The organism is Bradyrhizobium sp. HKCCYLS3077 (genome assembly GCF_051167555.1).
Lineage (GTDB): Bacteria > Pseudomonadota > Alphaproteobacteria > Rhizobiales > Xanthobacteraceae > Bradyrhizobium.
Genome location: NZ_JBNPTH010000006.1, coordinates 228889 through 286097 on the forward strand (window position 1 = coordinate 228889; position 57209 = coordinate 286097).

A 57209-nucleotide genomic window follows, 5' to 3' on the forward strand; every position below is an offset into this window, starting at 1 on the left:
CATGCTTTTGAATCCCTTTGATTCCACTCGTTGAATCCGCACCGGGTCAATCCCGATTGACTCTCTCGGACGCGTTAGCTTTATATTAGAACGTATCATGAACAAAGAGGATCGTCGCGGGTTCATTGCCTGCGTTCACAAAGAGAACGGCAGCACCCGGACGATGGATTGAAAGGAGCGGCGACGGATGACCGGCGCACGCATGGATACGCTCGCGCGTCTGCGCGGCCGCATTGCCCGTCTCGAAGCGGCCGATGGCGCGCATGATCTGCGCCGGGTCGCGCTCGGCCATGACGAGGCCGACGCGGTGCTGCAGGGCGGGCTCGCCACCGGCGCGCTGCACGAGGTATTCGCCGAGGCCGGCCGCCAGGCCGCGGCCGCGACCGGCTTCGTGTGCGGCCTCGCCGCGCGCGTCGCCGCGCGGAAGCCGCTGATCTGGATCCGGCAGGACTTTGCCGAGCGCGAGGCCGGCGCGCTGTCGATGAGCGGGCTCGCCGAGCTCGGCCTCGATCCGCGCCGTCTCGTGGTCGTGCGCGCGCCCGATCTCGATCACGCTTTGCGCACCGCCGCCGATGCGCTCGCCTGCGATGCACTGGGCGGCGTGATGCTGGAGGTGTGGGGCGAGACGCAAAAGCTCGATCTCGTCGCCAGCCGCAAGCTGACCTTGGCGGCGCAGGAGTCCGGCGTGACCGCGCTGCTGCTACGCGTCGCCGCGACGCCGGAGCCGTCGACCGCGGAGACGCGCTGGATGGTGCGCACCGCGCCATCGCCGGTGGTGGCGCCTTGGATGGCGTGGGGCGCGCCACGTCTCGATGCCGAGCTCATTCGTAACCGTCACGGCCAGACCGGACGATGGATCATGGAGTGGATGCCCGATGCGTGCCGTTTCAGCGAACCGGCGGCGGATCCTCAGCCTGTGGCTGCCGCGCCTGCCCATCGAGCGTATCAAGCGTCAGCAGGCTTCGACCGGCGCTCCGCCTGAGGCGAAGCCGCAGGTCGTCGTCATCAAGGACGCCAACGCGCTGCTGATCCATTCGCTGGATGAAGCCGCGGCACGCCACGGCGTGTCGCTCGGCCAGCCGCTGGCGAATGCCCGTGCCGTCTGTCCCGATCTCGTCGCGCACGAGGCCGATCTCGCGGCCGACGCCAGGCTGCTGGAGAGCATCGCCGACTGGTGCGACCGCTTCACGCCCTTGGTGGCGCTCGATCCGCCGCACGGGCTGTCGCTCGACATCACCGGCTGCGTGCATCTGTTCGGCGGCGAGGCCAAGCTGATGCAGTCGGTGTGCGATGCGCTGACGGCGCATGGCCTCACCGTGTCGGCGGCGATCGCCTCCAACGCGGTGTGCGCGCGGACGCTGAACCGGCAGGTCCATGGCCGTATCGTGCCGGATGGCGAGGAGGCGGCGGCGGTCTCGGCCCTGCCGGTGGCCGCGCTCGGCGGCAGCGACGCGATCACGCTCGGCCTGCGCCGCGCCGGCCTCAAGACCATCGGTGACGTCGCATCGCGCGGCCGCAACGAGATCACCGCGCGCTTCGGCGCCGCCTTCACCCGTGTGCTGGCGCAGGCGCTGGGCGAGGCCGACGCGCCGATCAGCCCGCGCAAGGTCCCGCCGGACTACATCGTCGACAAGCGCTTTGCCGAGCCGGTCGCGACCGACACCGTGATCGCGGCGAGCCTCTCCAGCCTTGCGGCGATGCTGGTGGCGGCGATGGCGCAGCAGGGCAAGGGCGCGCGGCGGCTGGAGGCCTGCTTCTTCCGCACCGACGGCTTGGTGCGTGTCATCGCGGTCGATACCGGCCAGCCGGTGACGGACGCCGCCGTGATAGACCGGCTGTTCCGCGAGCGGCTGGAGGCCTTGAGCGATCCGCTCGATCCCGGCTTCGGCTTCGACATGATCCGGCTCGCCGCCGGCCGCAGCGAGATCGTGGTGCAGCAGCAGCGCGATCTCGACGCCCATGTCCACGACAATGACGAACTGTCGGCGCTGATCGACCGCATCGCCGCGCGCATCGGCGGAAAACGCGTCGTCGTGCATCTGCCGGTCGACACCCATGTCCCCGAGCGCGCGGCGCTGCCGCTGCCGGCCCAGCACAATCTCGCGGCCACCAGCACCGCCGCCTGGCCCGAACGTACCGACGGCGAGCCGCCGCTGCGTCCTTTGAGGCTGTTCGCGCGCCCCGAGGCCATTCAAGTGATCGCCGGCGTCCCCGACGGCCCGCCCGCCCGCTTCGTCTGGCGCCGCGCCGCGCATGCGGTGGTCCGCGCCGAAGGCCCGGAACGCATCGCGATGGAATGGTGGCGCCCCGACGGCCAGGGCCTGACCCGCGACTATTTCCGCGTCGAAGACGAGCACGGCCTGCGCTTCTGGCTGTATCGCGACGGCCTGTATGATCGTGAATTCGAGCAGCCGGAGAACGGCCCGCCGGTGCAGCCCCTCTGGTACATGCACGGCCTGTTCGCATGAGGGGCAGGGCGATCGCAGCGAGCAATGGCAGAGGGGTAGTCCTTCCAGATGCGCGCCACGAACTCGGTGTTAATGACTCCGTCATTCCGGGGCATTCGCGCGCAAAATGGCGAAGCCATTTTGAAGCAGCGCGAATGAGCCCGGAATCCATAACCACAGGCCGATGTCGTGAGTGGAGATGCCCACCACCAGCGTGCCTCAAACGGCACCCTGTGGGTATGGGTTCCGGGCTCGCGCTCCGACTTGAGGCCGACATGCGTCGGCCTCAAGCTCCGCGCGCCCCGGAACGACGGCGCTTGTGCAAGCCGCTGCGGCAGGACAAATCACCTGTATTTATGGATCACATTGTCGCCGACCCAGCATTCGCTGCGGCCGCGCCATGACTCCCGTCGCCTACGCCGAGATCGGCGTCACCACCAATTTCTCCTTCCTGCACGGCGGCTCGCATCCCCAGGCCTATGTGCACCAGGCCGCCGATGACGGCCTCGCCGCCATCGGCATCGCCGACCACAACACGCTGGCCGGCATCGTCCGCGCCTATAGCGAGCTGAACAACGACCGGCTGAGCTACAAGCCAAAACTGCTCTACGGCACGCGGCTGGTGTTCACCTGCGGCACGCCGGACATCCTGGTCTATCCGCGCGATCGCGCCGCCTATGGCCGGCTGTGCCAGCTGCTCACCCGCGGCAAGCGCGGCAGCGACCTCGACAAGGTCGCCAAGGGTGATTGTCGCCTGACGTTCGAGGATCTGTTCGACTTCATCGACGGCCAGCTCGTGGTGCTGATGCCGCCGCATCGCTTCGACGAGGACGCCCTCGGCAACATCCTTGCTCGTCTGAAAGACAGCCCCGCCGAAGGCGTTTGGCTCGCCGGCAGCCTGCAGTATCGCGGCGACGACCGCCGCCGGCTGGCGCGGCTGGCGCGTCTCGCCGCGTCCGCCAAGGTGCCGCTGATCGCCACCAATGACGTGCTCTATCATCACCCTAGCCAGCGCATGCTGCAGGACGTGCTGACCTGCATCCGCGAGAAGGCCTCGATCGAGAGCATCGGCCGCCGTCTGCAGGCCAATGCCGAGCGCCATCTCAAGCCGGGACATGAGATGGCGCGGCTGTTCCGCGATCATCCCGACGCCATCACCGAAACTCTCCGTTTCGCCGACCGCATCAGCTTCTCGCTCGATCAGCTCAAATACCAATATCCCGACGAGCCGGTACCGCCCGGCAAGACCGCGCAGGGCCATCTGGAGGACCTGACCTGGGCCGGCGCCAAGAGCTATTTCGGCGACAAGCTCGATACCAAGCTACGCGCAGTCCTCAACAAGGAACTGGCGCTGATCGCCGAGCTCAACTACGCGCACTATTTCCTGACCGTCCACGACATCGTGCGCTACGCCCGCAGCGAGGGCATCCTGTGCCAGGGCCGCGGCTCCGCGGCGAACTCGGCTGTCTGCTACGTGCTCGGCATCACCTCGGTCGATCCGACCAAGATCGACCTGTTGTTCGAGCGCTTCATCTCCAAGGAGCGGCTGGAGCCGCCTGATATCGACGTCGATTTCGAGCATTCGCGGCGCGAGGAGGTGATGCAATATGTCTATCGCCGCTACGGCCGGCACCGCGCCGCGATCATCGCCACCGTCATCCATTATCGCCCGCGCAGCGCCATCCGCGACGTCGGCAAGGCGCTCGGCCTGACCGAGGACGTCACGTCCGTGCTCGCCGACACCGTATGGGGCAGCTGGGGCGACGGCCTGTCGGACATGCAGGTGCGCCAGGCTGGGCTCGATCCGAAAAATCCGATGATCCGCCGCGCGGTGGAGCTCGCCTCGGAGCTGATCACCTTTCCGCGCCATCTCTCGCAGCATGTCGGCGGCTACGTGCTGACGCAGGACCGGCTCGACAGCTACGTGCCGATCGGCAACGCCGCGATGGACGACCGCACCTTCATCGAATGGGACAAGGACGATGTCGACGCGCTCAGCATGATGAAGGTCGACGTGCTCGCGCTGGGCATGCTGACCTGCATCCGCAAGAGTTTTGCGCTGATCGAGCAGCACAAGGATATTCATTACGATCTGGCGTCGGTGCCGCGCGAGGACCCGAAGGTCTACGACATGCTGTGCAAGGGCGAGTCGCTCGGCGTGTTCCAGGTCGAGAGCCGGGCGCAGATGAACATGCTGCCGCGGCTGAAGCCGCGCACCTTCTACGATCTCGTCATCGAGGTCGCGATCGTCAGGCCCGGCCCGATCCAGGGCGACATGGTGCATCCATACTTGCGCCGTCGCAACGGTCTCGAGAAGGTCAGCTATCCGGCGCCTGCGAATGGTCCGAAAGACGAGCTCTACAAGGTCCTGCACAAGACGCTCGGCGTGCCCCTGTTCCAGGAGCAGGCGATGCGGATCGCGATCGAGGCCGCAAAGTTCTCGCCCGAAGAGGCCAACGGCCTGCGCCGCGCGATGGCGACGTTCCGCAACGTCGGCACCATCGGCTCCTACGAGGAGAAGATGGTCTCGAACATGATCGCGCGCGGCTATGATCCGGCCTTCGCCAAGAGCTGCTTCGACCAGATCAAGGGTTTTGGCTCCTACGGCTTCCCGGAAAGCCATGCCGCGAGCTTCGCGCAGCTGGTCTATGTCTCGTCCTGGCTGAAGCGCTTCCATCCCGACGCGTTCTGCTGCGCGCTGTTGAACTCGCAGCCGATGGGCTTCTACGCGCCGGCCCAGATCGTCGGCGACGCCTACAAGAACGGCGTCGAGATCCGCGACATCGATGTCTCCCACAGCTTCGCCGACAACACGCTGGAAAAAACCGACGGGAAATACTGCGCCGTCCGCCTCGGCTTCCGCCAGATCGACGGCTTCCGCTGGATCGACCGCGACGAGGAGCGGATCAGGAAGTTGTCGGAAGCGGTGCGAAGGGAGGCGAGGGCTGTTTCCACACATTCCTTGCCAGCCATCCCCTCGCTGTCATTCCGGGGCGCGCGCAGCGCGAGCCCGGAATCCATAACCACGATCGGGAGTATGGATTCCGGGCTCGCCCTCCGGGCGCCCCGGAATGACAGCGGGGAGAGAGTGTTGTCCAACTCACAATTCATTGATGGATTGCGCGACGCTGTCGCATCGCCCCGGAATGACAACGAACAACAAACCCACATGTTGCTCTCGAATGCCGACCGCGAGGACGACTGGGCCGACCGCATCATCCGCGCGCGCCAGCGCCGCCCGTTCACCTCGCTCGAGGACTTCGCCCGCGACACCGCGTTGCCCAAGCGCGCGCTGCTGCTGCTGGCCGATGCCGACGCGTTCCGCTCGCTCGGGCTCGACCGTCGCGCGGCACTCTGGGCCGTACGCCGGCTGCCCGACGATGTGCCGCTGCCGCTGTTCGAGGCGGCAATCGCCCGTGAGCAGCCGGACGAGGGCGCACAGCCGCTGCCCGAGATGCCGCTGCCGGAGCATGTCGTCGCCGACTATCAGACCATCCGCCTGTCGCTGAAGGGCCACCCGATGGAGTTCCTGCGCCGGCGCTTCGCCGCCGAAGGCGTGCTGGCCTGCCGCGATGTCAACGACGCCAACGATCGCCGCCGCATCCGCTGCGCCGGCGTGGTGCTGGTGCGGCAGCGGCCGGGCAGCGCCAAGGGCGTCGTGTTCATGACCCTGGAAGACGAGACCGGCATCGCCAACATCGTGGTGTGGCCGAAGGTGATGGAGACCTTCCGCAAGGAGGTGATGGGCGCGCGCCTGGTGCTGGTCGAAGGCCGCATCCAGAGCAGCCCCGAAAAGGTCGTGCATCTCGTCGCCGAGCGCCTGGTCGACCGCACCGCCGATCTCGCGCTGCTGTCAGACGACCGCCTCGGCGCCATCCCGCAAGGGCAGATGCCCGCCGAGCCGCTCAACGACGACCGCCGCGACCACCCCGAAAATCCCTCCCAGCGCGTCAGCCACCCCCGCAATGTTCGGATATTGCCGCGGTCGCGGGATTTTCATTGAGGCAGGCGCGCAAGACGCCGTCTCAACTCGCGCGGCCCACCACGACCCGCGCACCTGCTTCCGCAAACGCCGCGCGTTGTGCCTCCGACGCGCCGTCGTCCGTCACCAGGGTCCAGCGCGGCGGCAGCGGGGCCCAGGCGTCCTGTTCGGCGCGGCCGAGCTTGCCGGCGTCGGCGAGCACGATCAACTCGCGGGCCTGCTGCATCATCAGCGATTTCAGCGCCACCTGGTCGAGATCGGCCTCGCACAGGCCGCGGTCCGTCACCACGCCGTCGGCGCTCATGATCGCGCGGTCGGCCGTGATCCGCCGCAACGCGTCGCTCGCCAGCGGCCCCATCGTGCTCATGCTGGTGGTGCGCAGCGCGCCGCCCAGCACCACGATCTCGATCGCCGGCTCCTTGGCGAGAAAGGGCAGCAGCGCGAGATTGTTGGTGATGATGCGCAGCCGCCGTTGCAGCAGCAGCCGGCCGAACGCGGCCACCGTCGAGCCGGCGTCGAGGATCAGGGTGTCGCCGTCCTCGATCAGCTCGGCCGCCGCGCGCGCGATCGCCTGTTTCTCGCGGCCCTGCACCGCCAGCCGCTGCTCCAGCGTGGCCTCGGCGACGTGGCCGGTGAGAATGGCGCCGCCATAGGTGCGGCGCACGGCGTTGCTCTTCGACAGATGCTGCAGGTCGCGGCGCACGGTCGAGGCGGAGACGTCGAAGCGCCGCGCGAGATCGTCGACATCGATCTCGCCGGCGTTCAGGGCTTCGAGGAGGCGGGCATGCCGCTCCTTGCTGCGCATCGACATCGGCCTCTCACCCTCAGTGCCGCGCCATGCTCATTGGCGCCGGTTGATGAGCGGACGCCATAGCATGCCGGCGCGGCTGCGCAATCCGTCAGGCGGCTTGCTTCGGCGCGAGATCCGCCGCCTGGCGCAGCGCCTCGATCAGGCTGCGCTCGTCGGCGATGCCCTTGCCGGCGATGTCGAACGCCGTGCCGTGGTCGACCGAGGTGCGGATCACCGGCAGGCCGACCGTGATGTTCACGCCGGCCTCCAGCCCCAGCACCTTGATCGGGCCGTGGCCCTGATCGTGATACATCGCCACCACCATGTCGTAGTCGCCGCGGCCGGCGAGGAAGAACAGCGTGTCGGCGGGCAGGGGGCCGCGCACGTCCCAGCCCTTGCGCTGGCAGGCTTCGACCGCCGGCGTGATCTTGGCGGCCTCCTCGCCGCGGCCGAACAAGCCGTTCTCGCCGGCATGCGGATTGATCGCGCAGACGCCGATCTTGGGAGTCTTGATTCCGGCGCGCACCAGCACGTCATGCCCGCGCGTGATCACGCGTTCGACGAGCCCGGGCTCGATCTTCTCGATCGCGTCCAAGAGGCCGATATGCGTGGTGACGTGGATGACGCGCAGCTTCGGCGACACCAGCATCATCGAGACCTCCGGCGTCCCGGTGAGATGCGCCAGCAGTTCGGTATGCCCCGGGAATTTGTGCCCGGCCGCATGCAGCGCCTCCTTGGAGAGCGGAGCGGTGCAGATCGCCTGCGCGGTCCCCGCCTGCACGATCTCGACGGCCTTCGCGATGTAGCGATAGGCGGCTTCGCCGGCCACCGGCGAGACCTGGCCGAACGGCAGGTCGTCCGGCACGATCTTCAGGTCGACGCATTGCACGGCGCCCGAGGCGAAATCGGCCTCGCTGGCCGCGCCGAGTGCGTCGACGTCGCGGGCCGTACCGACGATCCGGCCGGCCTTGCGCAGCCGCGTTGCGTCGCCGATCACCAGCGGGTTGCAGATCGACCGCGTCTCCGGATGGTTCAACGCCTTCATGATCACCTCGGGCCCGATGCCGGCCGGATCTCCCATGGTGATTGCGATGGTCGGACGGGTCATGAGAAGCTTCCTCTGGTTCGGATCGCGCGCAGGCGCTCGCTGATGCGGATCAGGCTGTGCGCGTCGCCGAACGCGCCGGCCTTGGTGGCAATCGGGACGGCGATCCGGCCGAGCGTGAGGCCGAGCGATACGCCCGGCTCGATCTCGTCGGCGAGACGGATGCCGTTGACGCCGAAGCGCGCGAGCAGGGCGGCCGCGGTCTCGCCGCCGGTCGCCGCGAAGGCGCCGATGGCGGGCGCGACCGTCTGCAGCGCGTCGGCAAGACTGTTTGCAAGCTGTGCGCCGAGCCGCATGTCCGGGTGATCGTTCATCGTGATCTCGACGAGCGCATCGCCGCCTTGCGCGAGCTGTGCCGCGACGCCGACCGCAAGCGCTGCGCGGGCGTCCTCATCCTGACCGAGCAGCATCTCCGGCGCGACCGGAAAATGCCTCGCCGTGCCGCTCGCCTGCAGCGCGCGCGCCGCACTGCGCGAGGCTCCCGCGAGCGAGCCGACCACGATCAGGGTCCCGCAGGCGTTGGCGGGGATCCGCAAGGTTTCGCCGGTCTCTGCGGCCTCGAGACCGGCCAGCGCATGCGCGAGCCCGGCGCTGCCGATGAAGAACGGCGCCGGCGAGACGTCACCGCTCGCCTTGGCGATCAGGTGCAGATCGTGCTCGGTCTCTGCGTCGCAGATCGCGACGATGTTTCCCGCGGCCGCGAGCCGGGCCAGCGTGCCCTTCAAGTCGGGGCCGCGCACCGCGGCGAGCGCCACCTTCTCGGATCTCACGCCGGCCGTGGCGAGCACCTCGGCCAGATCGGCGGTCGGATAGCTGTGGTCGCGCTGCCAGACCTCGGCCTGTTCGAGCGGCCGTCCCTGCACCAGGATGCGTCCGTCCACAGTGGTGCGGCCGGTCGCCGGGAACGCCGGCGCGAACACGCCGAAGGCCGGCCCCGCTTGCGCGAGATGCGCAAGCGTCGCCGCCGTCTCCGCCGCCGGCTGTCCGCGCAGCGTCGAGTCGATCTTCTTGAACAGCCGCCGTCCCGGACCGCCGAGCCTTGCCTGCACCTGGGCATGCCGGCGGGCGGCATCCTCGGCCGCAAGGCCGCGGCTCGCCGCGTCATAGGCGAGCACCGGCAGCCGGTGATCGGACGCGTCCTCTCCCCAGGTCACCGCGGCGGCGCGTCCGCGCCGCCCGAAGGCGATCGCGCAGTCCGCTGCCCCGGTGAGGTCGTCCGCGACGATCAGCCAGCCTGCCATGGGATCAGTGACCTGCCGGACGTGGCGTGGGTGTCAGTGCAGCCGTGGTCGCCACCTCGTCCTCGCTTTCCGTGTCCACGCCAGGGCCGACCTTTCGGCTGACCCAGGCGGTCAGCAGCGGCGTCAGGATGGCGGTGACGACGACGCAGGCCGCGATCAGGATGGTGGCAGGGCCGGCCGCCGGGGCATAGGCCGGATTGGCGGCGGCCACGATGGCCGGAACGGCCGCGGCATTGCCTGCGGTGGAGGCCGCAGCGACGCCGGCGACACCCGTGCCGCCGGTGATCCGGTCAGCAAGGAACAGCGGAATGCCGGTCACGATCACCACCGCGACGCCCATGCCGAGGCCGAGCAGGCCGGCCTGCCAGACCTTCGACAGGTCGAGCCCGGCGCCGAGCGCGAAGGCGAAGAACGGGATCATCACCGGGATCGCGCGGCTCAGAAAGGCGCGCATCTCGCGGTCGAGATTGCCGATGATCATGCCGACGACCAGCGGCAGGATGGCGCCGACCAGCGCCTGCCACGGAAACGCCGACAGGCCGGCGACGCCGAGCGTCAGCATGGTCAGGAACGGGCCGCTCTCCAGGGTCATGATCGTATAGGCGCCGACGTCGCGCGGCCGGCCATACTGGCCCATCAACGCCATGTAGAGCCCGCCATTGGTGTCGTTCATCGCCGCCACGATCGCGAGCGTCGAGATGCCTGCGAACATGCCGGAGGTCACCGGCGTCTCGCCGAGAATGCGGCCGAAGATCACGCCGAGGATCACGGCGACGCCGACCTTCACGACGAGCAAGGTGCCGCCCTTCTTGACGATGTAGGGCGTGGCGCGGAAGTCGATGCTGGCGCCCATGCAGACGTAGAACACGGCGAGAATGGTCAGCGAGCCCGAGAACAGCGCGCCGGTGAAGGAACCGAAGAACTTCGGCGTCTCGGGGAAGAACGTGGCGATCAGCGCGCCCACCAGCAGCGGCACGACCATCATCCCGCCCGGCACCTTCTCGATCGTCTGCTTGATGGGCACCTGCATGTCCCGCGTCCTTCCCTGATAACGTCAAATTCTAGGCATTTTGCGCATTTTTCTGGGACGAAAGATGCGCTCCCGGGTCAAATAAGCTCGAAATGCGCATAATGCAAACATGATTTGCGCGATATGCGCAATTTCGTGACTGGTTTGCCCGGAGTGCGCGCGCCGCCCAGCGCGTCGCGCCCCGTTGCGGTCGACGAGTGGCCTGACGCCTGCGGCTGTTCGCGGTCAAGCGCGCCCTGGAGCAACCTTCGATGCAAGCCAAGGATCCATCGAGACGAGCTGAAGTGTTTGAAGTGCTCGACGATTGAGGCTCGACAACCTGCATGCGAGGACCGCCCAGCCGACATCGCGCGTGCTGCTGCACGATCCCTTCAACGTGACGAGATAAGTACAATGCCTACATTCTTGCTTGTTAGTTTGTAGGATCGAACCTCGCCTTGTAGGGCAGGGCAATCGCATGTGGACATTCCAGGCTGTCGCGACGAACGATCCTGCAGGTTATTTACTCCGTCATGCCCGGGCTTGTCCCCCCTGCGCGGCCGAAGCAGCTTCGGCGCGGCGAAGGCCCGGGCATCTACGTCGTTCTCAGCATGCCGGCGGACGTGGATGGCCGGGACAAGCCCGGCCATGACGACGTGGAGAGAGACGAGCACAAAACGGCGATCGCCACATGCGATTGCCCTGCCTACCGCTGCTCCGCCCGAAGTCGGCAGACGGGCCATCTTGTGGCCTTCATCGCCACGATATCAATTCTTGTCGTCCAACACGCCACGAAGCCTCTCCTCATGCAGCTCTCCGACCGCTCTCTCTTCATCCTGAACATGGTGTTCGTCGTCATCGGCGTGCTCGTGCTGCGCTCCAATCCCGACGTCGGCATCGTCACCATCGCCTTCTTCGGATCGGGCGCCGTCCTCGCCGCCAGCATCATCATCCGCAAGCGGCGCTCGGTGCCGAAGGCCGAGCGGGTCATGCTCGCCGGCGGTGTCCCCATTCGCCCCTCGCGCGTGCTGATCGGAGGCCTCGGCGCCTGGCTTGCAGTTCTCGGCGTGATCCTGACCGTGTTCGGCTGGTCCTACGGGATCGTGTTTCGTTGCCTGTCGATCGCCTCGCTGATGTTCGGCTGCTATCTGCTGGCCGCCGTCCTGATCGGCTGGCTGCCGAGCACCTCGATCCAGTTCGACGAGACGGGGATCACCTTCGGCTATCGCGGCTTTTCCTACGTTGTCGCGTTCGACAACATCGCGGATCTGGCAGTCGCCGAGATGAACCGCAATCCCTTCCTGCTCATCCGGCTGCATCAGCCTGATGCCATCGCGGTGACGCCGCCCGCAAGGCATCTCGATGCGCTCAAGCGGATCGGCCGATCCGAAGCCCTGATGGGCGCTCACATCGCCATTCCAACCCAGCAATATTTGATGGACGCCACGCTGCTCTCGCAGGCCATCGCGCGCTATGTCAACGAGCCGTCGGCGCGCAGCGAACTCGCGGTGAGGTCGCTGGCCAAGGTGAAGTAGATCAACCAGGGACGGCGACGCCGGTCGGCCTGCAACGAAAAAAGCGCTTTACAATTTTCAGAATTCGTGTTCTATTCTCGCGCATCCCGTCCCAACGAGAAGGGGCGTAGCGCGCGATCGTCACGACACGCGGGGCGGGGAGCGATGGCCGTGGTGTTGCCGCAGCGTGCTTGCACGTGGACGAACGGCAGCGCGCGGACGTGAAGTCGCAGCGTGCTGGCACCCCGAAGCTGGTGTCCCGCGCAGTGCGTAAGCATTGTCGCGAATGGTGGCCAACAAGCCGGCGCACCAGGCAGACTGCGTATAAGCGTGAAGACCGTCGCGCAGGGAAGGCCGGACGATTTCGGCTGCACCTGTGGTACCTGCCGCCTGCATTCTTGTTAGCAGGCGGGCCGCAGGCGTCAGTCGGCGCCTGGCCTTCCCTGCGCCCTCCTCACGAGAGGGTGAAGCGATCAGCACAACTCGGGCGCATCCGCGCCGCGAGGCTGCGGTCCGATGCCGCGAAGCGATCGGTCCGATTCGCGGATTGTGCGCCGAACGGCAGTTCGAAAATGGAGTAGGTGCGTACCCGTGGAGGTTGGCTTCGGCGGCCGCGACACCGTCCTCGCGATTTATTACGGCAGGATGACATTATGGTGCGTCGCGAAGGAAATCGCGATTGCCCAAAACGAGCTGAATACAAGCTGAACGGCTGTCGTTGAACTTTCAAATTTTTAAAGCAAAACAACGGCGAGTTTGGCGATTTTTAGGTTGTTTAAAGCTCCAGTTCCGCACTATTAGCGGCAACGATGAGCCCGCCAATGCCGGAATCGTCGACGGATACAACGAGCCATGGCGTCTGAACCGAACGCATATCCGCAGCTGATGAGCACCAAGCGACTGGTGATGGGTCTGGCCGTGCTGGCGGTCGCCGGAGCAGGCGCTTATGGCTATACCCGGTTGGGGTCTGCGCCGGCCCCCAAGGACAACATCGAACTCTCCAGTCAGTCCAAGCGCAACGGCACGACCTTTACTCCGTCGGCGGCGGAATGGGCGACGCTGACGATCGAGCCGGTTTGCGAAAAGATATTCCGCGCCGAGCACATCACCGAGGGCAAGGTGGCTGTCGATGAGGATCGCTCGACGCCGGTGTTCTCCCCCTATGCCGGCCGCGTGACCAAGCTGCTCGCTCGTCCCGGCGAGACCGTGCGCCAGGGCCAGCCGCTGTTCGTGATCGAGGCCGCAGATACCGTCCAGGCCCAGAACGATTTCATCACCGCCATCACCTCGATGAACAAGGCCAAGTCGACGCTCGACCTCGCCGACATCCAGTACAAGCGCGCCAAGGACCTGTTCGAGGGCCGGGCGATCCCGCTGAAGGATTTCCAGCAGGCGGAGGCGACCTCCGTCCAGGCGCAGAACGACATGCGGTCGTCGCAGACCGCGCTCGAGGCCGCCCGCAACAAGCTGCGGATCCTCGGCTTCACCGATGCCGCGATCAGCAACTTCCAGAGCAAGGGCGTGATCGACCGCGAGATCACGATCTACGCGCCGATCGGCGGCACGGTCGTCCAGCGCAAGGTCGGACCGGGACAGTACGTCAATGCCGGCGCGAGCGATCCCGTGTTCGTGATCGGCGATCTCTCGACCGTCTGGCTCACCGCCTTCGTGCGCGAGAGCGATGCCGCGCTCGTGAACATCGGCGAGGAGATTCTCGTCCACGTGCTGGCCTTGCCCGGCCGTCCGCTCAAGGCCAGCATCAACTACGTGGCAGCCTCGATCGACCCGGCTACGCGCCGGCTCTTGGTGCGGGCCACCATCGACAACAAGGACGGCCTGCTCAAGCCTGAGATGTTCGCCAATGTCACGATTTATTCACCTGGCGAGCAGCCCGCCGTCGCGGTGCCGCGGCAGGCCTTGATCTACGAAGGCAACCAGGTGCGCGTCTGGGTCGCCCGCCCCGACAAGTCGATCGAGCTGCGCAAGATCAAGACCGGCCTGATCAATGGCGATCAGGTCGCGGTCGAAAGCAATCTGAGCCCCGGCGAGCAGATCGTAACCAAGGGCAGCCTGTTCATCGATCGCGCCGCCTCCGGCAGCTGACGTGGTTCTCTTGCCTGCCGTGCTGAAAGCTCCGACCTGAATGGACCGCCTCGTTTCCATCGCCGTCCAGCGGCGCTTCCTGATGGTCGGAATGTTCGTCGCCATCCTGATCGGTGGCCTGATCGCCTTCCGGCAGTTGAATATCGAGGCCTATCCCGATCCCACCCCGCCGATGGTCGACATCGTGACCCAGAGCCCCGGGCTCTCGGCCGAGGAGATCGAGCGCTACATCACGATTCCGATCGAAACCCAGGTCGCCGGCATCAAGAACCTGCGGACGATCCGAACGATCTCGCTGTACGGCCTGTCCGACGTCAAGCTGCAGTTCTCGTTCGACTACACCTATGACGAGGCGCTGCAGCAGGTGCTGAACCGGCTGTCGCAGTTGTCGCCCTTGCCCGGCAACGTCACCCCGCAGATCTCGCCGCTCAGCGCGGTCGGCGAGATCTATCGCTACCGGCTGCGCGGTCCGCCCGGCTACAGCGTGCTCGACCTCAAGACCCTGCAGGACTGGGTGCTGCAGCGGCGCTTCCGCGCCGTGCCCGGCGTGATCGATGTCACCGGCTGGGGCGGCAAGACCAAGACCTATGAGATCCAGGTCGACTTCAACAAGCTGGTCGCCAACGGCCTGACCCTGCCGCAGCTGCTGCAGGCGGTTGGCAACTCCAACATCAATGTCGGCGGCAACACGGTCGAGATCGGCACGCAGTCGGCGGTGGTGCGTGGCGTCGGCCTGATCCGCTCGATGGACGACCTCGCCAACACGATGGTGTCGCAGAGCGGCGGCAATCCGGTGCTGGTGAAGGACGTCGCCAACGTCACCGTGGCGGAGAAGCCGCGACTCGGAATTGCCGGCCTCAATAACAATGACGACATCGTCCAGGGCATCGTGCTGATGCGGCGCGGCGAGCAGAGCTCGCCGACCATCGCGCGCGTCGAGCAATTGGTCGACCAGATCAACAATTCGACCATCCTGCCGCCGGGCGTGCGGATCGAGCGCATCTATGACCGCAAGGACCTGATCGACACCACGACCCACACCGTGCTGCATAACATGGTGGTCGGCATCGGCCTCATCGTGCTGCTGCAATGGGTATTCCTCGGCAATCTCAGAAGCGCGCTGATCGTCGGCGCCACGATTCCGTTCGCGCTGTTCTTCGCCGTCATCATCCTGGTGCTGCGCGGCGAGTCCGCCAACCTGCTGTCGGTCGGCGCGATCGATTTCGGCCTGATCGTCGACGCCACCGTGATCATGGTCGAGGCGATCTTCCGGCGCCTCACGCAGACCACGCCCTTGTCGGAAGCGGAGTCGAGCCACATCTCGCCCGAGACGATGATGGGCATGAAGAGCCACGCGATCCTGTCGGCGGCCGCCGACGTGTCGCGCTCGATCTTCTTTGCCGCGGCGATCATCATCGCCGCCTTCCTGCCGCTGTTCACCTTGAGCGGAGTCGAGGGCAACATCTTCGGGCCGATGGCGCGCACCTATGCTTATGCGCTCGCCGGCGGTCTGCTCGCCACGTTCACGGTGACCCCGGCGCTGAGCGCCATCATCCTGCCGGCGCATGTCGAGGAGACCGAGACGCGGCTGATGCGGATGCTGCACGCGATCTATGCGCCGGTGCTACGCTGGGCGGTGGGCAACCGCAATCTGGTGATGACCGGCGCGATCGGCCTCGTGCTGCTGACGGTGGTGGTCGGACGGCTGCTCGGCCTGGAATTCCTGCCCAAGCTGGAAGAGGGTAACCTCTGGATCCGCGCCACCCTGCCGCCGACGATCTCGCTGCAGGAAGGCAACGCGTACGTCAACGAGATGCGCAAGATGATCCGCGCGCGGCCAGAGGTCGAGGCGGTGGTCTCGCAGCACGGCCGCCCCGACGACGGCACCGATGCCGCCGGATTCTTCAACGCTGAGTTCTTCGCCCCGCTGAAGCCGGTGAAGGACTGGCCCGGCACCAAGGACAAGGACCAGCTCACGGCCGAGCTCTTGAAGCAGCTCGACGACCGCTTTCCCGGCGTCGAGTTCAACTTCTCGCAATATCTGCAGGACAACGTCTCAGAGGCCGTGTCCGGCGTGAAGGGCGAGAACTCGATCAAGCTGTACGGCAACGATCTGCAGGCGCTGACCGACACCGCCAACAAGATCAAGCAGGTGCTGTCGACGGTGCAGGGCGTCACCGATCTTGCGGTGTTCACCTCGCTCGGCCAGCCGACGGTGCAGATCGACATCGACCGCGCCAAGGCCGCGCGCTACGGTCTTGCGCCCGGCGACATCAACGCCACCATCAAGGTCGCGATCGGCGGCGATACCGCGGGCGATCTCTACGAGCCGGGCTCCGACCGGCATTTCCCGATCATCGTCCGCCTCGCGCCGGAATATCGCAAGAGCGCGGAGGCTATCGAGAATTTGCGGATCGGCGCGCAGGGGCCTAACGGCATCACGCAGATTCCGCTGAGCGAGGTCGCGACCATCAAGCTGGTGTCGGGCGCGGCCTATATCTATCGCGAGCAGCAGGAGCGCTATCTCCCGATCAAGTTCTCTGTGCGCGAGCGCGACCTCGGCAGCGCCATCCAGGAGGCGCAGCAGAAGGTGGCCGAGCAGGTGCAGCTGCCGGCCGGCTCGCGCGTGGAGTGGGTCGGCGAGTTCGGCAATCTGCAGGACGCCATCAAGCGGCTGTCGATCGTGGTGCCGATCAGCCTGGCGCTGATCGGTGTTCTCCTGTGGTTCAATTTCGGCTCGATGGCCGACACTCTGCTCGCCATGAGCGTGATCCCGATGGCGATCTTCGGCGGCGTCGTGGGCCTGGTGCTGACCGGAATTCCGTTCAGCGTGTCCGCGGCGATCGGCTTCATCGCGCTGTTCGGCATCGCCGTGATGGACGGCATCATCATCCTGTCGCAGTTCAACCAGCTGATCGATGAGGGCGTCGAGCGCATCGAGGCGGTCATCCGCACCGGCGAATTGCAGCTGCGGCCGGTGCTGATGACCTGCGTCGTCGCCGGCATCGGCCTGATGCCGGCCGCGGTCTCGACCGGCATCGGCTCCCAGGTGCAGAAGCCGCTCGCGATCGTGGTGGTGACCGGCATGATGCTGGCGCCTGCCGTCATCCTGATCACATTGCCGGTGCTGATCTCGCTGTTCTCCCGCCGGAGGGCCCGCTAGATCCGCATGTGCTCGTCGATCCGCGCGGCGGCATGGGCATCAACAGTGGCGGCATCGACGATCTCGCCGCGCTTGAAGACGAGGTAGCGGTCGCTGATCGACAGGGCAAAAGGCAGATGCTGCTCGACCACGATCATGGAGGTGCCGATCTCGCGACGGACGCGCACCAGCACCTCCGAGAGGCGATCGACGACGGAGGGCTGCAGGCCTTCCGTGACCTCGTCGAGCAGCAGCACGTCGGGCCTGGCCATCAGCGCGCGGGCCACGATCAGCATCTTCTGCTCGCCGCCCGACAATGTTCCGGCGCGCTGGCCGAGCCGTCTGGTCAGCACCGGAAACCAGCCGCCGACCTGCTCGAACAGCGCGTCGATGTCCTTGTCCGACAGCAGGCCGAGCCGGAGATTGTCGCGCACCGAGAGGTCCTGGAACAGCGCATGCTCCTGCGGGACATAGACCAGCCCCATCTTGCGCTTGAGATGCGGCGCCACCCGCGTCACGTCCTTGCCCGCGAGCCTCACGCTGCCGCGCCACGCCGGCAGGAAGCCGAGAATGGCCTTGAGCAGCGAGGTCTTGCCCATGCCGTTCTTGCCGACGATCGCGAGCGTCTCGGCCTTCGCCAGCGCAAAGCCGACATTGCTGATCACCTCCGAGGAGCCATAGCCGCTTGCGAGTTCTTTGACTTCGAGCGTCGTGCTCACGCCGGCACCTCCGCATGCGCCACGTGCTGACCGGTGTAGATCTCGCGAACCAGCTCGCTGTTGACCACCTCGTCGACCGAGCCGTCGAGCGCGAGGCGGCCCTGGTGCAGGACGATGATGCGCGAGGAGATCTCGCGGACGAAATCGAGATCGTGCTCGACGAGGAGAATGCAGAGCCGGTCGCGGCGGGCAAGGGAGGTGAGGATATCGGCGAACCCCTGGCGCTCGGCGCGGGTGAGGCCGGCAGTGGGTTCGTCGAGCAGCAGCACGTCGGGCTCGAGCGACAGCACCATCGCGAGCTCGAGCGCCTGCTTCAGCCCGTGGCTGAGATTGCGGGCCTCTTCGTCGAGCCGTTCAGCGAGCCCGGAGCGTTCGACCACCGACATCGCCGCGGGCGGCAGCGCCAGGGTAGCCGAGCGCGACGTGAGAGCAGGCGGATCGGCATGCGTCCGCGCCACGCGCAGGCATTCGGCGACGGTCAAGGTCTCGAACACCGACGCCGTCTGGAACTTGCGGCCCAGGCCGAAACGTACGACGCGATCCGGCGGCAGCCGCGCGATGTCGTGGCCGGCGATCGCGACGTCGCCGGTCGAGCGCTCGCGGCCATCGGAGAGGCAGCGGATCAAGGTGGTCTTTCCGGCGCCGTTGGGACCGACCAGGCTCAGCAACTCGCCGCGGTAGGCCGTGAACTGCACGCCGTCCAGCACGGCAAGACTGCCGTAGTGCTTGCCGAGCGCGCGCACTTCGATGGCGACGGCATCAGGATTGCTGACGGCGGTGGCGGCCGCAGCGGGCTGCAGAAGCGTCGTGGCACCTGCCGAACGTCCGCGGTTGATGAGGCGCATGACAGCGCCGAGCAGACCATCAGGGAAGACGAGGATCACCACGATCAGCGCGAGGCCAACGATCAACTCCCAGACGTAAGGCAGGCTGTTGGCGAGATAGGCGCTGGCGACCTCGATGCAGAGGGCGCCGATCACAGGGCCGATCACGGTGCCGCGGCCGCCGAGCGCGACCATGATCACCAAGTTGGTGCCGAAGGTGAAGCTGGCGTTCTCCGGCGCGGCGACCGCGCCGAAGCCGGCATAGAAGAAACCGGCGAGCGCAGAGACCATCGCCGACAGCACCAGCACGACGATGCGCAGCCGCGATGTATCGATCCCGAGATAGGTGCAGCGCGAGTCATTGTCGCGCAGCGCCGACAGCAGCCGGCCGGTGTCGCTGCGCATCACCACCAGCGCGAGCACAGCGGTTGCGAGCAGTCCGAGGCCCGCGAGGCGCAGCCAGGTCTCGATCTCCAGGTCGAAACTCTCGAAGCCGACGAGGCCGCTCGACGAGCCCGTGAACGTGCCGCCGGAGTAGAGGATCTGCACCAGCACGATCGGCACGACCAGCGAGATCACCGAGGCGTAGAGCGGTGTCGAGCCGGGATAGAACGACAGCCAGCCGGTGAAGGCGGCGACCGCGGCCGCAACGGCGACCGCGGCGCCGATCGCCGCGAAGATCTGCCACGTGCCGAAGCCATATTCGGTGAACATGATCGCGAGCGCATAGGCGCCGATGCCGAAGAAGGCGGACTGGCCGAAGGTCAGCGTGCCGCAATAACCCCACATGATGTCGACGGTGATCGCCGCGATCGCGACGAAGCAGGCGCGCACCAGGATGTTCACGAGGTAGGTGTCGAGCAGCAGCGGCGCGACCAGGATCACCCCGGCGGCGAGCGCCACCAGCAATGCGGGGACGATCAGGCGCGGCATCGCGCGGCTCGTTGGGGAGGTCGCGGGAGAGGCGAGGGGGCGCGCGTCAGGCACGGGCAAAATCCTCCGGCCGGATCCGCAGCACAATGGCGGCGCAGATCGCAATGGTGAGGCCGCCGAGGATCGGATTGACGAAGGTCGAGACGAGAACCTGCAGGGTGCCGAGCACGGCGCAGGAGCCGGCCAGCGCCAGCAGCGAGCCGCCGGACACCATGACCAGCATGAACGCGCCGATCAGCCAGGGCACTCCCATGTTCGGATCGACGCTCGACAGCGGCGTGATCAGCGCGCCTGAGAGCGCAGCGAGGCCGCTGCCGAGCGCGAAGGTGATCAGCCGGACGCGCGAGGAGTCCACGCCGAGTCCCTGCGCCAGCATCTCGTTCATGATCACGGCCTTGGTCGACAGGCCGAGCCGCGTGCCGTTGAGCAAGGCAGTAAAGAGCAAACCGACGACGATAGCCGCGACGATCATGACTAGCCGGTAGGCGGAATAATCGGCGCCGAACAGATGCACCGTGCCCGAGATCGGCGCCTGCACGAACTGGACCTCGCGGCCGAACGTCAGGGTGATGAGCTGTCCCAGCACGATGCCGAGGCCCCAGGTGGCGAGGATCGCATCGAGCGGGCGTTTGTAGAGCCGGCGGACGATCACGATCTCCGTGACGCCGCCGCAGACCGCGCCGGCGACGAAGGCCAGCGGCAGAACCAGGAACCAAGGCAGGCCAAGTTGCGCGCCGACCAGGGCGGAATAGGCGCCGACGGTGAGGAAGGCGGCGTGGGCGAAGTTGATGATCTTCATCACGCCGAACACGATCAGGAGACCGGCGGCGATGATGAAGAGCATGGCGGCCGTCGTGACGGCATCGAGAGCGACGGTCAGCATGGTCACTTCCACTTGAGAGAAGCGGGGCGGGCCTTAAGTCCGCCCCGCGGGATCATACGCGATCAGGATCGAATTGCTCAGGACTTGCCCGGGCACTGCGCGCCGGGATCGACGTTGGGGAAGCTCTGGATCACCTTGACGCTGCCGTCAGGCTGGACCTGGCCGAGATACATCGTCAGCGGGGCGTGGCGCTGCTTGTCCATCTTGATGGTGCCGCGCGGGCCGTCGACCGAGACCTCGGCGAGCGCCTTCAGCACCTTGTCCTGGTCGGTGCTGCCGGCCTTCTCGACCGCCGCCTTGTAGGCGTAGACGGCCTCGTATTGCGGGACCGACAGATCGTTCGGGGTCTTCAGCTCGCCGCCGAACTTCTTGGCCATCGAGGCCAGGAAGGTCTTGTTGGCCGGCGTGTCGATGCCGGTCACGTAGGAGGCGGACAAATAGATGCCGGCAGCGTCAGCGCCCATGCCCTTGGCGGTGCCCTCGTCGACGGCGAGGTTGCCGTAGGGCAGGTTCACGCCGGCGGCGCGCAGCTGCTTGGTCAAGGTGACGTTCGGCGCGCCGCCCGCCGTCGAGGTGATCAGCGCATCGGCGCCGGAGGCCTTGAGCTTGGAGATGATCGAGGTCCAGTCGGAGCCGTCCATCGGCAGATATTCCTCGCCGACGACCTTTCCGCCCGTCTTCTCGATATACATCTTCGTGAACGCCAGCATGCCGCGGCCGAAGGCGTAGTCGGAGCCGATCAGGAAGTAGTTCTTCGCCTTCTTCTCCTTGTTGAAGTAGTCGACGATCGGCGGCACCTGCTGGTCCGGCACCCAGGCGTTGACGTAGAGATAGGGGCTGCAGGACTTGCCCTCGTAGAACGAGGTGTAGATGTAGGGCGTCTTGCCGCGGGCGACGATCGGCAGGCCGGCGTTGCGGGCGGCGCTGGTTTCCATCGAGATCAGCACGTTGACCTTCTTCTGGAAGATCAAGGCGTCGAACGCCTTCTGCGCGCCGGCCGCGCCGGAGGCGTCGTCGGCGACCTCCAGCTCCAGCTTGCGGCCGAGCACGCCGCCCTTGGCGTTGATCTCCTCGACCGCAAGCTCGGCGGATTGCACCACCGACGGCGCGACCACGGAGTTGGCGCCGGACAGGCCGACGGGCACGCCGATCTTGATTGGATCGGCGGCCAGGGCAGGAGAGAGCGCTGTTGCCGCAAGGGCGAGCGCAAGCGAGGTAGTCAGAAAACGCGATGTCATCGATTGTCCTCCGTGAATGGTCGAATGGAAACGGTCGGGAAGTTCTCAGTACCAGCCGCGCTTGACCTCGCTGCCGAGCATCTCGTCGTAGACGTCGGAGCGGCGGTCGCGCAGCACCTGGTTGAAGGCGTTCCAGTTGCGGGCGCGGCGGGCCTCGCCGAGCGCGACGTCGGCGATCACGATCTCCTCCTTGTCGCGGCTCGCGGGGCCTGCGACCGGCCAGCCGGTGTAGCTGACGATCAGGCTCTGGCCCTCGAACGGCTGGCCGCGCTCGACGCCGACGCGGTCGGCGCAGGCGATGAAGATCGAGTTGGAATGTGCGGCCGCCATTGCCAGGATGTTGGCCATGGCCTCGCGGCCCTCGGCCTGGCCGGGGATCGGCACCCAGTTGGTCGGCACGCAGACGATGTCGGCGCCCTGCAGCGCGTTGAGGCGATAGCTCTCCGGGAACCAGCCGTCGTAGCAGATCGCCATGCCGATGCGGCCGATCTCGGTGTGGTAGACGGGGAAGCCGAGATTGCCGGGCTCGAAATACAGGTTCTCCTCGTTCCACAGGTGCACCTTGCGGAACGTGCCGATGTAGCCCTTCGGGCCGATCAGCACCGCGCTGTTGTAGAGCTTGGTCCCGTCGCGCTCGCAGATGCCGGCGACGAGGTGCAGGCCATGCCTGGCCGCGATCTCGCTCCATGCGGTCACGGCGGGGCCGCCGGGAATGGTCTCGGAGGCGGCGAAGGCCTCCTCGCGGGATTTGAACACATAGCCGGAGGAGGCGAGTTCGGGGAGCACCACGAGCTTGGCGCCTTGCGCCACCGCCTGTTGGATCAGGTCGAGGCTGTGGGCGAGGTTGGTGGCCAACTCGCCGACCATCGGCTGCATCTGGATGCAGGCGATCCGCAGTTTGCTGTCGTCATCGGTCGTCAAGGCACGAGTCTCCGTTGCGTTCGCGAGGATCGCGCGCGCCAAACAAAAAGCCCCCGACTGCGCCTTGCGGCGCAATACGAGGGCTGCATAGCCTGATGTGAAATGGCCGACCGGCCATTGGCGGACATCCGATGTCCGCGCTGGCCGCAAGTAACTCAAATGCGCGAAGCGAAGTCAACGCCGTCGCTTGCAAAAATTTGAGGCCGCCGCTGCCCAACCCGTGGGCGCGACAATTGGCCCTCAGCGCGACACCGGCGCATCCAGCACCCCCAATCCGCCCAATGTCTCCTGCGCATTGATGATCGAGATCGCGATGTCGGCCATCGCGACGCGCTTCTGAGTCGCCTGCGCGCGGATCAGCTCATAGGCCTCGACCTCGCCGACCTGCTTCAGGCCCATCAGGATCTTGACCGCCTTGTCGACGTCGCGCCGCGCCTTCAACGTCTCCTCGAGCTTCTGCACCTTGCCTTCGAGCCGGCGCGTGTAGCCCCGCAGGGAGCGCGCCAACACAAGAGAGGACAGAATGCCGAACGAGCGGATCGGCTTGTTGACGACGCCGTGCGCATTGCTGTCGAGCAGGCGCTTGAGGATCGTCGGATTCTCGTAGTCGACGATGGCGATGAAGGTGAGCGGATGCTCGGTGGTGCCCTCGGGGAAGATCATCTCCTCCGAGGTCTCGATCAGCTGGAACACGGTGTCGATGTCGTGCGGGATCGCGGCCGGCGGCGGCCACACGCCGCGCACGTTGCAGCCGATGCGCTTGAGCTGGTCGATCAGCGCGTCGCCCTCGGCGTCGCGCGGATGGATCACCAGCACGCGGGCGCCGCGCAGCTCCTCGATGAGGCGGCGCACGCCGGGCTTCATGCGGTCATCCGGCCTCATGCTGACAGCGCCTCTTCGCTCAGCCAGCGGCCGCCGATCGGCGACACCGACAGATACGGATCAGGCTTGATCGGGCTCTTGCTCTCCCACACGATGTCGAACTGGCCGTCGGCGCGGACGCGGCCGATGCGCGGCGTGGTCCAGACGTGGTTGTTGTCGGGATCGATCCGGATCGGCCCCTCCGGCGCCTCGAGGCTGAGGCCGAGCGCGGCCTCGACCAGCTTCTGCGTATCGAGGCTGCCGGCCTGTTCGAGCGCCCGCGCGAACAGCTTGATCTGCGCATAGGCCGAGGCGCTCCACATGCTGACCGGCGTGTCGGCCCCGAAGGTGGCCGCGAACGCCGTCTTGAAGCGGTCGTTGCTGTCGCGCGCCAAGGTGCCAAAATAGCTCGCGGCTGTCAGATGGCCCGCGCAATATTCGGCGCCGATGGCGCGCACCTCGCCTTCGGCCATGGTGAGGCTCGCGATCGGCAGCCGCTTCGGATCGAAGCCGGCCTGCGCATACATGCGATAGAAGCGCTGCGCGGTGCGGCCGACGATGGTCGAGAATACGACGTCGGGCGCGGCGTCCCGGATCGCATCGAGGCCGCGCGTCAGCTCGGCATCGGTGGCTTCCATCGTCACATACTGCTCGCCGACCACGCGGCCGGCATAGGACTCGACGAGGTCGCGCATGATGCGGTTGGATTCGCGCGGATAGATGTAGTCGGAGCCGATCAGATAGACGCGCGGGCCATGCTTGCGCACGATGTATTCGGCGAGCTGGAACGCGTTCTGGTTCGGCGCCGGCCCGGTGTAGATGACATTCGGGGAGTATTCGAAGCCTTCGTAGAGCGAGGGATACCACAGCAGGCCGTTGCGGCGCTCGATCGCCGGCAGCACCGCCTTGCGTTCCGCCGATGTCGAGCAGCCGAAGATGACGGAGGCGCCGTCCTCGGTCAACAGGCGGTCGGCGAGCTTGCGGAAGGTCTCCGGCTGCGAGCCCGGATCATAGGCGATGACCTCGATCTCGCGGCCGAGCACGCCGCCTTCGGTGTTGATCTCCTGGATCGCGAGCGCGGTGCCGAAGAAGTGCTCGGACTCCGTGACCTGCATCAGGCCGCTGCGCGAGAACAGCACGCCGACGCGCCAGACATCCTTGTCGGATGATTTTGCGGCCGGTCTCGTCGTCATCATTATGCCTCCAGGTCGACGGGCCGGCGCGGCCGGCTCGGAAAGCGCGGACTATTGCCACTCGGCGCGCGGTTGGCAACGGGGGCCGCAGGCGAGGTTCCGTCTCGGGACAAGCTCCAGCATCGCCGCGACGCAGGGAGCGTCCGGATCATGCATCAGGCAGGCCCCCGAAATGATGAGGGCGCAGGGAATGCCGGGCGCTGGCCGCACCCATGGCCCGCCTGCAGACAAAAAAGCAGGCGGCAGTCACCACAGGTCAGCCGAGACATCCCGGCATTCCCTGCGCGGTGGGCTTCACGTTTATACGCGCTCTCCTCGGGGACCGGCTGGTTGACCCCGTCGGCCGCGGAGCTCGTCAGACCTCCGCATACCTTGGCCTCAGCACCGGGAGGCCAGGACCACGCGACTTCACGTACGCCAGTGCATCGCTCGTCCGCACATCACGCGCGCCGATGCCCCGACGTCCACCGCATTGCCGGCCCAACGTGTCGTGACGACGCGTACGCCCCTCATCCGGACCGGAACGCGGATGTTATACACATGATTTGCTGATTTTCGGAAGTGATTTATTTTTCGCGGAGGCTCTTGAAACGGGCTTTGTGGTTGATTGCGTGGCTGAAATCCGCGTTTTGGCGCAGCAGGGGTCACCACGATCTCCGCCGTCATTCCGGGGCAGCCGCGCAGCGGCTGAGCCCGGAATCCATACTCCCGAACTGCCATGCGGGGCGAAGTGGCTGTCACGCACAGTTCGCTCCCCCTCGGGCGATCGTGGTTATGGATTCCGGGCTCGCGCTGCGCGCGCCCCGGAATGACGACGGGGAGGTGGCGTGTGTCCCCATGCTCAGGGTGATATGAGCAGCAAACGATCTTAGATGTCGCCGGCCGCGTCGCTTGATCCGCGACGAGATTGGAGCCCGATTGGCGCGTTCGTGCGTTGACGTTAAGAATGCGGCGATGTCCGGCTCACGAGCCTCCCTGAAACCTGGGCGCGTGAACGGAAGTCGCGGCCAGACGAAAGATTGACATGCGCAGTTTCGAAGACCGAGTTCTCCTGTTTCTGCTGGCTGTGATCACGCTCGCGCTCGGCTGGATCCTGCTGCCGTTCTACGGCGCGCTGCTGTGGGGCGTGGTGGGCGCCATCGTGTTCGCGCCGCTGCATCGCCGGCTGTCACAGTCGATGCACGGTCGTGACGGGCTCGCGGCAGCCATCGTCGTGCTGCTGGTCGTTCTGATCATCATCATTCCATTCTCGCTGATCGCGGCGGCGCTGGCGCAGCAGGCGGCCGGCGTCTACGGGCAGGTGCAGGGCGGCCAATTGGACGTCACGCAGTATTTCCAGAAGATGCTGGACGCGCTGCCCAGCTGGATCGTCGATCTGCTGAACCGGTTCGGGCTCGGCAGCCTGGCGGGACTGAAGGACCGGCTGTCGGCGCTGCTGTTGCGAGGCAGCCAGGTGATCGCGGGTCAGGCACTCAACATCGGGCAGGGCACGTTCGAGTTCTTCGTCAGCCTGTTCCTGATGCTCTATCTGCTGTTCTTCCTGCTGCGCGACGAGGAGACGCTGTCGCGACGGATCGCGGAGGCCATCCCGCTGCGCGACGAGCAGCGCGACGCGCTGCTTTCGAAATTCATCATCGTTATCCGCGCGACGGTGAAGGGCAATCTGGTGGTCGCTCTGGCGCAGGGCGCGCTCGGCGGCCTGATCTTCTGGTTCCTCGGCATCACCGCGCCGCTCTTGTGGGCGGTGGTGATGGCGTTCATGTCGCTGCTGCCGGCGGTGGGCGCGGGCATCGTGTGGTTTCCCGTCGCGCTGTATCTCTTGGCGACCGGCTCGATCTGGCACGGCGTGATCCTGATCGCCTATGGCGCGCTGGTGATCGGCCTCGTCGACAATCTGCTGCGCCCGATCCTGGTCGGGCAGGATACCAAGATGCCGGACTACGTGGTGCTGCTGTCGACGCTCGGCGGCATCGAGGTGTTCGGGTTGAACGGTTTCATCATCGGGCCGGTGATTGCGGCGATGTTCATCGCGGTGTGGGAGATGTTCACGGTGGTGCGGAGCGAGAATCGGGCGGTGGCTGATGTGACACGTCCGGCGGATTAGCGCAGCGTCATACGCTTTTGCGAGCCAAGCTCGTTGTCACGCAAACGGTCGTCATTCCGGGGCGGCCGCGTGAGCGGCTGAGCCCGGAATCCATAACCACGAATGGTCATCGTTGTGCGAGCTTTGGCCACATTCATCGCGCTTCGATCGAGACAGTTGCTCGCGCTACGCGCGCCCCGGAATGACGAAAGGTGTGTAGCCCGGGCGAGCGAAGCAACCCCGGGTTCTCAAAGCACAGCGCGTGAGACCCCGCATGTCGCTGCGCTCATGCGGGCAACGGCAAAGAATACGCGGCAAGAACGCGGTGTCATGCCCGCGCAGGCGGGCATCGAGTACGCCGCGACGTCTCGGGTTGATCAAGATCGTCCCGGCGTACTGGATCGTCCGCCTTCGCGGACGATGACGGCGGAGTTTGTAGTCCACCGCTTGCGCTCGCAATGACGGGCGCAAGGTCAGTGCACGGCTCAAAATCCGTAGAGCCTTGCCGGATTGTCGACCAATATCTTCTTCCTGATCGCCGCATCCGGTGCCCACACCGGGAGCTGGTTCATCAGGCGGCCGTCGTCGATCGGATAGAACGGCCTGACGTCGGTCACCTTCAGCTCCGGATGCGGCGACGAATCCGGGTGCGGCCAGTCGGTGCCCCAGACGATGCGGTCGGGGTTGGCGGCGATGAGGGCTTTCGCGAACGGGATCACGTCGGTGTAGTCGGGGCCCTTGGTCGAGGCGCGATAGGCGCCGGAGATCTTCACATAGGCCTTTCCGCTGCGGACGAGCTCAACGAGGTCGGAGAAGCCGGGCTGCTCGAGGCCGAGTTCGGCCTGCGCGCCGCCGAAATGATCGAACACGGCTGGCACCGGTGATTGCAGCACGAGGTCCTTGATGGCCGCGATCATCGGCGTGTTGGTGTAGAGCTGGACGTGCCAGCCGCGCGCGGTCATGCGCTCGACGGCGGCCTGGAAGCGGGCGCGGCCGATAGTGGGATCGTTGATGCCGCCGGTCGCGAGGTTGAGGCGGATGCCGCGGAAGCCCTCGGCGTTCATCTGATCGAGCTGCGCCTCGGTGGTCTTTTCGTCGATCACGGCGACGCCGCGGGCGTCGTTGCCCCTGGCCTTCATGCCGTAGAGCGTCGACGAATTGTCGGTGCCGTAGACGCTCGGCGTCACGATCACCACGCGCTGGATGTGCAGCGCCTTGTGAAGGGCGGCCATCTCTTCAGGCAGGGCCGGCTCCGGCGTGTAGACGCGGCTGGCCGCGAACGGGAATTTGTCAGGATCGCCGTGGATATGGGTGTGGCAGTCGCAGGCCCCGGGCGGTACGTCGAAGTCGACCGGCGTCGAGGGCTGCGCGGGCTTGGCGCGCGTGGCTGTCGTGGTCATCGTCACTCCGGCGGCGAGCGAGGCGAGCAGCAGGCTGCGGCGGTTCAACATGGCGGTCCTTCCCCGGAGATCAGGGCGCGTGCGTAATGGTCGACGCGCCTTTGGACAGGAAGGGTGAACCTGCTCGCGCGAGGGGGCAAGAGCGAAATAAGCGAGAGTTGCGAAGTCACCCGAAGTGTCGTCCGTGGCCCCTGGATCGCGTCGCTGCGCTCGCGATGACGGAGTGTGTGGAGGGCGCGGTGCTCGCCACACCCGTCATTGCGAGCGGAGCGAAGCAATCCAGGACTGGTTGACCAGAAGACGGTCCGAGTTGTGGCCCCGTCAGCAGCGTCTCGTCGAGATCAATCCGTTACGAGGCGAGGGCGGCAGCGCCGAGCCGATTGGGCCGGCGCTGCCGCCGCTCTTTTAGTCCTTTACGATGCGCACCGCGCCCTTGGCGGCGCTGCTCGCGAAGGCGGCGTAGGCCTTCAGTGCGGTCGACACCTTGCGGGCGCGGGTCTTCGGCTTCCAGGCCTTGTCGCCCCGGGCTTCCATCGCGGCGCGGCGCTGCGCGAGCTCTTCATCCGACACCGCGAGATGAATCGTGCGGTTCGGAATGTCGATCTCGATGCGGTCGCCCTCCTGCACCAGGCCGATCATGCCGCCTTCTGCGGCCTCCGGCGAGACGTGGCCGATCGAGAGGCCCGAGGTGCCGCCGGAGAAGCGACCGTCGGTGATCAGCGCGCAGGCCTTGCCGAGGCCCTTCGATTTCAGGTAGCTGGTCGGATACAGCATCTCCTGCATGCCGGGGCCGCCGCGCGGGCCCTCATAGATGATGACGACGATGTCGCCTTCCTTGATCTTGTTGGTCAGGATCGCCTCGACCGCCGCGTCCTGGCTTTCCATGACGCGCGCGGGGCCGGAGAATTTCAGGATCGAAGCATCGACGCCCGCGGTCTTCACGATGCAGCCGTCGCGCGCGATGTTGCCGGTCAGCACGGCGAGGCCGCCATCCTTGGAATAGGCATGGTCGAGATCGCGGATGCAGCCCTTTTCGCGATCGAGATCGAGCTCCTGATAGCGGCGGTCCTGGCTGAAGGCGACCTGGGTCGGCACGCCGCCGGGGGCGGCCATGTAGAAGTTCTTCACGCTCTCGCTGGAGGTCTGGCGGATGTCCCAGCGCTCCAGCGCTGATGCCAGCGAGGCCGAATGCACGCTCGGCAATTCCGTGTGCAAGAGGCCGGCGCGAGCGAGCTCGCCGAGGATGCCCATCACGCCGCCGGCGCGATGCACGTCCTCCATGTGCACGTCGGCCACGGCGGGCGCGACCTTGCACAGGCAGGGCACCTTGCGCGACAGGCGGTCGATGTCGGTCATCGTGAACGGGATCTCGCCCTCATGCGCGGCGGCGAGCAGATGCAGCACGGTGTTGGTCGAGCCGCCCATCGCGATGTCCATGCTCATCGCATTCTCGAACGCCTTGAAGTTGGCGATCGAGCGCGGCAGCACGCTCGCGTCATCCTGCTCGTAGTAGCGGCGCGCGAGGTCGACGATCAGATGGCCGGCCTCGACGAACAGGCCGCGGCGGTCGGCATGCGTCGCCAGCACCGAGCCGTTGCCGGGCAGGGACAGGCCGAGCGCCTCGGTCAGGCAGTTCATCGAATTCGCGGTGAACATGCCGGAGCAGGAGCCGCAGGTCGGGCAGGCCGAGCGCTCCATCACCTCGACGTCGGCGTCCGACACCTTGTCGTCGGCGGCGACGATCATCGCATCGATCAAATCGACCTTGCGCAGCTTGCCCTGGATGTTGACCTTGCCGGCCTCCATCGGGCCGCCCGAGACGAACACGGCGGGGATGTTGAGCCGCATCGCGGCCATCAGCATGCCCGGGGTGATCTTGTCGCAGTTGGAGATGCACACCATGGCGTCGGCGCAATGCGCGTTGACCATGTATTCGGTGCTGTCGGCGATCAGCTCGCGCGACGGCAGGCTGTAGAGCATGCCGTCATGGCCCATCGCGATGCCGTCGTCGACCGCGATGGTGTTGAACTCCTTGGCGACGCCGCCGGCCTTCTCGATCTCGCGCGCGACCAGCTGGCCGAGATCCTTGAGGTGGACGTGGCCGGGCACGAACTGGGTGAAGGAGTTCACCACGGCGATGATCGGCTTGCCGAAATCCTCGTTGGTCATGCCGGTGGCGCGCCACAGGCCGCGGGCGCCGGCCATGTTGCGGCCATGGGTGGAGGTGCGGGAGCGATAGGCGGGCATGACGGGTTCCTTCGGCGTTCCTCGGATCAGGGCAATCTTGGTCCGGCGGGCAGGGCGACTGGCCGCGACGGCCGGACGGGCGGCAATGATGGGGCGAGGCATACAGCGAAGTCCTTGACGATTCGACCCTAAATTTCGCCGCAGCGGGAATGCGGGACGGGCAGGGCAGGCGTCGGCCGGTGCGCGCCAAACTGGCTGTCCACAGCTCCGCTCACGGCATTGTGGTGAGGTATGGAACGGGCGGCTGCCATAGATTAGAACGGAATCGTTCTTTTCTCCGGGCGCAGCTCTTGCTTGCGGGACGCTGTGCATCCTCAGATGTCGGCAATCATCCCATGCTCGCCCTGCGACTTCGCCTCGTGCTGCCCCTGACCGTCCTCGCCTTGCCCGCCACAGCCTCCGCCCACGCCATCATCGTCTCGTCGCAGCCCGCCTCGGGCGCGACCATCGACAAGGAGGCGCTCGCGATCCGGCTGCGCTTCAACAGCCGCATCGATCACGCGAGGTCGCGGTTGAAGCTGAAGGCGCCCGATGGTGCCGAGCAGGCCTTGACCCCTGCGGCGGACGCGCCAGCCGACGAGATCGATGCGCAGGCGAGGGCGCTCAGCCCCGGCGCCTGGCACCTGCAATGGCAGGTGCTCAGCGTCGACGGCCACATCACCCGCGGCGACATTCCGTTCACCGTGCGCTAGCCGGCGTGCTCGTCTCATGGCGCTGTTCCTCGATATCTTCGGCTATCTCACGGTGGTGCTGCGCGGGCTGACCCTGCTGGCGCAGTCGTTCACCATCGGCGGCATTGCGTTCCAGCTCCTGCTGCTGCGGCCGCTGCAGGACAAGCTGTCTGCCGATGCGCTGGTGGTGGGCAAGCGGGCGCAGCGGTTCTTGCGCCGCAGCGCCTATGGCTGGTTCGCCGTGGTCGCCCTCTCGCTGGCCGTCAACATGGCGGCGCTGATCGGCACGCTCGATCTGTCGCTGGGCGAGGCCATCGGCGCGGACTTCGCGCGCTCGGGCGTCGTGGTCGCCGCCTGCGCGCTCGGCATCGCCGCGCTGGCGCGGACCGGCACCTGGGTGACGTGGCGCGCCGCTGCGCTGCTCGCGCTGATGGGGCTCGCGCTGGCGGTGCAGCTCAACCTGACGCATGCCGCGAGCCGGCTCGACGTGCGCTGGCCGCTGCTCGCCGCCGACTTCATGCACATGCTCGGCGCCGGCGTGTGGATCGGCGGCCTGCCGTATTTCCTGCTGGCGCTGAACGGCTGCGAGGCCGAGGACGACCAGCGCCGCATCGGCCGGCGCTACTCGCTGATGTCGATGGCCTCGGTGGCGGCGATCGTGCTCGGCGGCACCATCATGGCAATCGCCTATCTCGGCTCGTTCGAGGCGATCTACGGCACCGCCTATGGCGTGATGACCTCGGCCAAGGTCGCGATGCTCGTGATGCTGCTCGCGCTCGGCGCCGGCAACTTCTTCGCCGTCGAGCGGCTGCGGCGCGGCGATCCGTCAGCGCCCTTGCTGCGGATGAAGCGCTTCGTCGAGGTCGAGCTCGGCATCGGCCTGACGGTGCTGCTCACCGCGGGCTCGCTGACCTCGCTGCCGCCCGGCATCGATCTCAGCCAGGACCGCTTGAGCTGGTCGGAGATCGTCGAGCGCGCCGCGCCGCAATGGCCGCGTCTGACCAGCCCCTCGCTCGACCAGCTCACGATCTCGCAGCTCCAGGCGAAGATCGACGCCGCCGACGCGCAGCGCGTGACTGCGCCGCAAGCCTATGTGCCGGGCGAGGGCGTGATCCTGCCGCGCAGCGCTGCGGATATCGCCTGGTCGGAATACAACCACCATTGGGCCGGCATCTTCGTGTTGCTGATCGGCGTGCTTGCGCTGATCGAGCGGTTTTCCTGGGGGCGCTGGGCGCGGCACTGGCCGCTGCTGTTTCTGCTGATGGCGGCGTTCCTGTTCCTGCGCGCCGACGAGATGGCCTGGCCGCTCGGCCCGATCGGCTTCTGGGCGTCGTGGCGCGATCCGGAAGTGGCGCAGCACCGGCTGTTCGTGGTGCTGATCATCCTGTTCGGCCTGTTCGAATGGCGCGTCCGGTTGCGCGGACAGCAGGCGGGCCGCGCCGCGCTGGTGTTTCCGCTGACGGTCGCGGCCGGCGGCGCGCTGCTGATGACGCATTCGCACGCCATCGCCAACATCAAGGACCAGTTGCTGATCGAGATGAGCCACACGCCGCTGGCGCTCTGCGGCATCACCGCCGGCTGGGCGCGCTGGCTGGAGCTGCGGATGGACGGCAAGATCAGCCGCGCCGCCGCCTGGGTCTGGCCGGTGGCGTTCGTGCTGGTCGGGCTGATCCTGCTCGATTATCGCGAGGCGTGAGGCGCGCTCACGTCACGCAATTCACCCAGAGCACGACGGCGTTGGCGTCGTCGGCTGGATTTGAGAAGCGGTGCGGGCGGCGGCTGGCGAAGCGGAAGCTGTCGCCGGTCTTGAGCGACCACGTCTCGGCATCGACCGTGAGGATCATCTCGCCTTCGAGCACCAGGCCCGCTTCCTCGCCGTCATGGGTGTAGAGCTCGTCGCCGGTCGAGCCGCGGGGCTCCAGATGCACCAGGAACAGATTGAGCTTGTTGTCGGCGCCGGCCGCGCTGAGCAGCTGCTTGGACACGCCGGTGCGCCACAGCTTCAGCTCCGGCCGCTGCGCGCCGCGCGTGACCACGGCGTCGGACGCCGCATCGCCGCCCGGGCTGGTGCCGAACAGCGCAGCGATGCCGACGCCGAGCACGTCGGCGAGCGTCGCCAGTACGCGCAGCGACGGTGACGACAGGCCGCGCTCGATCTGACTGAGGAAACCGATTGAGAGCTCCGTCTGCGCCGCGACGGTCTCGAGCGACAATTTCCGCTCGCGCCTGAGATCGCGGATGCGCCCGCCGACCGCGACGTCCATTGCCGGCTCGACCGCCGTCGCGGCCGTCTGCGACGGCGCCTTGCGCTTTCGCGAAGGTGCGGCTGCGCTGGGTTTGCGCAATCTCTTGCCTCCACTCACGTCAGACCGCTTCCTTCATGTGCATGAAAACCGCTTGCAACATACGCCGAAGTATGCCCAAATTTTCATATTGGTGAAAATAGGCCGAAACCGCGCGGCCCGCAACGGTTGCCATTGCAACTGATGAGACGCGCTGCGGCCGGCCGGTCCGAAGGGGGATGCGATGCTGTTGAAGCGTTTTGTTCAGGCCGCCTGCGCGGCCCTGGTGCTGGCTGCGGTCGCGCCGGCGTCGGCGCAGCAAGTGCTGAAGGTCGGTTCGACCCCGACCGGCATTCCCTTTACCTTCCTCGACACCAAGACCAACCAGATCCAGGGCGTGATGGTCGATCTCATGACCGAGATCGGCAAGGACGCCGGCTTCAACGTGCAGATCGAGCCGATGCAGTTTTCGGCGCTGATCCCGTCTCTCACCTCCAGCAAGATCGACATCATCGCCGCCGCGATGTTCATCACCCCGCCGCGCAAGGAGGTGGTCGATTTCTCCGATCCGATCTACACCTATGGCGAGGGCCTGATCGTGCCCAAGGCCGACACCAAGGCCTACGCCTCGCAGGAGGATCTCAAGGGCGAGGTGGTCGGCGCGCAGGTCGGCACGGCGTTCGTCGACGCGCTGAAGAAGTCCGGGCTGTTCTCCGAGGTCAAGGCCTACGACACCATTCCCGACATCCTGCGCGACGTGAACACCGGCCGCCTCAAGGCCGGCTTCGCCGACTATCCGATCCTGGCCTATAATCTCAAGCAGGGCGCTTTTCCCGACGCGCGGCTCGTCGCCAGCTACAAGCCGGTGACGGTCGGCTCGGTCGGCATCGCCGTGCGAAAGGGCGAGGCGGAGCTGCTCGGCAAGGTCAACGCCTCGCTGGCCAAGCTGAAGGCGAACGGGACGGTCGACAAGATTCTCGACAAATGGGGCCTGAAGGGCTGACCGGATCATGAATCGATTCTGGCACGATGCCGTCGAGTTCTTTCCGATCCTGCTCAACGGCGTGGTGCTGACGATCATCGTCACCCTGGGATCGCTGCTGCTCTCGACCGTGCTCGGGCTGGTCTGGGCGATGATGCGGGTGTCGGGCATCCGCGTGTTGTCCGGCCTGAGCGCGGCGCTGATCAATCTGATCCGCGGCATCCCGATCATCGTGCTGCTGTTCTATCTCTACTTCGTGATGCCAGACCTCGGCGTCACCCTGTCGGCGTTGCAGGCTGCCATTCTCGGCCTCGGCATCGCCTATTCGGCCTACCAGGCGGAGAACTTCCGCGCCGGCATCGAGGCGATCGACAAGGGGCAGATCGAGGCGGCGCAGTCGATCGGCATGGGCTGGTGGATGACGATGCGCCGCGTGGTGCTGCCGCAGGCGGTGCGCATCGTGCTGCCGCCCTATGGCAACGTCATGATCATGATGCTGAAGGATTCCTCGCAGGCCTCGACCATCACGGTCGCCGAGCTGGCGCTGCAGGGCAAGCTGATCGCGTCCTCGACCTTCAAGAACTCCAGTGTTTTCACGCTTGTGGCGCTGATGTATCTCACCATGAGCATCCCGCTGATCCTGCTGGTCCGGCACTTCGAGAAGCGGGCGTCACGCCGATGATCGAGCTCGCCGACGTTCACAAGAGTTTCGGCAAGGTCGAGGTGCTCAAGGGCATCACGGCCTCGGTCGAGAAGGGCGAGGTGGTCTGCATCATCGGCCCGTCCGGCTCCGGCAAGTCGACCATCCTCCGCTGCATCAACGGGCTCGAAAGCTACGATCGCGGCACGATCAGCGTCGAGGGGCTGCGGGTCGATCGCGACGCGCGATCGATCGTGGCGATCCGCACCCAGGTCTCGATGGTGTTCCAGCGCTTCAACCTGTTCCCGCACCGGACCGCGCTGGACAATGTCATCGAGGGCCCGCTCTACGTGAAAAATGAGCCGCGCACAGCGGCGATGGAGCGCGGCCGCGCGCTGCTCGCTCAGGTCGGGCTCGCCGACAAGGCCGACATGCATCCGCCTCAGCTCTCCGGCGGCCAGCAGCAGCGCGTCGCCATCGCACGCGCGCTCGCGATGCAGCCGAAGGCGATCCTGTTCGATGAGCCGACCTCGGCGCTCGATCCCGAGCTGGTCGGCGACGTGCTCGGCGTGATGCGCAAGCTCGCCGATGACGGCATGACCATGGTGGTCGTCACCCATGAGATCGGCTTTGCCCGCGAGGTCGCCGACCGCGTGCTGTTCATCGACGGCGGCGTCATCGTCGAGCAGGGCCCGGCGAAGGCGATGCTCAATCAACCGCAGCACCCGCGCACGCAGGATTTCCTGCGCCGCGTGCTGCATCCGCTGTGATCCAAGCGAGACTGCCATGACAAATCCCGATCGCCTTCCGCTGCCGCCGTCGGTCTACGCCGTGACGGCTGTTGAGCCCGCGGCGACCCCGCCGCTCGACGTCGACAAGAACGTTTCGGTCGCGATTATCGGCGGCGGCTTCACAGGTCTCTCGACCGCGCTGCATCTGGCGGAGCAGGGCACCGACTGCGTGGTGCTCGAGGCGCAGGAGCCCGGCTGGGGCGCCTCCGGCAACAATGGCGGCCACACCAATCCCGGCCTCAAGCATGACCCGGATCAGATCGAGGCCGATTTCGGCGCCGACCTCGGCCGCCGCATGATCGACTTCGCCTACGGCACCACCAACTTCACCCACGACCTGATCCGCCGCTATCAGATCCCCTGCGAGGCCCGGCAGCAGGGCACGCTGCGCGCTGCGTATCATCCGGCGAGCGCCACGGCGATCGAGCGCACCGCCGAGCAGTGCATCCGTCGCGGAATGCCGGTCGAGCTGTATGACCGCGAGAAGCTGCGCGAGGTCACCGGCAGCGACCGCTATGTCTGCGCCATGTTCGATGCCCGCGGCGGCGATCTGCATCCGCTGAACTACGCGCGCGGGCTGGCGCGGGCGGCGATCTCGGCCGGCGCCGCGGTCCATGGCGACACGCCGGCGCTATCGTTGCGCCGCGACGGCACGCGCTGGCGGATCGAGACGCCACGGGCGGTGGTGCACGCCGACAAGGTGCTGATCGCGACCAACGGCTTCACCGGGGATCTCTGGCCGGAGCTGCGCCAGACCGTGATTCCGGTGTTCTCCTCTATCGCAGCCACCGCGCCGCTGTCGGAGGATGTGGTCCGCGCGATCATGCCGACGCGCTCGGTGCTGTATGAGAGCGGCCACATCACGGTCTACTACCGCATCGATCAGAACAATCGGCTGCTGATGGGTGGCCGCGGGCCGATGCGCTGGATCAATTCGCCCGGCGACGTCGGCTATCTCATGCGCTATGCCGAGCGGCTGTGGCCGCAGCTCACCGGCGTGGCCTGGACGCATGGCTGGAACAGCCGGCTGGCCATCACCAAGGACCACTATCCGCATGTCCATGAGCCTGCCGAGGGCGTCCTGATCTCGCTCGGCTGCAACGGCCGGGGCGTGGCGCTGTCCACGGCGATGGGCGCCCAACTCGCGCGCCGGCTGATCGGCGGCGCCAAGGCGGAGATCGACATGCCCGTGACCGGCATCAAGCCGATCCCGCTGCACGGCCTGTGGCCCGTCGCGGTGACCGGTGCTGTCATCGCGGGACGGGTGCGGGACCGGCTGGGGCTGTGAGCCGGCCGCGCGTCGGCGGGCCTACTCCTTCTTCAGGAACACATAGTCAGCGGCGTAGGCCACACTGCGGAATTGTCCCGCGGTGTCGCAGGCGCCCTCGAGCTTGCCGCCGGCGGTGTTGATCCGCTGCACCGTGGTGACGTCGGCCAGGAGGCCGGAGCCTTTGTGCGCGGTGGCCGCGAGCTTGAGCCAGGGGATGTCGTTGTCGGTGGCGCCGATCGCGGTCCCGACGACGCGGCCGGTCACGCCCGAGCCGTCCTGATGCTCCCAGTTCGGCCCGGCGTAGTGCCGGCCGACGGTCTTGCCGCCATCAAACAACGTGGCGATCGGCTCGCGGAACGCCCAGGCGAGCTTGCCGTCCTTGTCGGTCTTGCACTCGTAGACCTGCGCGCCCTCGGCATGCAGCGTCAGCACCGGCTTCTCGCCGGCGGCCACGAGAGCATCGGGAATAGTGGTCTCGGCGGCCTGGACGGGGATGGAGACGGCGCCCAACAGGAGCAGCGACAAATTCGGGATCACGCGCATGGTCAAGTCCTCGAGGGTGGCGGCGGAAACGAAACGGGCCACGCTGGTGGCGCGGCCCGTTGATAGGTGACGAATTTGAAGGGCGAAAGTGGCGAAACTTACGCCGCCATCGCCTTGGTCAGGTTCTCGGCGATCTTGTCGAGGAAGCCGGTGGTCGACAGCCAGCGCTGATCGGCGCCGACCAGGAGCGCGAGGTCCTTGGTCATGTAGCCGGCCTCGACGGTGTCGACGCAGACCTTCTCCAGGGTCGAGGCGAACTTGGCCAGCTCGGCATTGTTGTCGAGCTTGGCGCGGTGCGACAGGCCGCGGGTCCAGGCGAAGATCGAGGCGATGGAGTTGGTCGAGGTCTCCTTGCCCTTCTGGTGCTCGCGGAAGTGGCGGGTCACCGTGCCGTGGGCGGCCTCGGCTTCCACCGTGTTGCCGTCCGGCGTCAGCAGCACCGAGGTCATCAGGCCGAGCGAGCCGTAGCCCTGGGCCACGGTGTCGGACTGCACGTCGCCGTCATAGTTCTTACAGGCCCAGACATAGCCGCCCGACCACTTCAGCGCCGCGGCGACCATGTCGTCGATCAGGCGGTGCTCATAGGTGATCTTCTTGGCCTCGAACTTGTCCTTGAACTCCTTGTCGAACACTTCCTGGAACAGGTCCTTGAAGCGGCCGTCATAGACCTTCAGGATGGTGTTCTTGGTGGAGAGGTAGACCGAATAGTTCTTGGCCAGGCCCATGTTGAACGAGGCGCGGGCGAAGTCGACGATCGAGTCGTCGAGATTGTACATCTCCATCGCGATGCCCGGACCCGGCGCCTTGAACACCTCGCGCTCGATCACGGTGCCGTCCTCGCCGACGAACTTCATCGACAGGGTGCCCTTGCCGGGGAATTTGAAGTCGGTGGCGCGGTACTGGTCGCCGTAGGCGTGGCGGCCGATGATGATCGGCTTGGTCCAGCCGGGGACGAGGCGCGGCACGTTCTTGCAGATGATCGGCTCGCGGAACACGACGCCGCCGAGGATGTTGCGGATGGTGCCGTTCGGCGACTTCCACATCTCCTTCAGGCCGAATTCCTTCACGCGGGCTTCGTCGGGGGTGATGGTGGCGCACTTGACGCCGACGCCGACCTTCTTGATCGCGTTGGCGGCATCGATCGTGATCTGATCGTTGGTCTTGTCGCGGCTCTCCATCCCCAGGTCGTAATACTGCAGATCGATGTCAAGGAACGGGTTGATCAGCTTGTCCTTGATGTACTGCCAGATGATCCGGGTCATCTCGTCGCCGTCGAGTTCGACGACCGGATTGGTCACCTTGATTTTTGCCATGATCGATGGGGCCTTCTTGGGAACAGCGCGCCAGGAATGGAAAGCGCTTGTGAAATCAAGCGCGTCATAGCACTGCTGCACCGCGCACGGAAGCGCACCCGGTAGGCTCCCGGTGCTGATTTTCGCAGCCCGCTCATGCGGCGGGCAAGGGAGCGGGACCGGTCGCCTGCCATTTCGAGCAAACTGCAAAATTCCGGCTTAAGCCGATTATTTTGCTTGAGAATTCTTGTCCGCCGGGCCAACGGAGCGGGCAGGGCGCCGCAGCGGCGCTCATCTGACATGGAAGTTGAGGACCGATCGTGTCGGGGACCGACAAGACCAAGGCAGGAATTGAGATCGCAGGACCGGTGGTGATCCTGGTCGAGCCGCAGCTCGGCGAGAACATCGGCATGGCCGCGCGCGCGATGGGCAATTTCGCGCTGACCGAGCTGCGCCTGGTCAACCCGCGCGACGGCTGGCCGAACATCGCCGCCCAGCGGGCGGCGGCCGGGGCCGACCATATCATCGACCATGTCCGGCTGTTCGATACGCTGCCGGAGGCGATCGCCGACCTCGACCTGGTGTTCGCGACGACGGCGCGCTCCCACGACCAGGCCAAGCCGGTGATGGGGCCGGAGGCGGCCGCGAAGGAAATGCAGGGCCAGATCGCCGCCGGCGGCCGGGCCGGCATCCTGTTCGGCCGCGAACGGTCCGGGCTGACCAATGAGGAGGTCGCCCGCGCCAACCGCATCATCACCTATCCGGTCAATCCGGGCTTCGCCTCGCTCAACCTCGCCCAGGCCGTGCTGCTGATGGGCTATGAATGGTTCAAGCTGGTCACATCAGGCGCGCTGCCGTTTGCGATGCCCGAGCGCTCCGAGCGCGCCACCCAGGAGCAGCTGGAGGCGTTCTTCGAGAACCTCGTGCGCGAGCTCGACCGGGTCGAATTCCTGCGCCCGGCCGAGAAGCGCGAGACCATGCTGGTGAATTTGCGCAACATCTTCTTCCGGATGGAGCCGACGAAGCAGGACATGCATACGCTCCACGGCGTGATCATGGCGATCGCCGAGGGGCGGAAGGGTCCGGCCAAGGGCGGCGTGCTCGACAGCACGCAGGCGACGCGGCTGCGCGCGCTGATCGCCGAGCAGGGTACGGTCGCCAATCTGCCGGATTCGCGGGGATCGCTGCGCGGGCTGGCGCGGCTGCTCCGCCGCAATCCGACCGACGCCGAGCGCGCGCTGTGGCACGCGCTGTCCCGCGACCGCCGCTTCGCCGGCCAGTTCAAGCGCCAGACCCCGGTCGGCCGCCACATCCCGGATTTCGTCTCCTTCATCCATCGCCTCGCGATCGAACTCGTGGGCACCGACGAGAGCGAAGGCGTGGTGGCGGACCGCGCGCAGCGCAAGGCGTGGCTGGAGAGCCGCGACTATCGCGTGACCGAAGTGCGGACGGCGGACGTCGAGGCGGACCTGGAGGCCGAGCTGGTCAGGCTGCAGGCGCTGATTGCCGAGGCGAAGTAGCTGATCGTGTTTTCGCTTGGGTCTTGCCCGGCAGAATCGATCGCCTGTCCGCCTGCGACCCCACAACGATGACGGATCATCATCTCGCTGCGAACGGACGACTCCGCGAAGCCGTTAACACCGGCTGAACGATGATCCGTGAATGCAATTACCGATTGTGGTTCGTCTCGTCGGCCCAGGTAACATCCCCGTACCACAACAACAACAGGGGGACACACATGGCGATACGACGATGGTGCCTGCTCATAGGTCAGGCGCTGGTCATCTGTCTGATCTTCAACTTATCAGCGAACGCAGCTGCAGCGCGGTGCACGAACCGAGCGAACGTCGATTCGCGCATTGCCGGCTGCACGATCATGATCGAGCAGAGCAGGTCGGCGGCCGCGCAACTGATCAAGGCTCGTCTGGCGCGCGCCGGCGCTTATTTCAACAAGGGCGATCTGGATCATGCGATCGATGACTACAAGCAGGTGATCGCCGCTGCCTCGATCGATCCGCTCTCCGCCTTCAATCGCGTGACACACGATCTGCGCAGCCACGAGCCGCTAGCCTTGTCCGGCTCGGATCAGGCGTTGCGACGCGACAGCGACCGTGCGCGCGCCTATCGCGGGCTGGGCATCGCAAGCTTTCAGGCCGGCCTGCTGGAGCAGTCGCAAGACGGATTCAGGCGGCTCAGCGCGATCGATCCCGGCAATGCCGACACCGCCCTGTGGCTCGATCTGGCGCGCCGGCGCGCTGGCCATGCCAGCGAACTCGCCAGCCAGGCGAGGCGGCTCGATATGCGCCATTGGCCCGCGCCGCTCTTGCGTCTGTATCTCGGGGAGGAAACGGTCGATGGTGTGCTTGCGGCAGCCGACCGCGGCGGGGGCGCGACACGCCGGCTGCGGCGCTGTGAGGCAAGCTTCTTTGCCGGCGAGCTGATGCTGCAGCAGAACCGCGAAGCGGCAGCCATCAGGTTGATTGACCGGGCACTTGCCGAATGCCCGCCGGGGTCCGACATGCGATCCGTTGCGGGCGCGGAAGCGCGCGTTCTCAGCGTCGTACCTTGAACTGGATGGTGCAGAGCAGCCTCGGCGCGCGAATGCTCATGGCTGGCGTCGCGCGCTCGAGCACGCCCAACGCACCCGGTACTAATACGGTCTCCGTATCATTTGCCGCCGATCCGTAAACTCCTACCGGGCGAACGGCCGTGGGATACAGCTGATCGCGACAAATTTCTAAAACTTGAACGGATCGCGCAGCTTTGCCGCAAGGCCTGATGCGAACGATGGCGGGACGATCGCGAAGGCGGTCACGACAAGTGCCATCGTTCACGGAGAGCCTCGACCAATGCCGATCCTGCCGCAGGGCCTACGCAAGCCGCAGACCGACCAGACCAGCGACCCGACCGGATTGTTCGAGACCGACACCTGGTTCATACCCGACCTGACCAAGCCGTGGCTGTTCACTCAGGCCCCCGCGGCGGCAGCCGCGCCACCTCCGGCGCCGGCTGCGGATCCGTCGGCCGCGATTGCGCTGTATGGCAATTTCTGCAGCGTCGCCGCGACCGTCACCACCACGTCCAGCACGACCAAGAGCGTCACGACTCCGACGATCAGCACGACTGCCGCTGCGGCGACCACCGCGACCAAGAGCACCGTGCCGGCCTGGGTGAACACGCTCACCAACGCCCAGATCAAGGCCGACATGACGGCCGCGATCACCAACGGCACGGTCACCTATGCCGGCCTGCTCAAGGTCTTCACCGATGTCGACGCGACGCTGGCCGCGACCAAGACCAAGCTGAGCGCCAGCCAGTTCGCCGATCTCAAGACGATCGCGGCAAACCTGAACAACGGCGTGTCGACGTCGAGCTATCTGACCTATGTCACGCAGGCATTCGTCAACGGCAACGCCGCCAACGCGACCTGGACCGGCGGCGCCGCGAGCTCGGTTGCGCTGGGCAATCTCGCGACCGGCTCGACCGAGCTGCAGTTCGCCGAGCTGATCGGCAAGTGGTTCCTCGGCACCGATCTGCCGTCGTCGAAGGTCATCCTCGGCAGCACCCAGTTCTCGGTGTCCTACTCGAACTCGGCCAAGCCGCTGTTCTCGGCCGCCGGCGCCAGCATGAACGACATCAACCAGGGCTATCTGGGCGACTGCTACCTGCTCGCCGGCCTCGCCGAAGTGGCCTACAAGGAGCAGTCGGTCATCTCATCGATGTTCACGAGCAACGGCAACGGCACCTATGGCGTGCGCTTCTACGTGAACGGCACCGCGCGCTACGTCACGGTCAATACCGCGCTCGCCAACGGCGGCACCATCTTCAACAATGGCGGCAGCGCGATCTGGGCGAGCCTCGCCGAGAAGGCCTATGCCGAGCTGCAGGCCAGCGGCGTCTACACCGGAAATTCGGTCAATTACGGCAATTCCTACACCACGATCGGCAATGGCGGCGCCCCGCAGATCGCGCTGGAGGCGATCACCGGCGCGACCCAGATCACTGACTTCCGCGCGATGGGCGGCTCATGGGGCAAGGTGGTCTATAATTCGTCGTTCGGCGTGACCAACTATACCACCGGCAATTCGACCTCCGGCGTGCTGGCGACGATTGCGGCCAGCCTCGCCGCCGGCGACGACGTCATCCTGTCGTCCTACACCAACGCCAAGGACTCGACCGGCAAGACGACCCTGGTCGCCAATCACGCGATGTCGATCTACGGCTACAACAGCGCCACCGGCATGCTGCAGGTTCGCAACCCCTGGGGCTCGGCGGCCGGGCAGTATTGGCAGACCACGTTCGAGGTCAGCCTCGCGACGTTGCTTGCGGCCGGCGATACGATCACCATCGACAATGTCGGCGACGCCAAGAAGCTCGCGGCGAGCACCACCACGACGTCGTCGGGGCTGAAGCTCGTCTCCGACGCCAACGACCTCTCTGCGGCCGCATCCGGCTTCGTCCAGGCGATCGCCTCGCTCACGGACGGTGGCTCGTCGAACGTGGCGTTCACGCAAGGCCAGACCCTGCAGCAGCGCACGCTGGCGATGCCGATGGCGGCGTGATCCGCCGAAGGCAACCCCAGTCTCCGTCATTCCGGGGCATTCGCGCGCGAAATGGCAAAGCCATTTTGTGCGCGAATGAGCCCGGAATCCATAATCACAGAACGGTGTCGTGGAGCGAGATGCCCACCACGAGTGTGCCTCAAAGCCGCTCCCTGTGGGTATGGGTTCCGGGCTCGCGTTGCGCGCGCCCGGAACGACGCCAGACGTGATCTGCATGGGGAGATGACCAGGTCTTGCCGGCCCGTAGCGCCACGGATGCGTGCAGTCCCCGTTAAGCATCCGACTTAACGCCACGCGAACGCAGGTCCCGGAGGCTTGCGGCGGGGATGTCGGACCGAGAGGCGGGATCAGTCGATGCAGGCGTGTACGGATCAGGGCGCATGGGCGCTGGCGCTGTCGCTGCATCTGCTCGGCATCGTCGCCGATCCCGGGCGCATCCAGCACGAGGCCGGCCGCAGCGATGCGCTCTCCATCGATGATCTCCTGCGCGCGACTGCGCGCTTTCCGGTCAAGGCCAGGCTGATCACGTCCAAAGTTGCGCGGTTGAAGTCCACGCCGCTGCCGACGGTGGCCGTGCTCAGGGATGGCGGCTTTGCGGTGATCGGCAAGGTGACCGAGACCGGCGTGTTGATCCAGGGGCTCGCCGATGCCGGACCGCGCCTGCTGAGCTTTGTCGAGTTCGAAGCCGTCTGGTCCGGCCAACTCATCCTGATCGCCAAGCGCGCGGAGCTCTCCGACACGGCGCGCCGGTTCAATTTCGGCTGGTTCGTCGCTGCTATCGGCAAATACCGCCGCATCCTGATCGAGGTGCTGCTGGCGTCGTTCGTGATCCAGCTGTTCGGCCTGGCGACGCCGATGATCTTCCAGGTCGTGATCGACAAGGTGCTGGTGCATCGTGGACTGTCGACCTTGGAGGTGATGGTCGCGGGCCTCGCGCTGATCGCGCTGTTCGAGGCCGTGCTGTCCGGCCTGCGCACCTATCTGTTCACGCACACCTCCAACCGCATCGACGTCGAGCTCGGCGCGCGGCTGTTCCGGCACCTGATGCGGCTGCCGCTGGCCTATTTCGAGAGCCGCCGCGTCGGCGACAGCGTCGCGCGGGTGCGCGAGCTCGAGACCATCCGGCAGTTCATCACCTCGTCCTCGATCACGCTGGTGCTCGATCTCGCCTTCGCCGCCGTCTTCATCGGCGTGATGTTCCTGTACAGCTCGACCCTGGCGTGGATCGTCTGCGGCACGCTGCCGGTTTATGCGCTGCTGTCGCTGGCGACGACGCCGGCGTTCCGCACCCGGCTCGACGAGAAATTCCGCCGCAGCGCCGAGAACCAGGCCTTCCTGGTCGAGAGCGTCACCGGCGTCGAGACCATCAAGGCGATGGCCGTCGAGCCGCTGATGCAGCGGCGCTGGGAGGAGCAGCTCGCGAGCTATGTCGGGGCCTCATTCTCGGCTGCGCAGATCGGAAATTGGGCGAGCCAGGCCGCGGGCCTGCTCAACAAGGGCATCGGCGCGCTGACGCTCTTTGTTGGCGCCGGGCTCGTGATCGCCAACAAGATGACGGTGGGCGAGCTCGTCGCTTTCAATATGCTGGCCAACCAGGTGTCGGGTCCGGTGTTGCGGCTGGCCCAGGTCTGGCAGGATTTCCACCAAGTGCGCCTGTCGGTGGAGCGGCTCGGCGACATCCTCAACACGCCGGTGGAGGCGAAGAGCGGCGGCGCCGAGCAGAACCTGCCGCCGCTGGACGGTGCGATCGAGTTCGAGCGCGTCACCTTCCGCTATGGCCTCAACACCCAGCCGGTGCTGCGCGAGGTCTCTCTCAAGATCGGGGCAGGGCAGGTGGTCGGCATCGTCGGCCCCTCCGGCTCCGGCAAGAGCACGATCGCCAAGCTGGCGCAGCGGCTGTATCAGCCGGAAGCCGGCCGCGTGCTGGTCGACGGCATCGACACCGCGGTGCTCGATCCGTCCTGGCTGCGGCGGCAGATCGGCGTCGTGTTGCAGGAGAACGTGCTGTTCAACCGTTCGGTCCGCGACAACATCGCGCTCGCCGATCCCGCGCTTCCGATGGAGAAGATCGTGGAGGCGGCGAAGCTCGCCGGCGCGCACGAGTTCATCTGCCGGATGCCGCAGGGCTATGACACCGTGATCGGCGAGCGCGGCGTGTCGCTGTCCGGCGGCCAGCGCCAGCGCATCGCGATCGCGCGCGCGCTGGTGGGCGATCCCCGCATTCTCATCTTCGACGAGGCGACGTCGGCGCTCGACTACGAATCCGAAAGCATCATCCAGGCCAACATGCGCGACATCGTACGCGGCCGCACCGTGCTAATCATCGCGCACCGGCTGTCGACGGTGCGCAGCGCCGACCGCATCCTGACCATCGAGAACGGCGTCATCGTCGAGGACGGCACGCATGAGCAGCTGGTGGCCGGCGGCGGCCGCTATGCGACCCTGCACCGAATCCAGTCCGCGGGCCGCTGAGGAGAGGGCGATGAGCACACCTGCAAGCCTCCTGCGTGGCTTCTCGTTCGGCGGCAAGACCTCTGAACAGGAGTTTCTGCCCGCGGCCCTCGAAATCACCGAGACGCCGCCCAATCCGCTCGGGCGCATTACCGCGCTGGCGCTGTGCACCGTCACCTTCGCCGCGCTCGGCTGGGCCGTGCTCGGCAAGGTCGACATCGTCGCCGTCGCCAGCGGCAAGGTGATCTCGCATACCCGCACGCAGGTGGTGCAGCCGTTCGAGACCGCGAGCGTCAAGGCGGTGCTGGTGCAGCCCGGCCAGCGCGTGCGCGCCGGCGATGCGCTGATCGAGCTCGACAAGACGGCGGTGACGGCGGAGGCCGACCGCGCCCGCAGCGATTTGATCGCGAGCCTGCTCGACGAGGTCCGGCTGGCGGCGTTTCTCGATGGTGTGAAGAGTGGACCGTTCGAACTGGTGGTCGGCGCCGAGCCGCTCGACCGCGCCCGCGCCCAGGCGCAGCTCACCGCGCAGGTTGCGATGCGCGCCAGCCAACTGGCGGCGCTGGCGCAGGAGCGCGCCCAGCATGTCGCCGAGCGCGAGGCGTTGCAGCAGACGGTCGCCAAATATGAGCAGACGCTGCCGATGGTGACGCAGCGCGCGGACATCCGCATCAAGGCCAGCGAGATCGGCAACGCCTCGATCATCGCGCGGCTGGAGAGCCAGCAGCTTCTGGTGGAGACCCGCGCGGAGCTCGAGATCAACAAGGCCAAGATCATTGCGCTCGATGCGACCATCGCCGGCCTCGATCAGAAGATCGCCGCCACCGAGGCCGACATGCGCGACAAGGCGATGCGCGATCTCGCGACCGCGCGCGAGCGCGCCCGCGCCGCCGGCGAAGCGCTGACCAAGGCCACCCGCCGCGCCGAGTTGCAGACCCTGCGCGCGCCGATCGACGGCACCGTGCAGCAGATGCACGTCGCAGCGGCCGGAGCCGTGGTGACCCCGGCGCAGCAGCTGCTGTCGGTCGTGCCCGATGACGACCGGATCGAGGTCGAGGCCGTGGTCGAGAATCGCGACGTCGGCTTCGTCGAGGCCGGCCAGCGCGTCGAGCTGAAGGTCGACGCCTTCCCGTTCACGCGCTATGGCCTGCTCGGCGGCAGGGTGACCTCGGTCGATCGCGATGCCGAGGCCGCTCCGGTCAATTCCAGCAGCGTGCAGGGCGCCGAGCGGCAGGCCGACCAGACCGACCGCGTCGAGGCCAGCGAGCGGCTGCGCTACATGGTCCACATCGCGCTTGATCGCGCGACCCTCGACGTCGATGGCCGCGCGGCGGCGCTGGTGCCGGGCATGTCGGTCAAGGCCGAGATCCTGACCGGCAAGCGGCGCATCATCGATTTCCTGCTGGCGCCCTTGCGCGAGCATGTCCACGACGCCATGCGTGAGCGCTGAGCCTGCGGCCGAGCCGTCATGCTTAATGCGCCCCGGCGTATTTGAGCAAAAATGCCCGGTCAAATCTGCCGGGCATCGCTTACGGAACGCTCGTGCTTTGACGGTATCGTTGGCAGCATACCTTTCCTCATTGCGGCGTGACGGCTCATCATCATGAACGAGACCAAATCGGTATTGCGCGACCTCGAACACGCGATTGCGCGTGGCACGGCCGACAGCCGCGAGCGGGCGCTGTGGCATGCGACCGATCTGCTGCTCGCCGGCCGCTATTGCGAGGAGGAGATCTCGACCTTCGGCGAGGTGATCGGCCGGCTCGCGGACGAGATCGAGGTCGAGGCGCGCGCCAAGCTCGCCGATCGTCTCGCCAGGATCGAGTATTCGCCGGCCAGCGTCATTCGCAAGCTCGCCTTCGATGACGAGATCTGGGTCGCCGGCCCGGTGCTGCGCGAGTCCGAACGGCTCGATGACGCCGCGCTGGTCGAGAATGCCACCACCAAAAGCCAGGCGCATCTGCTCGCCATCGCCGAGCGCAAGTCGCTGAGCCCCGAGGTGACCGACGTGCTGGCGCGGCGCGGCGACCGCGAGGTCGCCACCGCAGTGGCGCGTAACCACGGCGCCCAGTTCTCAGGCTCGGGCTTCCTGCACATGGTCAAGCGGGCAGAGAACGATTCCATCCTGGCGGAGCATCTCGGCCGCCGCCTCGACATCCCGCGGCATCTGTTCCAGCAACTGATCGCGAAAGCGTCAGACGATGTCGGCAAGCGGCTGGCCAGCGAGCGCCCGGAGTTGTTGGGCGAGATCGAGAGCTCGGTCGCCAACATCGCCGGCGATCTGCAATCGAAGTTCGGACCCGGCTCGCGCAACTACTTCGTCGCCAAGCGCACCGTGACGATCCAGCACCGCCTCGGCAATCTGCAGGAGAGCACCATCGCCGGCTATGCGACCGCGCACAAGGTCGACGAGGTCACGATCGGCCTGTCGCTGCTGTCGGGCCTGCCGGTCGACGTCGTCGACCGTGCGCTGTTCGACCGCAACCGTGAGATGCTGCTGATGCTGGCCAAGGCGCTCGGTTTTTCGTGGGACACGATGATGGCGCTCGCTTTCCTCGGCGCCCGCGAGCACAAGATGACGGCCGGCGAGCTGGACGACCTGGAGCGCGACTACATCCGGCTTCAGACCCAGACGTCGCGCAGCGTGCTCGAATTCTACCAGACGCGAAAGAATGCCGGAAAATCCGGCGTCAAGCATGCGCCACGGGCCGTGGCGCATTGAGGCCCAAGCGAGAGAGGTGACCGCGGATGAATGGCATGGGACTTCATCTCCACAGCGGGCGAGGGCACGGTGGCCGCGACGCCGTGGACCGCGCCGCGGTCGATGCCGCCTGGCACGTACTCGAAGCCGCCAATGAGCTCGGCGACGAAGCCACCGTCGCCGCCTGCCGCCGCATCATCGATGCGAGCCTCAACGGGGTAGGGGCAGATCAGGCCGATTTGCAGCGCGTGGCGGATTACTTCCGCTAGGTCTCGCCTCGGGGCTTCCCTAAACGGCCGGACCCGCGCGGCCCCACGATCCGCGTAAGCAAGGCACGATCTCGCCTCGTCATTGCGAGCGCAGCGAAGCAATCCAGGGTGGTGAGCGGGACTCTGGATTGCTTCGCTGCGCTCGCAATGACGCGCCGAAATAGCTCTCCTCAAACGAACAGCTCGTAGCCGAGATAAAAGCGTGACGTAGCGGCTACGTTGAGATTGGCTCACACCGCCGCAAGCTGCGGATCCGCTTTTCCAGCGCGCCTGGCCGTCTTGTGCTTCGCCGGCTCGAACAATGCGCTCGCCGCGATTCCCGCCGTATCGGCGACATCAGGATTGCGCGACACCATGGCGGCGACGATCGCGCCGTCGATCAGCAGCGCCAGCTGATGCGCAAAACTCTCCGGCTCCGCCGCGCCCATTTCGCGCGCGAGCTTTTCGATGTGTGCCAGCACCACCTTCTTGTGCCGCAGCGCAATGGTGCGGAACTGCTTCTGGTCCTTGTCGTGCTCGCCGACCGCATTGATGAAGGGGCAGCCGTAGAACCGCTCCTCGCTGAACCAGCTCTTCAGCGCCGGGAAGATGCGCGCGAGCTTGGTCTCGGCGTCACCGCCGCCGCTCTCCATCGCGCCGATGAACCATTCCCGCCACTGCCTGCCTTCGCTTTCGAGCACGGCGGTGACCAGCGCGGTCTTCGATCCGAACAGTTTGTACAGCGTGGTCTTCGCCGTGCCGGCCTCGCTGATGATGGCATCGATGCCGGTGGCGTTGATGCCGTTCTTGCAGAACAGATGCGTCGCCGCGCCGAGCAGGCGGCCGCGCGCCGACTCGTCATCACCAGCGGCGATCGGTCGCGCGACCGCCTGCTTCTTGGCTGAGTGTTTGCCCGCGGCCGGCTTGATCTCTTTCTTGCCCATGCGCGCAAGCTTATGCGCTGTGCGCGTGAGTCAGCAAGGCCGCTGATGCGGATGAGGCAGCGCTGCGCTCAATTTCATCGCTGATGGCAGCACTCTGCATGGCGCTTGGGCAGGCGAGGGCGCGCCAGATCCCGCCATCTTCTTCTAAGCCGCGAGGATCATTCCGCCTTTTGATTTCCCTGGTCCCTGGCACGCTTCGTGCAGGAAACAGACCGTTCGGTATCCTCGATCCCAGGGAGAGAAAAGAGATGACCGCTGTGGTTCAGAAGACGGCGCTGACGGGCTGCCTCGCACCTATCGACAAAGGCGGGCTCGAACAGCTCATCGCCAACGGCAAGGCCAACCCCAAGGTCATCAAGACCCTGAAGTGCAAGACCGTCGCGGAGGGCAAGTTCCGCCATGCCAACTACATCCGCAACCTCGCGCCCTATATCGTCGACGAGCCGCCGGGGCTGCTGGGCGACGACACCGCGCCGAATCCGTCGGAAGCTTCGCTCGCCGCGCTCGGCTCGTGCCTCGCGGTCGGCCTGCACGCCAATGCCGTGCATCGCGGCTGGATCGTCAACAAGCTCGAGCTGGAGCTCGAAGGCGATCTCAACATCACCGCGGTCTGGGGCACGGGCGACGTCTCCGAGAAGCCGGTCGGCTTCACCGATGTGCGCGTCAAGGTCGACATGGAGTGTGAGGGCATCTCCAAGGACGAGGTCCAGGCGCTGATCGATCACGTCAAGAAGTGGTCGCCGGTCGCCAACACCTTCACGCGGCCGGTCAATCTCGACGTCGGGATCTGAGCTGACCACGCGCAGCGGAGGGCGTCATCATGGGTTCACTCGGACAGCATCTGGCGGTCGACCGTGCGGGCGTGATGCCCGTGCCGTCGACCGTGGAGCAGGTGGCGGCGATCGCGCGCAACGAGCTCGCGCCGCTGGCCTCTGGCATCGACGCCGGCACGGTGTACCCGGCTGACGTGCTCCGCCGCTTCGGCGAGGTTGGCGCTTGGGGCAGCCATGTGCCGGAAGATGGCGCAGCCGATCTCAACTGCGCCATCGGCTCCATCGCGGCGATCGGCGAGGTCTGCGGCGCCTCCGCCTTCATGGCGTGGTGCCAGAACACGTTGGTCTGGTACATCGCCAATTCGAGCAATGCGGCGCTGAAGGATCGTCTGCTCGACGATGCCGCCAGCGGCAAGCTGCTCGGCGGCACCGGGCTCTCGAATCCGATGAAGAGCTTCTTCGGTATCGAGAAGCTCAAGCTGAAGGGGCGGAAGGTCGAGGGCGGCTATGTCGTGCGCGGCGCGCTGCCCTGGGTCTCCAACCTCGGGCCGGACCACATGTTCGGCACGATCTTCGAACGCGAGGATGCGCCCGGCGAGATCGTGATGTTCGTCGCCGACTGCGCTGATCCGGCGGTCACCTTGCAGCCGTGCCAGCCGTTCCTCGCCATGGATGGTACCGGCACCTACGGCATCCAGTTCCGCGATTTGTTCGTGCCGGATGAACTCATCCTCGCCGATCCCGCCGGTCCCTTCGTCAAGAAGATCCGTGCCGGCTTCATCCTGCTGCAGGCCGGCATGGCGCTCGGCTTGATCAAGGACTGCATCAAGATCATGCAGGAGGTCGAGGCGCCGCTCGGCCACGTCAACCGCTATCTGCCGCAACAGCCGGTCGACTTCAGCGCGCTCGCCGACGAGCTCGCGAAGGAGACTGCTGTACTCGCCAGCGATCCCTACAACACCGACGAGACCTACTGGCGCAAGGTGGTCGCGCTCCGCCTGCGGGCGGGCGAGGCCAGCGTCGCTGCCGCTCACGCCGCGATGCTCCATTGCGGGGCGCGCGGCTACATCAAGGGCAATCGCGCCGAACGTCGCCTGCGCGAGGCCTATTTCGTCGCGATCGTCACCCCCGCGACCAAGCAGCTCCGCAAGATGCTCGCCGACGGCTGACGCCGGCGAGAACGGCAAACAACGAAGTTTAGACCAGGAGAGGCCTGCCATGACGGACGTACTGATTACTGCCGGCGAACTCGCTGACTTCATCAAGACAGAGCCGTGTGTCGTCATCGACACCCGCAATCCCGATGCCTACGCTGCGGGCCATCTTCCCGGCGCCGTCAACGTCCATGAAATTTTCACCTATCTCTCGACCTCGACGCCCGAAGGCATCGAGGAGCTGAAGACGAAGTTCGCCGACGCGTTCGGCGCCGCCGGCCTGTCGGGTGCCGAGACCGCCGTGGTCTACGAGCAGTCGATGAACTCCGGTTTCGGTCAGTCTTGCCGCGGCTACTTCCTGCTCACCATGCTCGGCTATCCCAAGGTCAAGGTGCTGCACGGCGGCTACGACGCCTGGGCCGCGGCAGGCCTGCCGGTCACCACCGACGTGCCGTCGCCGGCCAAGGCCTCGTTCAAGATCGTGCCGGAGGCGGGCGCCATCCTGATCGACGCGAAGGCCATGCTCGCCGCCGTCGGCAATCCGGCGATCGCGATCCTCGACGTCCGCGACGTCGACGAGTGGATCGGCGATTCCTCCTCGCCCTACGGCAAGGACTTCTGTCCGCGCAAGGGCCGCATCCCCGGCGCCGTCTGGCTCGAATGGTACCGCATGATGAAGCCGACCGGCGAAGGCCCGCGCTTCAAGTCGAAGGACGAGATCCTCGCCGAATGCGCCACCGTCGGCATCACCCAGGACACGCCGGTCTATCTCTACTGCTTCAAGGGCGCGCGCGCGTCGAACACGTTCCTGGCGCTGAAGAACGCCGGCGTGAAGGATGTGCGGATGTATTTCGGCTCGTGGAACGAGTGGTCGCGCGATCCATCGCTGCCGATCGAGGAAGGTCTGCCGATGCCGGCTCTGACCAGCAAAGCGGCATAGAAGCTGCATGAGATGCACGTCCGGCCGCTGAAAAACGCGGCCGGATGAGCAGTTTGAAGGCGCTGATAGCGCAGGTGTGACAAAGGGGCGCAGCACATGTCGATTTTCGATGATCCGTTCGATGCCGAGTCTCGCGTGAATGCCGGTTGTATCTGCGGCCAGCATCGCAGCCCGGCCGAACACGAGCACGCCATGGCGCTGCGCTGTGAGCCGGTGGTGGACTCCACTGAGAAGCAGTACGAGAACGTGGTCGCTTCGGCCGTGCTGCGCGCCGTGTTCCCCGAGGTTGCCACGCGCCGCGCGTTCCTGAAGACGGTCGGCGCAGCCACTGCGCTTGCGGCTGTTTCTCAGTTCTTCCCACTGAAGACGGCGACAGAAGCGTTCGCGCAGTCCGGCACGCCCGAGAAGAAGGATCTCAAGGTCGGCTTCATCCCGATCACCTGCGCGACGCCGATCATCATGGCCGCGCCGCTCGGCTTCTATGCCAAGGCTGGCCTGAACGTCGAGGTGGTCAAGACCGCCGGCTGGGCCGTGATCCGCGACAAGACCATCAACAAGGAATACGACGCCGCGCACATGCTGGCGCCGATGCCGATCGCGATCTCGCTGGGCCTCGGGGCGCAGCCGATCCCGTTCACCGTGCCCGCGATCGAGAACATCAACGGGCAGGGCATCGTGCTGTCGATGAAGCACAAGGACAAGCGCGACCCGAAGGACTGGAAGGGCATGAAGTTCGCCATTCCGTTCGACTATTCGATGCACAATTATCTGCTGCGCTACTATCTCGCGGAGCACGGCATCGATCCCGATACCGACGTGCAGCTTCGCTCGGTGCCGCCGCCGGAAATGGTCGCCAATCTCCGCGCCGACAACATCGACGGCTTCCTCGCCCCCGACAACATCTGCCAGCGCGCGATCTATGACGGCGTCGGCTATCTGCACATCCTGTCGAAGGAGATCTGGGATGGCCATCCCTGCTGCAGTTTCGCCGCCAGCCGCGAGTTCATCACGACGGCGCCGAACAGCTTTGCCGCGCTGACCCGCGCCATCGTCGATGCGACCGCCTATGCGTCCAAGGCCGAGAACCGCAAGCAGATCGCGGAGGCGATTGCGCCGGCCAACTACATCAACGCGCCGGTGACCGTGCTAGAGCAGGTGCTGACCGGCACCTATGCCGACGGTCTCGGTGGCGTGAAGACCGACCCGAAGCGCGTCGATTTCGATCCGTTCCCCTGGCAGTCCTTCGCGGTGTGGATGCTGACCCAGATGAAGCGCTGGGGCCAGATCAAGGGCGACGTCGACTACAAGGCGGTCGCCGAACAGATCTATCTCGCTACTGACACCCGCAAGGTCATGACGGAGATGGGGCTCTCGCCGCCGAAGGATTCCTACAAGTCGTTCTCGGTGATGGGCAAGAGCTTCGATCCGACCAAGCCGGACGACTATGTCGCGAGCTTCAAGATCAAGAAGGCGTCGTGATGGTGGCAGCGCTGTCGGCCTCGCCAATGGTGTCGTCCCGGCGAACGCCGGGACCCATACGCCGTGACCTGTCGTGGGGCAGGGCTGGTGGAGAATATCTTATCCATCCATCGGATTCGGTGGTTATGGATCCCGGCGTTCGCCGCGATGACGGCGGTGGGTGGGGCGGCTGATGAGCAACTCGCTCCGGCTGCGCGCCGCCGTCGTCTCGATCGTCCTTCTCGCCGTGTTCCTCGGCGCCTGGCATCTTGCCACGCGCAGCACCGGCACGGCCGCCAACATGAGCCCGGAATACGCCAAGCTGATGGGCATGACCGCCACCCAAGGCAAGTCCGCCATGCCCGGGCCGCTCGATGTCGGCGCCAAGCTGTGGGAGCATTTGAAGCGGCCGTTCTACGACAACGGCCCCAACGACAAGGGTCTCGGCATCCAGCTCGCCTACTCGATCGGGCGTGTCATGCTGGGCTATCTGATCGCGGTCGCCATCGCGATTCCGCTCGGCTTCCTGATCGGCATGTCGCCCTTGATGAGCAAGGCACTGGATCCGTTCATCCAGATCCTCAAGCCGATCTCGCCGCTCGCCTGGATGCCGCTGGCGCTCTACACCATCAAGGATTCCAGCCTGTCGGCGATCTTCGTGATCTTCATCTGCTCGGTGTGGCCGATGCTGATCAACACCGCGTTCGGCGTCGCGAGCGTGCGCAAGGAGTGGATCAACGTCGCGCGCACCTTGGAGGTCGGGAATTTCCGGCGCGCCTTCACGGTGATCCTGCCGGCGGCGGCGCCGACGATCCTGACGGGCATGCGGATCTCGATCGGCATTGCCTGGCTCGTGATCGTCGCGGCCGAGATGCTCGTCGGCGGCACCGGCATCGGCTACTTCGTCTGGAACGAGTGGAACAACCTGTCGATCACCAATGTGATCATCGCGATCCTGCTGATCGGCGTCGTCGGCATGGTGCTGGACCAGCTCCTCGCCCGCGTGTCGCGGCTCGTGACGTTTCCGGAGTAGGGCGCATGATCGGGCAAGCTGCTGCAACGGGCGCGACTCTGTTCCCCTCCCCCTTGCGGGGAGGGGTTAGGGGTGGGGGTGCCACAAGCGAGAGTCTTTGTGGAGGACCCCCCTCCCTGACCCTCCCCCACAAGGGGGGAGGGAACGGAGAGACCGCGTCATGAGCGACAAATTCATCTCCATCGAAGGCATTGCCAAGCGTTATGACGGCGCGCGGAGCACGACGATCTTCGAGAACCTCTGGCTCGGCATGACCAGGGGCGAGTTCGTCTGCGTGATCGGGCATTCCGGCTGCGGCAAGACGACGGTGCTCAACATCCTGGCCGGGCTCGACGCGCCGAGCGAGGGCGTGGTCGTCGTCGACGGCCAGGCCATCGAAGGGCCGAGCCTCGACCGTGCCGTGATCTTCCAGAGCCATGCGTTGCTGCCGTGGCGGACGGTGCTCGGCAACGTCGCCTATGCGGTCTCGTCGAAATGGCGCAAATGGGATCGCGCCAAGGTCAAGGCGCATGCGCTGAAATATATCGAGCTGGTCGGCCTCGCCGGTTCCGAGCACAAGCGTCCCTCGGAGCTGTCCGGCGGCATGAAGCAGCGCGTCGGCATCGCGCGGGCGCTGTCGATTACGCCGAAGATCATGCTGATGGACGAGCCGTTCTCGGCGCTCGATGCGCTGACCCGCGGTACTTTGCAGGACGAGGTCCGGCGCATCTGCGTCGAGACCGGGCAGACCGTGTTCATGATTACCCACGACGTCGACGAGGCGATCTACCTTGCCGACAAGATCGTGCTGATGACCAACGGCCCCGGCGCGGTGCTGGCCGAGATCGTCGAGAACCCGCTGCCGAAGGACCGGCTGCGCGGCGACCTGCACCGCCATCCGCTGTACTATTCGCTGCGCAACCACATCATCGATTTCCTGGTCAGCCGCAGCAAGACCTTCACCGCCGAGACGCCGGACCATGATCCGCGCAAGGTGCCGGTGGTGAAGATCGGCCGCACCGAGCCGACGATCGTCGCGTCCAAGCCGGCCGACAGCGACGCGCCGCAGGCGGCGGCGCGCTGACGCTCAGAAGAAACCCTCAACGAAGGCCCATCAAGGGAGACCAAGCATGAAGCGATCCGACCTCACCGAGAAGCTGCTCGACATCAAGCGCGAGAAGGGCTGGAGCTGGAAATACATCTGCGAGAAGATCGGCGGCTATTCCGAGGTGCTGATCGTCGGCGCCATTCTCGGCCAGATGAAGCTGACCAAGCCGCAGGCGGCCAATGCCGGCGAGCTGTTTGGCCTCTCGAAGTCCGAGATTTCGATGCTGAACGAGACGCCGATGCGCGGCGAGGGCGTGCAGATGCCGCCGACCGATCCGCTGATCTACCGCTTCTACGAGCTGGTGATGATCAACGGCCCGGCCTGGAAGGAGCTGATCCAGGAGGAGTTCGGCGACGGCATCATGTCGGCGATCGACTTCGACATGGTGATGGAGCGCCTGCCCAATCCGAAGGGTGACCGCGTCAAGATCTCGATGTCGGGCAAGTTCCTGCCGTACAAGTATTACGGCGCGAGCGGCAACGTGCCGGAGTATGGATTTAAAGAAGAATAGGTGAGCAGGGAGTGGCGAGTAGCGAATAGGAAAGGATTCCCTACTCGCTATTCGCCCACTCGCTATTCGCGCGTTACTGCCCGGCCTTGATCTGCGCGACCGCGGTGGCCAGCAGCTCGCTCATCTTGGCCCGGATCTCGGCCTCGGTGACGCCCTTGGCCGAGAGATCGCCCAGCACCTTGCGCACGACATCAGCGTCGCCGGCTTCCTCGAAGTCGGCCGCAATGACGTCCTTGGCATA

The 57209-nt window shown here is 66.2% G+C and carries 46 protein-coding genes (2 of these 46 only partly in view); 27 read left to right on the forward strand and 19 right to left on the reverse strand.

Annotated elements, in window-relative coordinates; genetic code table 11:
- Positions 1-3 carry the 5' end (the start) of a putative DNA modification/repair radical SAM protein gene (locus ACQR0Z_RS24450; RefSeq protein WP_172131082.1) on the reverse strand. 1236 nt of this gene lie to the left of the window's left edge, so only the first 3 of its 1239 coding nucleotides appear in the window; its start codon is at positions 1-3; its stop codon lies beyond the left edge, outside the window.
- A 184-nt stretch (positions 4-187) separates the two neighbouring features.
- Between ACQR0Z_RS24450 and ACQR0Z_RS24455 the strand changes: the two genes are divergently transcribed.
- From ACQR0Z_RS24455 to ACQR0Z_RS24465, 3 genes are all read left to right on the forward strand, one after another.
- Positions 188-982 carry an ImuA family protein gene (locus tag ACQR0Z_RS24455; protein ID WP_434920334.1) on the forward strand — a complete coding sequence of 265 codons (795 nt, stop codon included), beginning with the start codon at positions 188-190 and terminating at the stop codon, positions 980-982.
- Positions 876-2468 carry a Y-family DNA polymerase gene (locus ACQR0Z_RS24460; RefSeq protein ID WP_434920335.1) on the forward strand — a complete coding sequence of 531 codons (1593 nt, stop codon included), beginning with the start codon at positions 876-878 and terminating at the stop codon, positions 2466-2468. The genes ACQR0Z_RS24455 and ACQR0Z_RS24460 overlap by 107 nt, the downstream gene beginning before the upstream one ends.
- A gap of 379 nt (positions 2469-2847) precedes the next feature.
- Complete coding sequence (locus ACQR0Z_RS24465; RefSeq protein ID WP_434920336.1) at positions 2848-6450, forward strand: error-prone DNA polymerase; 3603 nt, start codon at positions 2848-2850, stop codon at positions 6448-6450.
- Positions 6451-6472: 22 nt separating this feature from the next.
- Here ACQR0Z_RS24465 and ACQR0Z_RS24470 read toward each other — a convergent pair whose 3' ends face one another.
- The 4 genes from ACQR0Z_RS24470 to ACQR0Z_RS24485 form a co-directional block, all read right to left on the reverse strand.
- The gene (locus ACQR0Z_RS24470; protein ID WP_434920337.1) at positions 6473-7240 is read right to left on the reverse strand and encodes a DeoR/GlpR family DNA-binding transcription regulator; all 768 of its coding nucleotides are present in this window, start codon (positions 7238-7240) and stop codon (positions 6473-6475) included.
- Positions 7241-7328: 88 nt separating this feature from the next.
- The gene (gene pdxA, locus ACQR0Z_RS24475) at positions 7329-8327 is read right to left on the reverse strand and encodes a 4-hydroxythreonine-4-phosphate dehydrogenase PdxA (RefSeq protein ID WP_434920338.1); all 999 of its coding nucleotides are present in this window, start codon (positions 8325-8327) and stop codon (positions 7329-7331) included.
- Positions 8324-9565 (reverse strand): four-carbon acid sugar kinase family protein, encoded by a 1242-nt coding sequence (locus tag ACQR0Z_RS24480; RefSeq protein ID WP_434920339.1) that lies wholly within the window; start codon positions 9563-9565, stop codon positions 8324-8326. The genes pdxA and ACQR0Z_RS24480 overlap by 4 nt, the downstream gene beginning before the upstream one ends.
- A 4-nt stretch (positions 9566-9569) precedes the next feature.
- On the reverse strand, positions 9570-10595 hold the full coding sequence (locus tag ACQR0Z_RS24485; protein ID WP_434920340.1) for a 2-keto-3-deoxygluconate permease: 1026 nt from the start codon (positions 10593-10595) through the stop codon (positions 9570-9572).
- Positions 10596-11380: 785 nt separating this feature from the next.
- Between ACQR0Z_RS24485 and ACQR0Z_RS24490 the strand changes: the two genes are divergently transcribed.
- From ACQR0Z_RS24490 to ACQR0Z_RS24500, 3 genes are all read left to right on the forward strand, one after another.
- Positions 11381-12109, forward strand: coding sequence for a hypothetical protein (locus tag ACQR0Z_RS24490; RefSeq protein WP_434875382.1), 729 nt, complete (start codon positions 11381-11383; stop codon positions 12107-12109).
- A gap of 864 nt (positions 12110-12973) precedes the next feature.
- Positions 12974-14191 carry an efflux RND transporter periplasmic adaptor subunit gene (locus ACQR0Z_RS24495; RefSeq protein WP_434875610.1) on the forward strand — a complete coding sequence of 406 codons (1218 nt, stop codon included), beginning with the start codon at positions 12974-12976 and terminating at the stop codon, positions 14189-14191.
- 40 nt (positions 14192-14231) lie between these two features.
- Positions 14232-17354 carry an efflux RND transporter permease subunit gene (locus ACQR0Z_RS24500; protein ID WP_434920341.1) on the forward strand — a complete coding sequence of 1041 codons (3123 nt, stop codon included), beginning with the start codon at positions 14232-14234 and terminating at the stop codon, positions 17352-17354.
- Here ACQR0Z_RS24500 and ACQR0Z_RS24505 read toward each other — a convergent pair.
- The 7 genes from ACQR0Z_RS24505 to ACQR0Z_RS24535 form a co-directional block, all read right to left on the reverse strand.
- The gene (locus ACQR0Z_RS24505) at positions 17351-18052 is read right to left on the reverse strand and encodes a branched-chain amino acid ABC transporter ATP-binding protein (RefSeq protein ID WP_434920342.1); all 702 of its coding nucleotides are present in this window, start codon (positions 18050-18052) and stop codon (positions 17351-17353) included. The genes ACQR0Z_RS24500 and ACQR0Z_RS24505 overlap by 4 nt on opposite strands.
- Positions 18049-19809 carry a branched-chain amino acid ABC transporter ATP-binding protein/permease gene (locus tag ACQR0Z_RS24510; RefSeq protein WP_434920343.1) on the reverse strand — a complete coding sequence of 587 codons (1761 nt, stop codon included), beginning with the start codon at positions 19807-19809 and terminating at the stop codon, positions 18049-18051. Before ACQR0Z_RS24510 ends, ACQR0Z_RS24505 begins: the two co-directional genes overlap by 4 nt.
- A 46-nt stretch (positions 19810-19855) precedes the next feature.
- A complete protein-coding gene (locus tag ACQR0Z_RS24515; RefSeq protein WP_434920344.1) occupies positions 19856-20692 on the reverse strand; it encodes a branched-chain amino acid ABC transporter permease in 837 nt (278 codons plus the stop codon).
- A 77-nt stretch (positions 20693-20769) separates the two neighbouring features.
- Entirely contained in the window at positions 20770-21930 is a 1161-nt protein-coding gene (locus ACQR0Z_RS24520; RefSeq protein ID WP_434920345.1) for a substrate-binding protein, read from the reverse strand.
- 45 nt (positions 21931-21975) lie between these two features.
- Entirely contained in the window at positions 21976-22851 is an 876-nt protein-coding gene (locus tag ACQR0Z_RS24525) for a nitrilase family protein (RefSeq protein WP_434920346.1), read from the reverse strand.
- Between the two features lie 240 nt (positions 22852-23091).
- Positions 23092-23715 (reverse strand): ANTAR domain-containing response regulator, encoded by a 624-nt coding sequence (locus tag ACQR0Z_RS24530; protein WP_011925683.1) that lies wholly within the window; start codon positions 23713-23715, stop codon positions 23092-23094.
- Between the two features lie 14 nt (positions 23716-23729).
- Positions 23730-24905 (reverse strand): transporter substrate-binding domain-containing protein, encoded by a 1176-nt coding sequence (locus ACQR0Z_RS24535; protein ID WP_434858418.1) that lies wholly within the window; start codon positions 24903-24905, stop codon positions 23730-23732.
- Between the two features lie 1024 nt (positions 24906-25929).
- Here ACQR0Z_RS24535 and ACQR0Z_RS24540 point away from each other — a divergent pair.
- Positions 25930-27009, forward strand: coding sequence for an AI-2E family transporter (locus ACQR0Z_RS24540; RefSeq protein ID WP_434858419.1), 1080 nt, complete (start codon positions 25930-25932; stop codon positions 27007-27009).
- Between the two features lie 464 nt (positions 27010-27473).
- Here the strand turns inward: ACQR0Z_RS24540 and ACQR0Z_RS24545 are convergent, their stop codons facing one another.
- Both ACQR0Z_RS24545 and ilvD read right to left on the reverse strand, forming a co-directional pair.
- Positions 27474-28439, reverse strand: a complete 966-nt coding sequence (locus ACQR0Z_RS24545; RefSeq protein ID WP_434858420.1) for an amidohydrolase family protein — start codon at positions 28437-28439, stop codon at positions 27474-27476.
- Positions 28440-28793: 354 nt separating this feature from the next.
- The gene (ilvD, locus tag ACQR0Z_RS24550) at positions 28794-30635 is read right to left on the reverse strand and encodes a dihydroxy-acid dehydratase (protein ID WP_434875391.1); all 1842 of its coding nucleotides are present in this window, start codon (positions 30633-30635) and stop codon (positions 28794-28796) included.
- Between the two features lie 335 nt (positions 30636-30970).
- Here ilvD and ACQR0Z_RS24555 point away from each other — a divergent pair, with 335 nt between their 5' ends.
- Together ACQR0Z_RS24555 and ACQR0Z_RS24560 are read left to right on the forward strand one after the other, a co-directional pair.
- On the forward strand, positions 30971-31327 hold the full coding sequence (locus ACQR0Z_RS24555; RefSeq protein WP_434920347.1) for a copper resistance CopC family protein: 357 nt from the start codon (positions 30971-30973) through the stop codon (positions 31325-31327).
- A 16-nt stretch (positions 31328-31343) separates the two neighbouring features.
- On the forward strand, positions 31344-33002 hold the full coding sequence (locus ACQR0Z_RS24560) for a copper resistance D family protein (protein ID WP_434920348.1): 1659 nt from the start codon (positions 31344-31346) through the stop codon (positions 33000-33002).
- Positions 33003-33009: 7 nt separating this feature from the next.
- On the opposite strand, the gene ACQR0Z_RS24565 is transcribed toward ACQR0Z_RS24560, so the two are convergent.
- Positions 33010-33651 (reverse strand): cupin domain-containing protein, encoded by a 642-nt coding sequence (locus ACQR0Z_RS24565; protein WP_434920349.1) that lies wholly within the window; start codon positions 33649-33651, stop codon positions 33010-33012.
- A 181-nt stretch (positions 33652-33832) separates the two neighbouring features.
- Between ACQR0Z_RS24565 and ACQR0Z_RS24570 the strand changes: the two genes are divergently transcribed.
- Genes ACQR0Z_RS24570 through ACQR0Z_RS24585 form a run of 4 tightly spaced genes read left to right on the forward strand, consistent with a single transcriptional unit; the run spans position 33833 to position 37289 of the window.
- Positions 33833-34591, forward strand: coding sequence for an ABC transporter substrate-binding protein (locus ACQR0Z_RS24570; protein WP_434920350.1), 759 nt, complete (start codon positions 33833-33835; stop codon positions 34589-34591).
- Between the two features lie 7 nt (positions 34592-34598).
- Positions 34599-35252 (forward strand): amino acid ABC transporter permease, encoded by a 654-nt coding sequence (locus ACQR0Z_RS24575; RefSeq protein ID WP_434858426.1) that lies wholly within the window; start codon positions 34599-34601, stop codon positions 35250-35252.
- Positions 35249-35980 carry an amino acid ABC transporter ATP-binding protein gene (locus ACQR0Z_RS24580; protein ID WP_434920351.1) on the forward strand — a complete coding sequence of 244 codons (732 nt, stop codon included), beginning with the start codon at positions 35249-35251 and terminating at the stop codon, positions 35978-35980. The genes ACQR0Z_RS24575 and ACQR0Z_RS24580 overlap by 4 nt, the downstream gene beginning before the upstream one ends.
- Positions 35981-35996: 16 nt before the next feature.
- Positions 35997-37289, forward strand: a complete 1293-nt coding sequence (locus ACQR0Z_RS24585; RefSeq protein WP_434920352.1) for an NAD(P)/FAD-dependent oxidoreductase — start codon at positions 35997-35999, stop codon at positions 37287-37289.
- Between the two features lie 21 nt (positions 37290-37310).
- Here ACQR0Z_RS24585 and ACQR0Z_RS24590 read toward each other — a convergent pair whose 3' ends face one another.
- Positions 37311-37814 carry a DUF3455 domain-containing protein gene (locus ACQR0Z_RS24590; RefSeq protein ID WP_434858429.1) on the reverse strand — a complete coding sequence of 168 codons (504 nt, stop codon included), beginning with the start codon at positions 37812-37814 and terminating at the stop codon, positions 37311-37313.
- 98 nt (positions 37815-37912) lie between these two features.
- Positions 37913-39127, reverse strand: coding sequence for an NADP-dependent isocitrate dehydrogenase (locus ACQR0Z_RS24595; RefSeq protein ID WP_006614518.1), 1215 nt, complete (start codon positions 39125-39127; stop codon positions 37913-37915).
- Positions 39128-39426: 299 nt separating this feature from the next.
- Here ACQR0Z_RS24595 and ACQR0Z_RS24600 point away from each other — a divergent pair, with 299 nt between their 5' ends.
- The 7 genes from ACQR0Z_RS24600 (at position 39427) to ACQR0Z_RS24630 (ending at position 49089) form a co-directional block, all read left to right on the forward strand.
- Entirely contained in the window at positions 39427-40626 is a 1200-nt protein-coding gene (locus ACQR0Z_RS24600) for a TrmJ/YjtD family RNA methyltransferase (RefSeq protein WP_434920353.1), read from the forward strand.
- A 218-nt stretch (positions 40627-40844) separates the two neighbouring features.
- Positions 40845-41675 (forward strand): tetratricopeptide repeat protein, encoded by an 831-nt coding sequence (locus ACQR0Z_RS24605; RefSeq protein ID WP_434920354.1) that lies wholly within the window; start codon positions 40845-40847, stop codon positions 41673-41675.
- Positions 41676-41955: 280 nt separating this feature from the next.
- The gene (locus tag ACQR0Z_RS24610; protein ID WP_434920355.1) at positions 41956-43668 is read left to right on the forward strand and encodes a C2 family cysteine protease; all 1713 of its coding nucleotides are present in this window, start codon (positions 41956-41958) and stop codon (positions 43666-43668) included.
- 354 nt (positions 43669-44022) lie between these two features.
- The gene (locus tag ACQR0Z_RS24615) at positions 44023-46140 is read left to right on the forward strand and encodes a type I secretion system permease/ATPase (RefSeq protein ID WP_434920356.1); all 2118 of its coding nucleotides are present in this window, start codon (positions 44023-44025) and stop codon (positions 46138-46140) included.
- 10 nt (positions 46141-46150) lie between these two features.
- The gene (locus ACQR0Z_RS24620) at positions 46151-47569 is read left to right on the forward strand and encodes an HlyD family type I secretion periplasmic adaptor subunit (RefSeq protein WP_434920357.1); all 1419 of its coding nucleotides are present in this window, start codon (positions 46151-46153) and stop codon (positions 47567-47569) included.
- Between the two features lie 153 nt (positions 47570-47722).
- Positions 47723-48841 (forward strand): DUF2336 domain-containing protein, encoded by a 1119-nt coding sequence (locus tag ACQR0Z_RS24625; protein ID WP_434920358.1) that lies wholly within the window; start codon positions 47723-47725, stop codon positions 48839-48841.
- 26 nt (positions 48842-48867) lie between these two features.
- Positions 48868-49089 (forward strand): hypothetical protein, encoded by a 222-nt coding sequence (locus tag ACQR0Z_RS24630; protein WP_434920359.1) that lies wholly within the window; start codon positions 48868-48870, stop codon positions 49087-49089.
- A 230-nt stretch (positions 49090-49319) separates the two neighbouring features.
- Here ACQR0Z_RS24630 and ACQR0Z_RS24635 read toward each other — a convergent pair whose 3' ends face one another.
- A complete protein-coding gene (locus ACQR0Z_RS24635) occupies positions 49320-50012 on the reverse strand; it encodes a TetR/AcrR family transcriptional regulator (RefSeq protein WP_434875408.1) in 693 nt (230 codons plus the stop codon).
- Between the two features lie 248 nt (positions 50013-50260).
- Here ACQR0Z_RS24635 and ACQR0Z_RS24640 point away from each other — a divergent pair, with 248 nt between their 5' ends.
- The 7 genes from ACQR0Z_RS24640 (at position 50261) to cynS (ending at position 56968) form a co-directional block, all read left to right on the forward strand.
- Complete coding sequence (locus ACQR0Z_RS24640) at positions 50261-50803, forward strand: OsmC family protein (protein WP_434920360.1); 543 nt, start codon at positions 50261-50263, stop codon at positions 50801-50803.
- A 29-nt stretch (positions 50804-50832) separates the two neighbouring features.
- Positions 50833-51954: an acyl-CoA dehydrogenase family protein gene (locus ACQR0Z_RS24645; RefSeq protein ID WP_434920361.1), complete on the forward strand. Its 1122-nt coding sequence runs from the start codon at positions 50833-50835 to the stop codon at positions 51952-51954.
- A gap of 49 nt (positions 51955-52003) precedes the next feature.
- A complete protein-coding gene (locus tag ACQR0Z_RS24650; protein ID WP_434920362.1) occupies positions 52004-52879 on the forward strand; it encodes a sulfurtransferase in 876 nt (291 codons plus the stop codon).
- 96 nt (positions 52880-52975) lie between these two features.
- Positions 52976-54358, forward strand: a complete 1383-nt coding sequence (locus ACQR0Z_RS24655) for a CmpA/NrtA family ABC transporter substrate-binding protein (RefSeq protein ID WP_434920363.1) — start codon at positions 52976-52978, stop codon at positions 54356-54358.
- Positions 54359-54530: 172 nt separating this feature from the next.
- A complete protein-coding gene (gene ntrB / locus ACQR0Z_RS24660; protein ID WP_434920364.1) occupies positions 54531-55370 on the forward strand; it encodes a nitrate ABC transporter permease in 840 nt (279 codons plus the stop codon).
- Between the two features lie 160 nt (positions 55371-55530).
- Positions 55531-56433, forward strand: coding sequence for an ABC transporter ATP-binding protein (locus tag ACQR0Z_RS24665; RefSeq protein WP_434920365.1), 903 nt, complete (start codon positions 55531-55533; stop codon positions 56431-56433).
- A gap of 46 nt (positions 56434-56479) precedes the next feature.
- Entirely contained in the window at positions 56480-56968 is a 489-nt protein-coding gene (gene cynS / locus ACQR0Z_RS24670; protein WP_006614502.1) for a cyanase, read from the forward strand.
- Positions 56969-57041: 73 nt separating this feature from the next.
- On the opposite strand, the gene ACQR0Z_RS24675 is transcribed toward cynS, so the two are convergent.
- Positions 57042-57209, reverse strand: the 3' portion of a protein-coding gene (locus tag ACQR0Z_RS24675; RefSeq protein WP_434858444.1) for a DUF1476 domain-containing protein. Its footprint extends 150 nt past the window's final position; 168 of the gene's 318 nt are visible here — the last part of the coding sequence; the start codon falls outside the window, past its right edge — the gene reads right to left on this strand; the stop codon is at positions 57042-57044.

What these genes read in the sequence shown, in the direction of transcription:
- ACQR0Z_RS24455 (WP_434920334.1), top strand. Translation starts at nt 188, where the DNA reads ATGACCGGCGCACGCATGGATACGCTCGCGCGTCTGCGCGGCCGCATT.
- ACQR0Z_RS24460 (WP_434920335.1), top strand. Translation starts at nt 876, where the DNA reads ATGCGTGCCGTTTCAGCGAACCGGCGGCGGATCCTCAGCCTGTGGCTG.
- ACQR0Z_RS24465 (WP_434920336.1), top strand. Translation starts at nt 2,848, where the DNA reads ATGACTCCCGTCGCCTACGCCGAGATCGGCGTCACCACCAATTTCTCC.
- ACQR0Z_RS24470 (WP_434920337.1), bottom strand. Translation starts at nt 7,240, where the DNA reads ATGTCGATGCGCAGCAAGGAGCGGCATGCCCGCCTCCTCGAAGCCCTG.
- pdxA (WP_434920338.1), bottom strand. Translation starts at nt 8,327, where the DNA reads ATGACCCGTCCGACCATCGCAATCACCATGGGAGATCCGGCCGGCATC.
- ACQR0Z_RS24480 (WP_434920339.1), bottom strand. Translation starts at nt 9,565, where the DNA reads ATGGCAGGCTGGCTGATCGTCGCGGACGACCTCACCGGGGCAGCGGAC.
- ACQR0Z_RS24485 (WP_434920340.1), bottom strand. Translation starts at nt 10,595, where the DNA reads ATGCAGGTGCCCATCAAGCAGACGATCGAGAAGGTGCCGGGCGGGATG.
- ACQR0Z_RS24490 (WP_434875382.1), top strand. Translation starts at nt 11,381, where the DNA reads ATGCAGCTCTCCGACCGCTCTCTCTTCATCCTGAACATGGTGTTCGTC.
- ACQR0Z_RS24495 (WP_434875610.1), top strand. Translation starts at nt 12,974, where the DNA reads ATGAGCACCAAGCGACTGGTGATGGGTCTGGCCGTGCTGGCGGTCGCC.
- ACQR0Z_RS24500 (WP_434920341.1), top strand. Translation starts at nt 14,232, where the DNA reads ATGGACCGCCTCGTTTCCATCGCCGTCCAGCGGCGCTTCCTGATGGTC.
- ACQR0Z_RS24510 (WP_434920343.1), bottom strand. Translation starts at nt 19,809, where the DNA reads ATGCCGCGCCTGATCGTCCCCGCATTGCTGGTGGCGCTCGCCGCCGGG.
- ACQR0Z_RS24515 (WP_434920344.1), bottom strand. Translation starts at nt 20,692, where the DNA reads ATGCTGACCGTCGCTCTCGATGCCGTCACGACGGCCGCCATGCTCTTC.
- ACQR0Z_RS24520 (WP_434920345.1), bottom strand. Translation starts at nt 21,930, where the DNA reads ATGACATCGCGTTTTCTGACTACCTCGCTTGCGCTCGCCCTTGCGGCA.
- ACQR0Z_RS24530 (WP_011925683.1), bottom strand. Translation starts at nt 23,715, where the DNA reads ATGAAGCCCGGCGTGCGCCGCCTCATCGAGGAGCTGCGCGGCGCCCGC.
- ACQR0Z_RS24535 (WP_434858418.1), bottom strand. Translation starts at nt 24,905, where the DNA reads ATGACGACGAGACCGGCCGCAAAATCATCCGACAAGGATGTCTGGCGC.
- ACQR0Z_RS24540 (WP_434858419.1), top strand. Translation starts at nt 25,930, where the DNA reads ATGCGCAGTTTCGAAGACCGAGTTCTCCTGTTTCTGCTGGCTGTGATC.
- ACQR0Z_RS24545 (WP_434858420.1), bottom strand. Translation starts at nt 28,439, where the DNA reads ATGTTGAACCGCCGCAGCCTGCTGCTCGCCTCGCTCGCCGCCGGAGTG.
- ilvD (WP_434875391.1), bottom strand. Translation starts at nt 30,635, where the DNA reads ATGCCCGCCTATCGCTCCCGCACCTCCACCCATGGCCGCAACATGGCC.
- ACQR0Z_RS24555 (WP_434920347.1), top strand. Translation starts at nt 30,971, where the DNA reads ATGCTCGCCCTGCGACTTCGCCTCGTGCTGCCCCTGACCGTCCTCGCC.
- ACQR0Z_RS24560 (WP_434920348.1), top strand. Translation starts at nt 31,344, where the DNA reads ATGGCGCTGTTCCTCGATATCTTCGGCTATCTCACGGTGGTGCTGCGC.
- ACQR0Z_RS24570 (WP_434920350.1), top strand. Translation starts at nt 33,833, where the DNA reads ATGCTGTTGAAGCGTTTTGTTCAGGCCGCCTGCGCGGCCCTGGTGCTG.
- ACQR0Z_RS24575 (WP_434858426.1), top strand. Translation starts at nt 34,599, where the DNA reads ATGAATCGATTCTGGCACGATGCCGTCGAGTTCTTTCCGATCCTGCTC.
- ACQR0Z_RS24580 (WP_434920351.1), top strand. Translation starts at nt 35,249, where the DNA reads ATGATCGAGCTCGCCGACGTTCACAAGAGTTTCGGCAAGGTCGAGGTG.
- ACQR0Z_RS24585 (WP_434920352.1), top strand. Translation starts at nt 35,997, where the DNA reads ATGACAAATCCCGATCGCCTTCCGCTGCCGCCGTCGGTCTACGCCGTG.
- ACQR0Z_RS24590 (WP_434858429.1), bottom strand. Translation starts at nt 37,814, where the DNA reads ATGCGCGTGATCCCGAATTTGTCGCTGCTCCTGTTGGGCGCCGTCTCC.
- ACQR0Z_RS24595 (WP_006614518.1), bottom strand. Translation starts at nt 39,127, where the DNA reads ATGGCAAAAATCAAGGTGACCAATCCGGTCGTCGAACTCGACGGCGAC.
- ACQR0Z_RS24605 (WP_434920354.1), top strand. Translation starts at nt 40,845, where the DNA reads ATGGCGATACGACGATGGTGCCTGCTCATAGGTCAGGCGCTGGTCATC.
- ACQR0Z_RS24610 (WP_434920355.1), top strand. Translation starts at nt 41,956, where the DNA reads ATGCCGATCCTGCCGCAGGGCCTACGCAAGCCGCAGACCGACCAGACC.
- ACQR0Z_RS24615 (WP_434920356.1), top strand. Translation starts at nt 44,023, where the DNA reads ATGCAGGCGTGTACGGATCAGGGCGCATGGGCGCTGGCGCTGTCGCTG.
- ACQR0Z_RS24620 (WP_434920357.1), top strand. Translation starts at nt 46,151, where the DNA reads ATGAGCACACCTGCAAGCCTCCTGCGTGGCTTCTCGTTCGGCGGCAAG.
- ACQR0Z_RS24625 (WP_434920358.1), top strand. Translation starts at nt 47,723, where the DNA reads ATGAACGAGACCAAATCGGTATTGCGCGACCTCGAACACGCGATTGCG.
- ACQR0Z_RS24630 (WP_434920359.1), top strand. Translation starts at nt 48,868, where the DNA reads ATGAATGGCATGGGACTTCATCTCCACAGCGGGCGAGGGCACGGTGGC.
- ACQR0Z_RS24635 (WP_434875408.1), bottom strand. Translation starts at nt 50,012, where the DNA reads ATGGGCAAGAAAGAGATCAAGCCGGCCGCGGGCAAACACTCAGCCAAG.
- ACQR0Z_RS24640 (WP_434920360.1), top strand. Translation starts at nt 50,261, where the DNA reads ATGACCGCTGTGGTTCAGAAGACGGCGCTGACGGGCTGCCTCGCACCT.
- ACQR0Z_RS24645 (WP_434920361.1), top strand. Translation starts at nt 50,833, where the DNA reads ATGGGTTCACTCGGACAGCATCTGGCGGTCGACCGTGCGGGCGTGATG.
- ACQR0Z_RS24650 (WP_434920362.1), top strand. Translation starts at nt 52,004, where the DNA reads ATGACGGACGTACTGATTACTGCCGGCGAACTCGCTGACTTCATCAAG.
- ACQR0Z_RS24655 (WP_434920363.1), top strand. Translation starts at nt 52,976, where the DNA reads ATGTCGATTTTCGATGATCCGTTCGATGCCGAGTCTCGCGTGAATGCC.
- ntrB (WP_434920364.1), top strand. Translation starts at nt 54,531, where the DNA reads ATGAGCAACTCGCTCCGGCTGCGCGCCGCCGTCGTCTCGATCGTCCTT.
- ACQR0Z_RS24665 (WP_434920365.1), top strand. Translation starts at nt 55,531, where the DNA reads ATGAGCGACAAATTCATCTCCATCGAAGGCATTGCCAAGCGTTATGAC.
- cynS (WP_006614502.1), top strand. Translation starts at nt 56,480, where the DNA reads ATGAAGCGATCCGACCTCACCGAGAAGCTGCTCGACATCAAGCGCGAG.